General features: G+C 66.8%; 56 protein-coding genes (1 of these 56 only partly in view). 23 read left to right on the forward strand and 33 right to left on the reverse strand.

The window, feature by feature from the left end:
- Both ACIA8C_RS25405 and ACIA8C_RS25410 read right to left on the reverse strand, forming a co-directional pair.
- Nucleotides 1–222: the 5' portion of a roadblock/LC7 domain-containing protein gene (locus ACIA8C_RS25405; protein WP_357388808.1), read on the reverse strand. The gene continues 204 nt to the left of window position 1, outside the view; 222 of the gene's 426 nt are visible here — the first part of the coding sequence; it begins with the start codon at nucleotides 220–222; its stop codon lies off the left edge, out of view.
- A 2-nt stretch (nucleotides 223–224) separates the two neighbouring features.
- Nucleotides 225–2603, reverse strand: coding sequence for a nitrate- and nitrite sensing domain-containing protein (locus tag ACIA8C_RS25410; protein WP_397138776.1), 2379 nt, complete (start codon nucleotides 2601–2603; stop codon nucleotides 225–227).
- A gap of 240 nt (nucleotides 2604–2843) precedes the next feature.
- Between ACIA8C_RS25410 and ACIA8C_RS25415 the strand changes: the two genes are divergently transcribed.
- Nucleotides 2844–4397, forward strand: coding sequence for a succinic semialdehyde dehydrogenase (locus tag ACIA8C_RS25415; protein ID WP_397138778.1), 1554 nt, complete (start codon nucleotides 2844–2846; stop codon nucleotides 4395–4397).
- Between the two features lie 170 nt (nucleotides 4398–4567).
- Here ACIA8C_RS25415 and ACIA8C_RS25420 read toward each other — a convergent pair whose 3' ends face one another.
- The 3 genes from ACIA8C_RS25420 to ACIA8C_RS25430 form a co-directional block, all read right to left on the reverse strand.
- Nucleotides 4568–4966 (reverse strand): DUF779 domain-containing protein, encoded by a 399-nt coding sequence (locus ACIA8C_RS25420; protein ID WP_396993706.1) that lies wholly within the window; start codon nucleotides 4964–4966, stop codon nucleotides 4568–4570.
- Nucleotides 4966–6483, reverse strand: coding sequence for an aldehyde dehydrogenase family protein (locus ACIA8C_RS25425; RefSeq protein ID WP_397138780.1), 1518 nt, complete (start codon nucleotides 6481–6483; stop codon nucleotides 4966–4968). The genes ACIA8C_RS25420 and ACIA8C_RS25425 overlap by 1 nt, the downstream gene beginning before the upstream one ends.
- Nucleotides 6484–6593: 110 nt before the next feature.
- Complete coding sequence (locus ACIA8C_RS25430; protein ID WP_397138782.1) at nucleotides 6594–7826, reverse strand: transcriptional regulator; 1233 nt, start codon at nucleotides 7824–7826, stop codon at nucleotides 6594–6596.
- Between the two features lie 299 nt (nucleotides 7827–8125).
- Between ACIA8C_RS25430 and ACIA8C_RS25435 the strand changes: the two genes are divergently transcribed.
- On the forward strand, nucleotides 8126–8551 hold the full coding sequence (locus ACIA8C_RS25435; RefSeq protein ID WP_397138784.1) for an MmcQ/YjbR family DNA-binding protein: 426 nt from the start codon (nucleotides 8126–8128) through the stop codon (nucleotides 8549–8551).
- A gap of 160 nt (nucleotides 8552–8711) precedes the next feature.
- Here the strand turns inward: ACIA8C_RS25435 and ACIA8C_RS25440 are convergent, their stop codons facing one another.
- The 3 genes from ACIA8C_RS25440 to ACIA8C_RS25450 all read right to left on the reverse strand — a co-directional run bounded on the left by ACIA8C_RS25440 (nucleotide 8712) and on the right by ACIA8C_RS25450 (nucleotide 10905).
- Nucleotides 8712–9035: a hypothetical protein gene (locus tag ACIA8C_RS25440; RefSeq protein WP_379291375.1), complete on the reverse strand. Its 324-nt coding sequence runs from the start codon at nucleotides 9033–9035 to the stop codon at nucleotides 8712–8714.
- 274 nt (nucleotides 9036–9309) lie between these two features.
- The gene (locus ACIA8C_RS25445; protein ID WP_397138786.1) at nucleotides 9310–10452 is read right to left on the reverse strand and encodes an alkaline phosphatase family protein; all 1143 of its coding nucleotides are present in this window, start codon (nucleotides 10450–10452) and stop codon (nucleotides 9310–9312) included.
- 144 nt (nucleotides 10453–10596) lie between these two features.
- Entirely contained in the window at nucleotides 10597–10905 is a 309-nt protein-coding gene (locus ACIA8C_RS25450; RefSeq protein ID WP_397138788.1) for a nuclear transport factor 2 family protein, read from the reverse strand.
- A gap of 140 nt (nucleotides 10906–11045) precedes the next feature.
- Between ACIA8C_RS25450 and ACIA8C_RS25455 the strand changes: the two genes are divergently transcribed.
- Nucleotides 11046–11930 carry an LLM class F420-dependent oxidoreductase gene (locus tag ACIA8C_RS25455; protein ID WP_397138790.1) on the forward strand — a complete coding sequence of 295 codons (885 nt, stop codon included), beginning with the start codon at nucleotides 11046–11048 and terminating at the stop codon, nucleotides 11928–11930.
- Between the two features lie 16 nt (nucleotides 11931–11946).
- Here the strand turns inward: ACIA8C_RS25455 and ACIA8C_RS25460 are convergent, their stop codons facing one another.
- Genes ACIA8C_RS25460 through ACIA8C_RS25470 form a run of 3 tightly spaced genes read right to left on the reverse strand, consistent with a single transcriptional unit; the run spans nucleotide 11947 to nucleotide 13259 of the window.
- A complete protein-coding gene (locus ACIA8C_RS25460) occupies nucleotides 11947–12354 on the reverse strand; it encodes a hypothetical protein (protein ID WP_397138792.1) in 408 nt (135 codons plus the stop codon).
- Nucleotides 12351–12638 (reverse strand): hypothetical protein, encoded by a 288-nt coding sequence (locus ACIA8C_RS25465; protein ID WP_396993716.1) that lies wholly within the window; start codon nucleotides 12636–12638, stop codon nucleotides 12351–12353. Before ACIA8C_RS25465 ends, ACIA8C_RS25460 begins: the two co-directional genes overlap by 4 nt.
- A gap of 42 nt (nucleotides 12639–12680) precedes the next feature.
- Nucleotides 12681–13259 carry a class I SAM-dependent methyltransferase gene (locus ACIA8C_RS25470; RefSeq protein ID WP_397138794.1) on the reverse strand — a complete coding sequence of 193 codons (579 nt, stop codon included), beginning with the start codon at nucleotides 13257–13259 and terminating at the stop codon, nucleotides 12681–12683.
- Between the two features lie 83 nt (nucleotides 13260–13342).
- Here ACIA8C_RS25470 and ACIA8C_RS25475 point away from each other — a divergent pair, with 83 nt between their 5' ends.
- On the forward strand, nucleotides 13343–15655 hold the full coding sequence (locus tag ACIA8C_RS25475) for an ATP-binding cassette domain-containing protein (RefSeq protein ID WP_397138796.1): 2313 nt from the start codon (nucleotides 13343–13345) through the stop codon (nucleotides 15653–15655).
- A gap of 4 nt (nucleotides 15656–15659) precedes the next feature.
- A complete protein-coding gene (locus ACIA8C_RS25480; RefSeq protein WP_397138798.1) occupies nucleotides 15660–16166 on the forward strand; it encodes a hypothetical protein in 507 nt (168 codons plus the stop codon).
- Nucleotides 16167–16303: 137 nt separating this feature from the next.
- Here ACIA8C_RS25480 and ACIA8C_RS25485 read toward each other — a convergent pair whose 3' ends face one another.
- Nucleotides 16304–17596 carry an MFS transporter gene (locus ACIA8C_RS25485; RefSeq protein WP_397138800.1) on the reverse strand — a complete coding sequence of 431 codons (1293 nt, stop codon included), beginning with the start codon at nucleotides 17594–17596 and terminating at the stop codon, nucleotides 16304–16306.
- A gap of 18 nt (nucleotides 17597–17614) precedes the next feature.
- Entirely contained in the window at nucleotides 17615–18241 is a 627-nt protein-coding gene (locus ACIA8C_RS25490; protein WP_397138802.1) for an ArsR/SmtB family transcription factor, read from the reverse strand.
- Between the two features lie 190 nt (nucleotides 18242–18431).
- Between ACIA8C_RS25490 and ACIA8C_RS25495 the strand changes: the two genes are divergently transcribed.
- Genes ACIA8C_RS25495 through ACIA8C_RS25505 form a run of 3 tightly spaced genes read left to right on the forward strand, consistent with a single transcriptional unit; the run spans nucleotide 18432 to nucleotide 21794 of the window.
- Nucleotides 18432–19076 carry a TetR/AcrR family transcriptional regulator gene (locus ACIA8C_RS25495; RefSeq protein ID WP_397138804.1) on the forward strand — a complete coding sequence of 215 codons (645 nt, stop codon included), beginning with the start codon at nucleotides 18432–18434 and terminating at the stop codon, nucleotides 19074–19076.
- A 48-nt stretch (nucleotides 19077–19124) separates the two neighbouring features.
- Nucleotides 19125–19976, forward strand: coding sequence for a 3-hydroxyacyl-CoA dehydrogenase (locus ACIA8C_RS25500; RefSeq protein WP_397138806.1), 852 nt, complete (start codon nucleotides 19125–19127; stop codon nucleotides 19974–19976).
- 48 nt (nucleotides 19977–20024) lie between these two features.
- Complete coding sequence (locus ACIA8C_RS25505; RefSeq protein WP_397138808.1) at nucleotides 20025–21794, forward strand: oleate hydratase; 1770 nt, start codon at nucleotides 20025–20027, stop codon at nucleotides 21792–21794.
- 203 nt (nucleotides 21795–21997) lie between these two features.
- Here ACIA8C_RS25505 and ACIA8C_RS25510 read toward each other — a convergent pair whose 3' ends face one another.
- On the reverse strand, nucleotides 21998–22846 hold the full coding sequence (locus ACIA8C_RS25510) for a helix-turn-helix transcriptional regulator (RefSeq protein ID WP_397138810.1): 849 nt from the start codon (nucleotides 22844–22846) through the stop codon (nucleotides 21998–22000).
- Between the two features lie 100 nt (nucleotides 22847–22946).
- Here ACIA8C_RS25510 and ACIA8C_RS25515 point away from each other — a divergent pair, with 100 nt between their 5' ends.
- A complete protein-coding gene (locus ACIA8C_RS25515; RefSeq protein WP_397138812.1) occupies nucleotides 22947–23666 on the forward strand; it encodes an SDR family NAD(P)-dependent oxidoreductase in 720 nt (239 codons plus the stop codon).
- 275 nt (nucleotides 23667–23941) lie between these two features.
- Here ACIA8C_RS25515 and ACIA8C_RS25520 read toward each other — a convergent pair whose 3' ends face one another.
- Both ACIA8C_RS25520 and ACIA8C_RS25525 read right to left on the reverse strand, forming a co-directional pair.
- The gene (locus ACIA8C_RS25520) at nucleotides 23942–24694 is read right to left on the reverse strand and encodes a beta-ketoacyl-ACP reductase (protein WP_397138814.1); all 753 of its coding nucleotides are present in this window, start codon (nucleotides 24692–24694) and stop codon (nucleotides 23942–23944) included.
- Nucleotides 24695–24927: 233 nt separating this feature from the next.
- Nucleotides 24928–25551, reverse strand: a complete 624-nt coding sequence (locus ACIA8C_RS25525; protein WP_397138816.1) for an HAD family hydrolase — start codon at nucleotides 25549–25551, stop codon at nucleotides 24928–24930.
- 40 nt (nucleotides 25552–25591) lie between these two features.
- Between ACIA8C_RS25525 and ACIA8C_RS25530 the strand changes: the two genes are divergently transcribed.
- From ACIA8C_RS25530 to ACIA8C_RS25540, 3 genes are all read left to right on the forward strand, one after another.
- Nucleotides 25592–25777 carry a hypothetical protein gene (locus tag ACIA8C_RS25530; RefSeq protein WP_397138818.1) on the forward strand — a complete coding sequence of 62 codons (186 nt, stop codon included), beginning with the start codon at nucleotides 25592–25594 and terminating at the stop codon, nucleotides 25775–25777.
- A 115-nt stretch (nucleotides 25778–25892) separates the two neighbouring features.
- Complete coding sequence (locus ACIA8C_RS25535) at nucleotides 25893–26360, forward strand: SRPBCC family protein (protein ID WP_397138820.1); 468 nt, start codon at nucleotides 25893–25895, stop codon at nucleotides 26358–26360.
- A 799-nt stretch (nucleotides 26361–27159) separates the two neighbouring features.
- On the forward strand, nucleotides 27160–27546 hold the full coding sequence (locus tag ACIA8C_RS25540; protein ID WP_397138822.1) for a hypothetical protein: 387 nt from the start codon (nucleotides 27160–27162) through the stop codon (nucleotides 27544–27546).
- Between the two features lie 67 nt (nucleotides 27547–27613).
- On the opposite strand, the gene ACIA8C_RS25545 is transcribed toward ACIA8C_RS25540, so the two are convergent.
- Both ACIA8C_RS25545 and ACIA8C_RS25550 read right to left on the reverse strand, forming a co-directional pair.
- Nucleotides 27614–29827 carry a molybdopterin oxidoreductase family protein gene (locus ACIA8C_RS25545; protein ID WP_397138824.1) on the reverse strand — a complete coding sequence of 738 codons (2214 nt, stop codon included), beginning with the start codon at nucleotides 29825–29827 and terminating at the stop codon, nucleotides 27614–27616.
- A gap of 141 nt (nucleotides 29828–29968) precedes the next feature.
- Complete coding sequence (locus ACIA8C_RS25550; protein WP_397138826.1) at nucleotides 29969–30802, reverse strand: SGNH/GDSL hydrolase family protein; 834 nt, start codon at nucleotides 30800–30802, stop codon at nucleotides 29969–29971.
- Nucleotides 30803–30946: 144 nt separating this feature from the next.
- On the opposite strand from ACIA8C_RS25550, the gene ACIA8C_RS25555 reads away from it, so the two are divergent.
- Nucleotides 30947–31609 carry a hypothetical protein gene (locus ACIA8C_RS25555; RefSeq protein WP_397138828.1) on the forward strand — a complete coding sequence of 221 codons (663 nt, stop codon included), beginning with the start codon at nucleotides 30947–30949 and terminating at the stop codon, nucleotides 31607–31609.
- On the forward strand, nucleotides 31606–32022 hold the full coding sequence (locus tag ACIA8C_RS25560) for a hypothetical protein (RefSeq protein ID WP_397138829.1): 417 nt from the start codon (nucleotides 31606–31608) through the stop codon (nucleotides 32020–32022). Before ACIA8C_RS25555 ends, ACIA8C_RS25560 begins: the two co-directional genes overlap by 4 nt.
- Before the next feature lie 126 nt (nucleotides 32023–32148).
- Here ACIA8C_RS25560 and ACIA8C_RS25565 read toward each other — a convergent pair whose 3' ends face one another.
- Nucleotides 32149–32778, reverse strand: coding sequence for a YitT family protein (locus ACIA8C_RS25565; protein WP_397138831.1), 630 nt, complete (start codon nucleotides 32776–32778; stop codon nucleotides 32149–32151).
- Nucleotides 32779–32998: 220 nt separating this feature from the next.
- Between ACIA8C_RS25565 and ACIA8C_RS25570 the strand changes: the two genes are divergently transcribed.
- Together ACIA8C_RS25570 and ACIA8C_RS25575 are read left to right on the forward strand one after the other, a co-directional pair.
- Entirely contained in the window at nucleotides 32999–33148 is a 150-nt protein-coding gene (locus tag ACIA8C_RS25570; RefSeq protein ID WP_397138833.1) for a hypothetical protein, read from the forward strand.
- Between the two features lie 625 nt (nucleotides 33149–33773).
- Nucleotides 33774–34103 (forward strand): endonuclease domain-containing protein, encoded by a 330-nt coding sequence (locus tag ACIA8C_RS25575; RefSeq protein ID WP_397138835.1) that lies wholly within the window; start codon nucleotides 33774–33776, stop codon nucleotides 34101–34103.
- Here the strand turns inward: ACIA8C_RS25575 and ACIA8C_RS25580 are convergent.
- Genes ACIA8C_RS25580 through ACIA8C_RS25590 form a run of 3 tightly spaced genes read right to left on the reverse strand, consistent with a single transcriptional unit; the run spans nucleotide 34100 to nucleotide 35355 of the window.
- The gene (locus ACIA8C_RS25580) at nucleotides 34100–34543 is read right to left on the reverse strand and encodes an SRPBCC domain-containing protein (protein WP_397138837.1); all 444 of its coding nucleotides are present in this window, start codon (nucleotides 34541–34543) and stop codon (nucleotides 34100–34102) included. The two genes, ACIA8C_RS25575 and ACIA8C_RS25580, sit on opposite strands and share 4 nt — an antisense overlap.
- Nucleotides 34544–34561: 18 nt before the next feature.
- Nucleotides 34562–34900 (reverse strand): ArsR/SmtB family transcription factor, encoded by a 339-nt coding sequence (locus ACIA8C_RS25585; protein ID WP_397138839.1) that lies wholly within the window; start codon nucleotides 34898–34900, stop codon nucleotides 34562–34564.
- Entirely contained in the window at nucleotides 34897–35355 is a 459-nt protein-coding gene (locus ACIA8C_RS25590) for an SRPBCC domain-containing protein (RefSeq protein WP_397138841.1), read from the reverse strand. The genes ACIA8C_RS25585 and ACIA8C_RS25590 overlap by 4 nt, the downstream gene beginning before the upstream one ends.
- Before the next feature lie 213 nt (nucleotides 35356–35568).
- Between ACIA8C_RS25590 and ACIA8C_RS25595 the strand changes: the two genes are divergently transcribed.
- The 4 genes from ACIA8C_RS25595 (at nucleotide 35569) to ACIA8C_RS25610 (ending at nucleotide 42255) form a co-directional block, all read left to right on the forward strand.
- The gene (locus tag ACIA8C_RS25595) at nucleotides 35569–37806 is read left to right on the forward strand and encodes a serine/threonine-protein kinase (protein WP_397138843.1); all 2238 of its coding nucleotides are present in this window, start codon (nucleotides 35569–35571) and stop codon (nucleotides 37804–37806) included.
- An 855-nt stretch (nucleotides 37807–38661) separates the two neighbouring features.
- On the forward strand, nucleotides 38662–39378 hold the full coding sequence (locus tag ACIA8C_RS25600) for a metal-dependent hydrolase (RefSeq protein ID WP_397138845.1): 717 nt from the start codon (nucleotides 38662–38664) through the stop codon (nucleotides 39376–39378).
- Between the two features lie 608 nt (nucleotides 39379–39986).
- Nucleotides 39987–40970: an SMP-30/gluconolactonase/LRE family protein gene (locus ACIA8C_RS25605; RefSeq protein WP_397138934.1), complete on the forward strand. Its 984-nt coding sequence runs from the start codon at nucleotides 39987–39989 to the stop codon at nucleotides 40968–40970.
- 49 nt (nucleotides 40971–41019) lie between these two features.
- Nucleotides 41020–42255 carry a lipase family alpha/beta hydrolase gene (locus ACIA8C_RS25610; protein ID WP_397138847.1) on the forward strand — a complete coding sequence of 412 codons (1236 nt, stop codon included), beginning with the start codon at nucleotides 41020–41022 and terminating at the stop codon, nucleotides 42253–42255.
- A 648-nt stretch (nucleotides 42256–42903) separates the two neighbouring features.
- On the opposite strand, the gene ACIA8C_RS25615 is transcribed toward ACIA8C_RS25610, so the two are convergent.
- The gene (locus tag ACIA8C_RS25615) at nucleotides 42904–43995 is read right to left on the reverse strand and encodes a hypothetical protein (protein WP_397138849.1); all 1092 of its coding nucleotides are present in this window, start codon (nucleotides 43993–43995) and stop codon (nucleotides 42904–42906) included.
- A 144-nt stretch (nucleotides 43996–44139) separates the two neighbouring features.
- Between ACIA8C_RS25615 and ACIA8C_RS25620 the strand changes: the two genes are divergently transcribed.
- Nucleotides 44140–44949: a HugZ family protein gene (locus tag ACIA8C_RS25620; protein WP_397138851.1), complete on the forward strand. Its 810-nt coding sequence runs from the start codon at nucleotides 44140–44142 to the stop codon at nucleotides 44947–44949.
- Here the strand turns inward: ACIA8C_RS25620 and ACIA8C_RS25625 are convergent.
- The 3 genes from ACIA8C_RS25625 to ACIA8C_RS25635 form a co-directional block, all read right to left on the reverse strand.
- Nucleotides 44937–45323: a VOC family protein gene (locus ACIA8C_RS25625; RefSeq protein ID WP_396993745.1), complete on the reverse strand. Its 387-nt coding sequence runs from the start codon at nucleotides 45321–45323 to the stop codon at nucleotides 44937–44939. The two genes, ACIA8C_RS25620 and ACIA8C_RS25625, sit on opposite strands and share 13 nt — an antisense overlap.
- 79 nt (nucleotides 45324–45402) lie before the next feature.
- Complete coding sequence (locus tag ACIA8C_RS25630; protein ID WP_397138853.1) at nucleotides 45403–46038, reverse strand: TetR family transcriptional regulator; 636 nt, start codon at nucleotides 46036–46038, stop codon at nucleotides 45403–45405.
- Nucleotides 46039–46086: 48 nt separating this feature from the next.
- A complete protein-coding gene (locus ACIA8C_RS25635) occupies nucleotides 46087–46449 on the reverse strand; it encodes a hypothetical protein (protein ID WP_397138855.1) in 363 nt (120 codons plus the stop codon).
- 134 nt (nucleotides 46450–46583) lie between these two features.
- Here ACIA8C_RS25635 and ACIA8C_RS25640 point away from each other — a divergent pair, with 134 nt between their 5' ends.
- Nucleotides 46584–47087: a VOC family protein gene (locus tag ACIA8C_RS25640; RefSeq protein WP_397138935.1), complete on the forward strand. Its 504-nt coding sequence runs from the start codon at nucleotides 46584–46586 to the stop codon at nucleotides 47085–47087.
- 684 nt (nucleotides 47088–47771) lie between these two features.
- The gene (locus tag ACIA8C_RS25645) at nucleotides 47772–48647 is read left to right on the forward strand and encodes a TIGR03619 family F420-dependent LLM class oxidoreductase (protein WP_397138857.1); all 876 of its coding nucleotides are present in this window, start codon (nucleotides 47772–47774) and stop codon (nucleotides 48645–48647) included.
- Between the two features lie 466 nt (nucleotides 48648–49113).
- Here the strand turns inward: ACIA8C_RS25645 and ACIA8C_RS25650 are convergent, their stop codons facing one another.
- The 7 genes from ACIA8C_RS25650 to ACIA8C_RS25680 form a co-directional block, all read right to left on the reverse strand.
- Nucleotides 49114–50037 carry a fructosamine kinase family protein gene (locus ACIA8C_RS25650; RefSeq protein WP_397138859.1) on the reverse strand — a complete coding sequence of 308 codons (924 nt, stop codon included), beginning with the start codon at nucleotides 50035–50037 and terminating at the stop codon, nucleotides 49114–49116.
- Entirely contained in the window at nucleotides 50034–50813 is a 780-nt protein-coding gene (locus tag ACIA8C_RS25655; protein WP_397138861.1) for a helix-turn-helix domain-containing protein, read from the reverse strand. The genes ACIA8C_RS25650 and ACIA8C_RS25655 overlap by 4 nt, the downstream gene beginning before the upstream one ends.
- 68 nt (nucleotides 50814–50881) lie before the next feature.
- Entirely contained in the window at nucleotides 50882–53053 is a 2172-nt protein-coding gene (locus tag ACIA8C_RS25660) for a molybdopterin-dependent oxidoreductase (protein WP_397138863.1), read from the reverse strand.
- A 64-nt stretch (nucleotides 53054–53117) separates the two neighbouring features.
- Nucleotides 53118–53843 carry an anti-sigma factor domain-containing protein gene (locus tag ACIA8C_RS25665; RefSeq protein ID WP_397138865.1) on the reverse strand — a complete coding sequence of 242 codons (726 nt, stop codon included), beginning with the start codon at nucleotides 53841–53843 and terminating at the stop codon, nucleotides 53118–53120.
- A 67-nt stretch (nucleotides 53844–53910) separates the two neighbouring features.
- Entirely contained in the window at nucleotides 53911–54576 is a 666-nt protein-coding gene (gene sigK, locus ACIA8C_RS25670; RefSeq protein ID WP_397138867.1) for an ECF RNA polymerase sigma factor SigK, read from the reverse strand.
- Between the two features lie 115 nt (nucleotides 54577–54691).
- The gene (locus tag ACIA8C_RS25675) at nucleotides 54692–55318 is read right to left on the reverse strand and encodes a fasciclin domain-containing protein (protein ID WP_397138936.1); all 627 of its coding nucleotides are present in this window, start codon (nucleotides 55316–55318) and stop codon (nucleotides 54692–54694) included.
- 120 nt (nucleotides 55319–55438) lie between these two features.
- On the reverse strand, nucleotides 55439–55633 hold the full coding sequence (locus ACIA8C_RS25680; protein WP_379291285.1) for a hypothetical protein: 195 nt from the start codon (nucleotides 55631–55633) through the stop codon (nucleotides 55439–55441).
- Nucleotides 55634–55691: the final 58 nt, after the last annotated feature.

The following is a 55691-nucleotide window of genomic DNA, read 5'->3' on the forward strand; positions in this document are numbered from 1 at the left end:
GCGCACGCCGCCGCCGTCGAATCGGTTGCCCGCGCTGCGTGCGAGCCCGTAGAGCGCCGAGGACATCGCGCCGAAGTGTTCGGCGTCTTCACGGGTCATCGCGCTGGAGCGGCCGAGTAAGAGTCCGTCGGTGGACAGCACCACCGCGTGGCGCACCCCGGCCAGCCGGTCGACGAGATCGTCGAGCAGCCAATTGAGATCACCTGTGGGAGAAGAGGACACCCCTAACCTTCCTGTTCGTCCGGGATGACGGCGGAGCGGCGGCCCTGCCTGGTCCCGTTCTCGATGGCGGACATCAGATCGCGTGCCTGTTCGGCCGAGCGGGCGGGCGCCGCGGGGGCGGGCTGCTCGGGTGCCGGTTCGGCCAGTTGTGGTGCCAGATTGGTTTGCCTGCTGCGCCGGGGCAGGGCGGGGCGGCCGTCCGCGTCGGGGTGCGGCGCCGGTGGCAGGTGTGGGCGCGGGCTGTAGGGCGCGGGGGATTCGATGGCCAGCGTGGCGACCGCGCCGGTGACCGGCTGCGCGGTTTCGGCGGGGTCGCTGGTCATCGGTGCCGCGAGGCGCCTGCGCCTGCCGGGGTCGGTGAGCTCCGATGGTGTTGGCGCGGGGATGGATTCGGCGACGATCAGCGCCGAGGGGATGAGCACGATCGCTTTGATGCCGCCGTAGTCGGACTCCGACAGGCGCACCGTGACACCGTGGCGCACCGCGAGCTGGGCGACCACGAACAGCCCGAGCCGCGAATCGGCCGACAGCGCGGCGACACCGAAATCCGGTGGGGTGCGCAGCATCTCGTTCAAGCGCGCGAGTTCGGCGTCGGGCATGCCCATGCCTTGGTCGCTGATCTCGGTGACCACACCCTTGCCGACCACGTTGCCGCTGACCTCCACCCGCGACTGCGGCGGGGAGAACGCGGTGGCGTTGTCGACGAGTTCGGCGAGCAGGTGGATGAGGTCGGCGACGACGGTGCCGACGACGTGCACCTGCGGCAGCCGCGAGACCCGCACCCTGGCGTAGTCGAGGGTTTCCCCGACCGAGCTGCGCACCAGGTCCATCAGCGGGACGGGGTTGCGCCACTGGCGTCCGGGCTGGCCGCCGCCGAGGATGGTCAGGTTCTCGGCGTTGCGGCGTTCGCGGGTGGCCAGGTGGTCGAGGCGGAACAGGGTGTCGAGCAGGACCGGATCTTCTTGGCGCTGTTCGGCTTCGTCGAGGATCTCGAGCTGGCGGTGCACCACGATCTGGCTGCGGTGGGCGATGTTGAGGAAGACCGCCTTGACGCCCTCGCGGGTGCGGGCCTCGGCGACCGCGGCGCCGATGGCGGCGGCGTGTGCGTGCTGGAAAGCCCTGGCCACCTGGCCGATTTCGTCGTGACCGAAGTCCAGCACCGGGGTTTCGGCGGCGGGGTCGATGGTTTCGCCCGCGTTGAGCCTGCGCATGGTCTCGGGTAGTCGCTCGTCGGCCATGGCGAAGGTTTGCTTGCGTAGTCGCTTGAGCCTGCGAATGATCCGGTTGGCGAGCACGAGGGCGATCAGGAACGCCGCGATGGAGACCAGCAGCACGCCGCCGCCCGCGTAGAGGGAGTTGGCGGCGGAGGTGCTGGCTTTGTCCTCGGCCAGCTCCTGGGAGTGACGGTTCTGCGAGATCCACACATCGATCAGCGAGCGGTTCACCTCGGCCGCGGCGTTCTGCCAGTCGGTGGTCGAGAGCGGCAGCGCGGGCAGCGACTGTTTGGCGTTGCTCGCGGAACTGCTGCTCGAGGAACTGCTGTTCGAGGAGGTCGAGCCGCTCGACGAGCTGGTGCCTGCCGCGCTCTGCTGGGCGAAATAGCGTTGGGCGAGCGCGGTTTCCATCTGCGAGAGCTGCTGCCAGGCGTTGCTTCCGGTGAGCTGCTGGAGCCGGTCGTGCAGTGCGCCGGAGGGGAATTCGGCGGAGAGATTACCGATTTCGTTGTGGTAGAAGCCGACCTGGCGCAGGAACTCCTCGATCGGGATCGGGGTCGGCCCGTTGGTGGTGGCGAGCATGACGCCGAGGGCGTTGCTGCGCGCCATGGCTTCGGCGGCGTTGAGGAAGCGCATGCCGTCGGCGATGGCGACGCCGATCTCGGTGTCGGGCGCGGACTGCTCGGCGATCTCGGTGCCGACGGAGATGACGTCGAGGATCCGGTTGTAGAACATGTACGCGTCGGAGGGCTGCAGCTGGGCGGCGTCGGTGGCCATCCGCACCTGAGTCATCTGACTGAGCAGGGTGTTGAAGCCCGCGACGTCGTCGCCGATCTTGGAGTCGTCGACCTTGCGCAGGCCGGTGGAGGCCTCGATCAGTCCGCGCATGGCGCCGTCGAGACGGATGCGCGCGGCGGCCAGCGCCGGGGGCGCGGTGTCGTCACCGGCGAGCTGAGCCAGGGTCAGTTTGCGTTCCTGCTGGACCGCCTCCATCAGCTCTCTGGTGTGCGGGATGGCGTTCTGATTCTGGACCGCCCATTCCTTGGCCGTGGTTCCCTCGGCTACCAGATACCCCGCTGCGCCCACGCCGACTACAAGCAGAGTCAAGCTCGGAATGAGCGCGATTGCCAGAATCCGCGTACGAACCCCGAGCCTCGCTCTGAACATCGGCACAACCTAAACCACAAAACGGACCGCTCGGCCGTTGTGTCCCGGTGAGTGGGACTGGAATTGACTTTGCCGTCGCGACCGCGCTGAGGCCGCTCGGATGGCGACAAATCCGGCGGTTTCGGCGACCGACCCGGCCGATGTGAACGGCAGCGGCTTCTGATCAGGGGTTGCCCGGCGTAGATTGTGTGTATCTCGCGGTTACATGAGATCGCACCGACCCACATCTAGGAGGCAACGATGCCCGCGCCCGAAGCCGCAGTCTTCGACCGTCTGAGCGCGCTGGCCGCGATCGACCGCCCCGAGGATCGCTCGCGCAAGACGATCGCCGAGACGTTCACCGGCACCGCGCTGGGCAGTGTGCCCGTGGGCACCGCCGAGGATGTGGCGGCCGCGTTCGAGAAGGCCCGCGCCGCGCAGGCCCGCTGGGCCGCGCGCCCGGCCGCCGATCGCGCCGCGGTGCTGGAGCGGTACCGGGCGTTGATCGTGGAGAACCGCGAGTTCCTGATGGATGTGGTGCAGGCCGAGACCGGCAAGGCGCGCTGGGCGGCCCAGGAAGAGATCATGGGCCTGATCTTCGCGGCCCGCTATTTCGCCAGAAACGGCGCGAATCTGCTTGCCCCGCACCGCGTTCCGGGCGCGTTCCCGCTGCTGAACCGCACCTCCGTGCGCACCCAGCCCAAGGGTGTCGTCGGTGTGGTCGCGCCGTGGAACTATCCGATGCTGCTCTCGATCGGTGATTCGATTCCGGCGTTGGTCGCCGGTAACGCCGTGGTCGTCAAGCCCGACAGTCAAACACCGTTCTCCTCGCTGGCCAACGCCGAATTGCTGTACCGCGCCGGGCTGCCCCGTGATCTGCTGGCCGTGGTACCCGGCCCGGGCACCGTGGTCGGCACCGCCATCGTCGACCAGTGCGACTACCTGATGTTCACCGGTTCCTCCGCGACCGGGCGCACCCTGGCCGAGCAGTGCGGACGACGGCTGATCGGTTTCTCCGCCGAACTCGGCGGCAAGAATCCGATGATCGTGGCCAAGGGCGCGAACCTGGACAAGGTCGCCAAGGCCGCGGTGCGCGCGTGCTTCTCCAACGCCGGGCAGCTGTGCATCTCGATCGAACGGCTCTATGTCGAACGCTCGATCGCCGAGGAATTCACCACCAAGTTCGTTGCCGCCGTCAAGGCCGCGAAACTCGGTGCGACCTACGACTATTCGGCCGATATCGGGTCGCTGATCTCCGAGGCACAGCTCGAGACGGTGACCAAGCATGTCGCCGACGCCACCTCCAAGGGCGCGAAGGTGCTCGCAGGCGGCAAGGCCCGCCCGGATCTGGGTCCGCTGTTCTTCGAGCCGACGGTGCTCGCGCAGGTGACCGAGGAGATGGAATGCGGACGCAACGAAACCTTCGGCCCGCTGGTCTCGATCTATCCGGTCGACACCGTCGACGAGGCGATCCGGCTGGCCAACGACACCGAGTACGGGCTCAACGCCAGCGTGTGGGCGGCGAGCAAGTCCGAGGGTGAGCGCATCGCCGCGCAGCTGCACGCGGGCACGGTGTGTGTCGATGAGGGTTACGCTCCCGCGTGGGGTAGCACGGCCGCGCCGATGGGCGGGATGGGCATTTCCGGGGTCGGGCGCAGGCACGGCCCGGACGGGTTGCTGAAGTTCACCGAACCGCAGACCGTTGTGGTCACCCGGTTCCTGAATCTGGATGCGCCGCCGCTGATTTCGCAGGACAAGTGGCAGCGGTTCCTGATGACGGTCACCCGCACCCTGCGCTTCCTGCCCGGCCGCTGATACCGGTGTCCGTCAGGTGGTCGTGCGCCACCTGACGGACACCGCCGCCGGTTTCCCCGACGGGAGCCCGATCGCTTCGCCGGCGCACATGGCCGCGGCGCAGACGAAGCGGCGCCCGTGCCGCGCGGTCGTCCGGTTCGACCGTGCGGGCCCGGAGATTCCGAGGGTTCTCAGGTCATCCGATCGGCGCCGGTGCGTGGCGGCGGCAGGGTGGCCACCTCCTCGTCGGTGAGCAGCCGCGATCGGATGAGGAAGCGCACGTCGTCGGACGCCTCCAGGGAAAAGCTGCTGCCGCGCCCGCTCACCACGTCCACGGTGATGTGGGTGTGCTTCCACACCTCGTATTGTTCGGCGCTCATCCAGAATTCGGTGTGCCATGGCAGATAGCCGAGCAGGACGTCGGCGCCGCCGACCCGGAATTCGCGCACCGGGAAACACATCGGTGAGCTGCCGTCGCAGACGCCACCGGACTGGTGGAACAGCACCGCGCCGTGGCATTCGATCAACTGCCGCAATACGGTGCGGGCGCGTTCGGTGATGGCGACACGGTAGGTTCGCGATTGCTGCATCAGAAGAACCCCAGTTTCGTCGGTGCATAACTGACCAGCAGGTTCTTGGTCTGCTGATAGTGATCCAGCATCATTTTGTGGCTCTCCCGGCCGATGCCGGATTTCTTGTAGCCGCCGAACGCGGCGTGCGCGGGATAGGTGTGATAGCAGTTGGTCCAGACCCGGCCCGCTTTGATGCGGCGTCCCATCCGGTATGCGGTGGCGCCGTCTCTGGTCCATACCCCGGCGCCCAGGCCGTAGAGGGTGTCGTTGGCGATGCGCACCGCTTCCTCGACGGTGTCGAACCGGGTCACCGCGACCACCGGCCCGAAGATCTCCTCCTGGAACACCCGCATGGTGTTGCTGCCCTCGAAGATGGTGGGCTGGATGTAGTAGCCGCCGGGTAGTCCGTCGACCTTGCGTGCCTCCCCGCCGGTGCGCACGCGGGCGCCCTCGTGCCTGCCGATGTCGATGTAGGACAGGATCTTTTCGTACTGGTCGATGCTGGACTGAGCGCCGATCATGGTGTCCTCGTCGAGCGGGTCGCCGCCGACGATGGCCTCGGTGCGGGCCACGCAGCGGGCCAGGAATTCGTCGTAGATCGAGGAGTGGATCAACGCGCGCGACGGGCAGGTGTACACCTCACCCTGATTGAGCGCGAACATCACGAAACCCTCGATCGCCTTGTCCAGGAACGCGTCGTCGTCGGCCATGACATCGGGCAGGAAGATGTTGGGGCTCTTGCCACCCAGGTCCAGGCTCACCGGGACGATGTTCTCGCTGGCGTACTGCATGATCAGCCGCCCGGTGGTGGTCTCACCGGTGAACGCCAGCTTCGCCACGCGCGGACTGCACGCCAAGGGTTTTCCGGCTTCGACACCGAACCCGTTGACCACGTTGAGCACTCCCGGCGGCAGCAGGTCCGCGATCAGCTCGATGACGAGCAGGATCGAGACCGGTGTCTGCTCTGCCGGTTTGAGCACGATGCAGTTGCCCGCGGCCAGGGCAGGCGCGATCTTCCACGCCGCCATCAGGATCGGGAAGTTCCACGGAATGATCTGGCCGACCACGCCGAGCGGTTCGTGGAAGTGGTAGGCCACGGTGTCGCCGTCGATCTCGGCGACGCTGCCCTCCTGGGCGCGGATGGCGGCGGCGAAGTAGCGGAAGTGGTCCACGGCCAACGGCAGGTCGCTGGACAGGGTTTCGCGGATCGGTTTGCCGTTGTCCCAGGTCTCGGCGACGGCCAAGGGTGCAATGGCGGCTTCGATGCGGTCGGCGATCTGATTCAGGACAACGGCACGCTGGGCGGGTGCGGTGGCGGCCCAGCGCTCGGCGGCGGCATGGGCGGCTTCCAGGGCTAGATCGATGTCGGCGGCGCTGGAACGGGCTACCGTGCAGAATGTTTCGCCGTCCACGGGGGAGGCGTTGTCGAAATAGCGGCCTTCGATGGGTGCGGCCCAGTCGCCGTCGATGAAATTGTCGTACCGGGTGGCGTAGCTGACTATGCCGGAGTCGGACCCCGGTCTGGCGTAGATCATGGCTTCGCTCCTCACAGATTTACTCTGAGAGGGCAACTATGGCCGGTGAAGGTTGGTGCGAGGTTGGTGGTGTCCGGTTCAACCTTCGGACCTGGGCTCCAGGCGCGGTGTCAGGTACGCAGCGCGGTGTGCAAACGGGCGGCGACCACAGCGCGGCGCACGTCGTCCAGGGGCAGCAGGCGCAGGGCGTGTTCGTGCACCTCGATGTCGCCGGGTGATCGTTCCCCGAACGCGACAGCGTGTTCGGCGCGATCGCTGGCCAGCACCGCATTGCGCACGCCGACATCGAGATACGCGCGCCACTGCACCACGCCGGGAGTGTCCGAGCCGGGCAGCAGCGGGCCGCGGTAGAGCCACACCGCCGAGGTGGTGTCACCCGCCGCGACGGCGGCCAGCAAGTCCACCGCATCGCAGGAGACCGGGCCGGTGAGCAGATAGCGGCGGTTGGTGATCTCGCCGCCGGTGGCGCGGCGCAGGTGCGAGACATCGGCTTTGAGGGTGCTGGTGGACACCGCGCGATCGCCGTAGACCGCGGCGTGCAGTTGCTCCGGGGTGAAGCCGTCGGGTTCCAGGGCCAGCAGGGCGAGGATCTCGAGTTGGCGTGGCGGCAGCGGGACCGGACGCCCGTCGCGCAACAGCCGTGCGGTGCCGAGACATTCGAGTCGCACGCCCGGGGTTGGCGCGGGCGCGGCGGCGCGCAGCATGGTTTCCACCGCGGTCACCAGCGCACGCACCGAGGTCATCACCGCGGGGTGGGAGCGGTCCCAGGAACTGGACAGGTCGAGCACGCCGACCTGTCTGCCGTCGGGGGCGTGGATCGGCGCGGAGTAGCACACCCAGCCGTGCAGCGCGGCGACCAGGTGTTCGGCGGAGAACACCGAGCAGGGGCGGTCGTCGTGCAGGGCGAGGGACAATCCGTTGGTGCCCATATGGGTTTCGTCCCAGCAGCCGCCCGGGGCGAAGTTCACGTCCTCGGCTTGCCTGCGCAGGGTGCGGTCGCCGCACGACCACATGATGGTGCCCGCGTCATCGGTGACCACGGCCAGATAGCCCGCGTCCTCGGTGATGCCGCGCAGGTCGGCCGACAGCTCGGTGATCGGGGTGCGCAGCGACGAGCGCGACCACGTGTCGCCGATATCGTCCAGGCCGGGCGCGACGGTGACGGCCGGGTCGACGGTGTGCAGCGAGCGTTGCCAGGATTGTGCGACGTCGGTGCGCAGCAACGTCGTCCGGGCCTGCGGTGTCGCGATATTCGGAGCCGTAGCCCAGCGCTCCCATTCCTTCTCCAGCTCGGCCCGCTGCTGGGTCAGGGTGCGGAACTGTGCCACTTCGGGGAACCCCATCGTCGTGTGAGCTCACATTCGCTCTCTCATTCTGGCGTACGCACGACCCGGGCGGGAGGGATTGGTGGCAAACCGAACGGTCCCCATGTCAGGAGTTCGGGTTGTATCGGCGTGGCGGACAGCGTGTTCGCTGCGGAGTCACGCGGTGTGTTCCGGCGAAGCAGCCCAACACACGCACCACTGTTGATTTCGCGCACCGGGAATCGCATGCGATTTCTGGTGCGGCAAATCAGAACTGGTGCGTCTTCATCCGCGGCGGTGGGCGCGGTCTGTGATCTGGACGCCGTTATGCTGCTGGGATGGCTACCGTTTCGCGGCGCGCCACGGTCGCCGACGTGCACAAGCTGGCTACCGGGATGCCGCATGTGACGCGGGTCGATGGTCCTGCGGGTAACCCGGTGTATCAGGTCGGTGGTAAGTCGTTCGTCTTCTTCCGCACGCCACGCCCGGACGCCTTCGATCCGGACACCGGTGAGCGCTACGCCGATGTGATCGTGATCTGGGTGCCCTCGGACTCCGACAAGCAAGCCCTGGTTCAAGACCCGGATCTGCCGTTCTTCACCACCGCCCATTTCGACGGCCACTCCTCGGTACTGGTGCGCGGCAGCCGAATCGGCGAACTCACCCTCGCCGAGCTGTCCGAGGTCGTCCAGGACGCTTGGCTGTCGCGCGCCTCGCGCAAACGAGCCGCCGACTGGTTGGCCGAACATCCGCCGAGCGACTAGCACCGGACACGATACGGCGACGCGTGGCTGGACCGCGAGCGCTATTCGGACCAGCCACACTCCTTCTCGGAGTTCGGCAAGCGGCGGGTCGGGCCGACCCGTGTTGAGCCGGGCGACCGAAATGCAGTCGATGCGATGCCGCATCGACTGCACGTAGGACTCACTTGTTGATGAAAATGCCTGCTACGTCGGCGTTTTTGATGGGGGTCTCGGCGTTGCGCTGACCGCCGCAGAGTACGTCGACCGAGACCATGGTGGCGTCGACGACGGTGCCAGCGGGTTCGTGGTCGTCGTTGGTCTGCTGCTTGACGAACTTGGTGATCGTCATGCGCTTGTCGTCCTGGTTCTGCTTGACGTACTCGCTGCACGGGGTGTCACCGCCGCGGTTGAGGGCGCGCTGGACGTCGGTGCACCCGGCGAGCATCAGGGCGACCGCCGCGATCCCGAGGCCGGTCCGTCCGGTCCGTGACAGCGTGGCGTTCATGTGCTCCTCCTGAATGCTTCGTCGCGCGGCGATCCGCGTCGATCGACGTCCAGCCTAAAGCCCCGCCCCCGCCCCCGCGTTCGCCCCATGTCCGGCGGGTCGCCAGTAACCCCAGTTCGGCACGCACTCTTTCTCGAAACTTCTCCCCCCGGGCGATCCCGACAGCGGGTGCGAATCCTCTCACCCCGGCGCGGCGACCATGATCATGGGGAACTGGTGTCGGCATCGCGCGAGAGCCCACTACACCGATTCCTCATGATCATGCGTCCAGTGCTCAGGAACGGAAGGTGCACAGGGGGATGCCGAGTTCGGCGGGGGTGAGGGAGCCGTGGTGGCCGATCATCATCGACTGGATGGGTTCGGCGCCGCTGCGGATGATGCCGTGTGCGGTGCGGGCGGCGACCACGACGTCGCCGATGCGGTCGGCGACGTGCGGGGCCACGGTGGGGCCGAACCAGCCGCGGGCGATCACCTCGGCGCGGGGCAGGACCGCGAAGTCGGTGCCGAGGATTTCGTGCCAGGCCGAGGCGACGTCGAGGGCGGCGCCGGGCTCGGTGTAGACATGGCGCGCACGGGGTTCCCCGCCGAGTTGCTGCACTCCCGCACGCAGTTCCGGATGGTGGTCGAAGTCGATGCGTTCGTCGAGTTCGACCATGCCGTGGTCGGCGGTGACGAGCAGCGCGGCGCCCGGCGGCAACCGTTCGGCGATCTCGGCGGCGAGGCGGTCGACGTGGGCTAGTTCCAAAAGCCAGGCGTCCGAGGACGGTCCGCGGGCGTGTCCGGTGGTGTCGAGGTCGGCGTGGTAGGCGTAGACCAGTGAACGGGTGCCGGTGCGCAGGGCGATGCCGATGCCGTCGATGAGGTCGCCGACGGAGAAACTGTCGCGGAATGCGCAGCCGCGCAGCGACGCGCGGGTGAGTCCGGAACCGTTCTGATAGCTCGGGGCGACCTGGGTGACGGTGATGCCGTGCGCCGCGGCGCGCTCGAATACCGTTGCGGTGGGCTGGAATTGCTCTGGCACCAGCTCGCGGCGCAGATCGACGCGCGGGCCTTCCCCGTGCGGGCTCCAGCGCAGCGTGTTGATCAGCCGGTCCTGGCCGGGTACCCGCACCAGGTAGCCGATGATGCCGTGCTCACCGGGCGGGACACCGACCCCGAACGAGCTGAGGCTGGTGGCGGTGGTGCTGGGGAACCCCGCGGTCAGCGTGGCCGAGGCCACGCCCGACAGGAACGGCGCCGCACCGGGATTCGCGGCCAGCGCGCTCGCGCCGAGACCATCGATGAGCAGCACACAGACCCGGTCGGCGGCGATGCCGAGTCCGAGCCGATCGGTTTCGCCGGGCACACCGAATCCGGCGAGCACGGAAGGAAGCAAGTCGGCCAGGGAACCCGTACCGTAACGAGGCGCGTCGAACACGAGGCTCAGACTCTCAAGTCCGATGCGGCGCAGGCAAGCTCATAACTCGGCCGGGCGGCAGCGGCCGCGGTAGGTCCAGCAAGCGTATGCCTTCCTGCCTGCCGGACTCGCTGCGACCGCGATCGCGCGCCGTGTTCGCCCGGCTCAGGCCTGGCCGGTCTCGAAGCGGGCGACCTTGCCGTCGCGCACGGTGAACCGCCAGCTCGTGCGCATCGAGCCCCAGCGGGAATTGGTGTAGTCGGCAACGAGTTCGGTGCCGCCGTCATCGATGGATTCGACGTTCATGTGCCCGTTGCTGCCGAAGACCTCCGAGTCGGTCCACTGGGCGACATTGCGTTCCACGCCGTCGTCGGACATGGTCGCGTCGTCGGTGAGTGCGGCGAAGAGCCGGTCCTGGTCGTTGGCGTTGAGGGCATCGACGAATTCCCGCACTACGGGATCTAGCTCAGTCATCTGGTTACCTCTCTCGGATCAGGTGGCGGAGCATCAGCGATAGTTCAGCAAATATATGGCGTCCACTGTAGGGCAGAACGGGAACCGGTGCCGGGATGGCTGTGCTGTTGCCGCGCGCCGCCTGCTGGTAGACAGGAACGGTGACCGCGCAGCGTGCGTACCGGTTCGGTGTCAACATGGTGGCCCCGGATTCCAGGAGTAACTGGATCGAAAAATGCCGCAGAGCCGAGCAACTGGGTTTCGATGTGATCGGTGTGGCCGATCATCTCGGGTGCCCCGCACCGTTTCCGTCGATGATCGCGGCCGCGGCGGCGACCGAGCGGGTGCGGTTGACGACCTTCGTGCTCAATGCGCCGTTCTACAATCCGGTGCTGCTGGCCCGCGATATCGCGGGTGCCGATCAGCTCACCGACGGGCGGGTGGAGATCGGCCTCGGCGCGGGCTATGTGCGGGCCGAATTCGAGGCCGCCGGTATCCCTTTCGAGAGCGGCGCGAAGCGTGTCGCGCAGCTGGAGCACACCGTTTCCACGTTGCGCACCCAGTTCTGCGATCCGGAGTATCAGCCGCGTCCGGCGCAACCGTCGGGGCCGCCGCTGTTGATCGCGGGCTGGGGTAACCGGTCGCTGCGGGTGGCCGCCGAACACGCCGACATCATCGCGTTTCCCGGCGCGTCGGCAACCGAGAACGGTGGTCCGCTGCATCTGGCCGGGCTCGGCGAAACGAGTGAGAAGATCGAATTCGTCCGTGGCCTGCTCGGCAGCCGCGCCGACAGCGTCGAGTTCAACATCCTGATCCAGCGGGTGGTCCCACCGGAGGAACGCACCGCGGTCCTCGAACTGTTCGGCCCCGCACTACCCGACGATGTGGCCGACCATCCCGAGGACCTGCCGACGCTGCTGATCGGCACTCCCGAGGAAATCGCCGACCGGGTGCGCGCCCACCGCGATCGCTACGGCTTCAGCTACATCACCGTGCTCGAGCACAGCATGGACCAGTTCGCCCCGGTGATCGAACTGCTGCGCTGACTTGGCAGCCGATGTCTCAGGGCATTGGGTCGATGATCACCCGGGAGTCGAGCTGGCGCAGCTTCTTCGGGCGTGCGGTCAGGCACGGCCAATCGCGGGCGATGGCTTCATGGGTGGCGTGCCCGGCGGGCAGCAGCGCCTCGGCGTTGGCGGTGCCCGCGAGCACGATGCCGAGGCGTTCGGCGGCGTCGCGGTCGAAGACCGGGACGACGGTGTGCGGCAACTCTAATAACGCGGCGAGGATGTCGAGCCGATCGGCGGCGATGTGGGCGCGTGCGACACCGAGGACGGTGGCGGGGACGACGATGGTGTTGCCCGCGTTGACGGTGGCCCACACCACGGCCTGGGCGTAGTTGGCTTGGTTGGCGAACCCGATGACGGCGGTGGTGTCGAATACGACACCGCCGAGGGCCGCGGAGATCACGCGGCGCCGGCGTGCGGCCCGCCTGCCTCTTTCTCGGATAACGGCGGTAGGCCTTGCGCGGCGCGCGCCCGGTTGATCAGATCCAGTGGCGGGCGGCCGCCGAGGACTTGTTCGAGCTTGGCCAGTGACTGCGTGCGATTGATCCGCGCCTGCACGGCCTCGGACACGAACGCCGACACCGATTCGATGCGCCCGCCCGCACGCCAGGTTTCGAGCATGGCCAGCAGTTCTTCGGGCAGCGTGACGGTGACTTTCCGTGTTTTCTGCTCCCGCGACGACGCCATACCAAGACTGTATCGCGGCGCAGTTTCGCTTGCGAGCGGTCGTTAAGCGGGCTTGTGCCAGACCAGGGTGTAGCGCAGCAGCGGGCGGCGGCGCAGGTGGGCGCCGGGCAGCAGGTCGGCGGCGGCGGTGCGGATCTCGGGGTAGGTGGTTTCGGGGTCGCGCAGTGCCACGTCGGGACCGCCGAGTGGGGGCCGGTGGAAGGCGTCGATCGCGACGATCGCCGGAAGCAGCGCCAGGTACGGATAGTCGGTGCGCGGGTTGAACTTCCACAGGCCGACGACGGCGAGCGTGCCACCGGGGGCGACGAGTCGGCGCAGGGCGGTGAGGCCGTCGCGCAGCGGGACGTGGTGCAGGGTCGCGACGGCGGTGACGACGTCGAAAGTGCCGGGGAGATCGAGGAAGTCGCCCTGTTCGAAGGTGACATTGGCGCTGGGGGTTGCCGTGTCGAGGATGGCGGGGTCGAGGTCGACGCCGCGTACGGTCAGGCCGCGGCGACCGAGCTTGGTGGCGAGAAGGCCGTCGCCGCAACCGATGTCGAGCGCGGTGCGGGCCGTCTCGGGGACTCGAGCGAGCAGCCAAGGGTGGTAGTGGGTGTTGTGGTTCCAGTAGGGATCACGCACCACACGACAGTACGGGCGGGTGCGGATTCCGGCCCCGCAGACTGCCCAATGTATGTGATCTGCATCACAATTCACCGCACAAAATGTCGGTACCGGATGGCATGGTGTTCGGTATGCCTTTCGCCGAATCTCTCGTTTCCGCCGATGTCATCCGAGTACTCGGTGCCAGCGAGCACAACCTGCGCGACGTGTCGCTGGAGATCCCCAAGAACAAGATCACGGTGTTCACCGGGGTGTCCGGTTCGGGTAAGTCCTCGATCGTGTTCGACACGATCGCCGTGGAGTCGCAGCGTCAGCTCTACGCGACGTTTCCGGCGTTCATCCTCAACTTCCTGCCGCGTTATGAGCGCCCGCATGCCGAGGCGATGGAGAATCTGACCGCGCCGGTGATCATCGATCAGCAGCCGGTGGGTGGCGGCCCACGCTCGACGGTCGGGACGATGACCGACATCTTCTCGATGGTGCGGGCGATGTTCGCCCGATTCGGTTCGCCCTCGGCCGGTTTCGTCTACAACTACTCGTTCAACGTGCCCCAGGGCATGTGCCCGGACTGCGACGGCCTCGGCATCACGGTGCGGGCCGATCCGGATCGGTTGCTCGATCGGACCAAGTCGCTCAACGAGGGCGCGATCCTGTTGCCCGGCTACGGCGTCGGCGGTGGTGAGTGGCAGATGTATGGCAGTTCGGGACGCTTCGATCCGGACAAGAAGCTGGCCGACTACACGGCCGAGGAGTTCGCCGAACTGCTCCACGGCAGCGGCGGCAAGGTGGAGCTGACCTTCGCCAAGGGCACCTGGAAGGCCAACTACGAGGGCATCGCCACCAAGTTCACCCGCACCCGGTTGCAGCGCGACACTTCCACGTTGAGCGAGAAGACGCGCGAGCAGATGCGTCAGTTCCTGACCGAGGGGATCTGCCCGACCTGCCGTGGCGCCCGGCTCAACGCGGCGGCCCTGGCGACCAAGATCAACGACCGCAATATCGCCGACTGGGCGGGGCTGCAGATCACCGATCTGATGGTGGTGCTCGAGGAGATCACCGATCCGGCCGCGGCGGGGCTGGCGGCCGCGATCCGGATGTCGCTGCAGCGGGTGGCCGATATCGGGCTCGGCTATCTGAGCTTGGATCGGCCGACCTCGACGTTGTCCGGCGGTGAGGGGCAGCGGTTGAAAATGATCAAGCATCTGTCGAGCACGTTGATCGGGATGACCTATATTTTCGACGAACCGAGCGTCGGGTTGCATCCGCGCGATGTGGGCCGGTTGAACGATCTGCTGAAAGCGTTGCGGGACAAGGGCAATACGGTGCTGGTGGTCGAGCACGATCCCGACGTCATCCAGATCGCCGACCACATCGTCGACGTCGGTCCGCGCGCGGGATCACACGGCGGGCAGGTGGTGTTCGAGGGCAGCTTCGCCGAGTTGCGGGCCGCCGACACCCCGACCGGGGCCGGGCTGCGTCGCCCGTTCACGGTGAAGGACACCTTCCGTGCGGCCACCGGCGAGCTGCTGATCGAGCATGCCGACGTGCACAACCTCGAGGATGTCACCGTCGCGATCCCCACCGGCATCCTGACCTCGATCACCGGGGTGGCCGGTTCGGGTAAGAGCAGCCTGATCCGGGATGTGTTCGTGGTCGAGCATCCCGAGGCGATCTTCGTCGACCAGTCCGCCATCGCCGCCTCCTCGCGTTCCACGCCGGCGACCTATCTGGGGTTGATGGATCCGATCCGCAAACTGTTCGCCAAGGCCACCGGCGAGTCGCCGGGGCTGTTCAGCTTCAACTCCGCCGGCGCGTGTAAGCAGTGCGAGGGCCGCGGGGTGATCATCACCGAGATCGCCTACATGGACCCGGTCACCACCCACTGCGACGCCTGCGACGGTCGCCGCTTCTCCGATGACGTCCTCGCACTCACCTTGCGCGGCAAGTCGATCGCCGACGTGCTGGAGCTGACGGCCGAGGACGCGCTGATGTTCTTCCCGGAGAAGGCACTGAATGCCAAGTTGCGCACCGTGAACGAGGTCGGCTTGGACTATCTGAGCTTGGGCCAGGCCATGAGCACGTTGTCCGGCGGTGAACGTCAACGCATCAAACTCGCCACCCAGCTGGGTAACACCGGTTCGGTGTATGTGCTCGACGAACCGACGACCGGGCTGCACATGTCCGACGTGGACACCCTGCTGGCTTTGCTCGACGGTCTGGTCGAGCGTGGCAACACGGTGATCGTCATCGAACACAACCTCGACGTGGTCGCCCACAGCGACTGGGTGATCGACCTGGGACCCGATGGCGGGAAGGCGGGCGGCGAAGTCGTCTTCACCGGCACCCCCGCCGCGCTGCTGGACGATCCGGTGTCGTTGACCGGGCAGTACTTGCGCAAGTACAAGGCGGTGTAGCGCGATGTTCCGAGTGGCCGCCACATCGGTGGAGGAGTACTTCGCGTTCGATCCCGCCCGCGAAACCGAGCTGCGGCGAACCGACGAGTTGATCCGGGCGGCGGCGCCAGCCCTGTCACGGTGGTTCGTCGCGGGCACCGCGGCCGGAAAGCCGGGGATGGCGATGACCATGATCGGCTACGGTCGTTTCGAGTACGCGGTGCGCGGTTCGGCCGACACCGTGTCGTGGCCGATAGTCGGGCTGGCGTTGCAGAAGAACCACCTCAGCCTCTACCTCTCGGCCGAGCTCGATGAGCAGCCCTTCGCGCGTCACTATCCGGATCGGCTCGGCAAGGTCGACGTCAGCGCGACGGGTGCGGTGCGTTTCGCGCGCGCGGCCGACCTGGACTCGGCCGGGTTTTCCGCGATGCTCGCCGACCTGGTGCGCGGGCTGAGGTCGGCGACCGTGCTGGTGCGCTACGGCCGTAGCACCACCACGGTCGCGGTGCACGACCCGCCGTTGTCGCGCTGATCGGTGCGGCAACGAGCTGCCTGGCCTCGATTGCCTTGCGCCGCACGATGTTCCATCGTAGGTCGCACGCCGAACGATATCGTTGCGCCTGCCACCCGGTGTTGATCGGCACCGAATTCGCCCCGCACACCCACACGTCACGCACCGAGTTGCGCGCCGGTTGACGGAGCGTCTCGAGCGTGCCCCGGTTTCGGGGAGCCGCGTCCCTTCACCCGGTCCATCTCGCGCCATTCCGGACGCAGCCCGGACAGGTTCGTGGTCAGGAAGTAGACGGCGCCGCCGACCAGCAACACCGGAACGAATCCGACCGAGGCCACCGCGACCCCGGCGATCAGCCCGCCGAGCGGGATACCGGCCCAAGACAGCGCGTCGCCGAGTGCGCTGACACGGCCCAATATCGGGCGCGGCACCCGCTCGAAGAGGACGGCTCCCAGCACCGGGTTGAGGAAACCGGCACCGAATCCACTGATCGCGAACACGGCCAGCACCGCCGCCATGGGCGCGTCGACGGCGAGGATCAAGAATCTCGGTGCACCGGCCAACAGGAATCCGGTGAAGAACACGACGCGACGCCGCAGCCGGTGCGCGAGCACCGCCGCAATCAGGCTGCCACCTACGGCCGCGGCGCCGAGCGCGGCGCTCATCAGGCCGATCGCGCCCGGCCCGTTGCCCGACTCGCTGGCCCACACGGGCACGAGCACCGCGACGAACCCCGCGTTCAGCAGGTTGGTGATCCCGGCCGTGACAATGATCGTGAGCAGCAACAGCTCGCCACGCAGGAAGGTGAAGCCCTCGCCCAAGCGCCGCCAGTAACCGGTGCTCGCCCCGGCCGATGCCCCATGCCCCATGCCGCGCGGCAGCGCCAGTGCGACGATCACCGATCCGAGGGCGAAACACGCTGCGTTGGCAAAGAGTCCGGTCAGCGGTCCGAGCAGCGCCACCAGGGCACCGCCGACTGCCGGGCCGAGGGTGGAGGCGAGCCCCTCGGTCATGCCGGACAGGCCGGTGGCTCGCTGCAGCGGTATCCGGCCGCGCTCGGCCGCCTCCGGGACCATGACCTCCTTGGCCAGGTCGCCGGGGCCGCGGACCGCGCCGATCGACGCGACCAGTGCGAGCAGCAGCGGAAAGGAAAGCCAACTCAGGGTGTGCAACAGCGGTACCGCGGCGGCGGCGGTCGCGCTCACCAGGTCGGTGGTCCAGGACACGACTCGCGGGCCGATCCGGTCGACCACCGGCCCGGTGAACGCCTTGACCACCACGTAGGGAGTCATCTCGCAGAACACGACGAGTCCGGTCTGGGTGGCGCTGCCTGTGGTGACGAGCACGAACCAGGGCAGGGCGATCGTCGAGATCCGAGTCCCGGTGAGCGACACGGCTATTGCCGCCAGTACTCCGCCTAGCGCCCGCCGGTTGGGTGCGTCCTCGGTCACGACGGTCCCTGCGCTTTCTCAGTGCCCCGGCGTGGCGGGTGCGTCGAGTTCGGGCAGGAGGTGGGTGATGACGGCGACCCGTTCGGCTCCGTCGGGGGCACTGGCCGCGGCCTCCGGGGTATCTGTGCGGTAGCGCGCGATCACTGTCCGTAGCTCCGCACTCAGTGCGGCGGTCTCCTCGGGCGTGAGCCGCAGCGCCCAGTCGCTCATATCGAAGGAGTCGCGCCAGGGCGGCGGCATCGTTTGCAGTTCGTTGAGAGTGCGCTGGGTGCGCAGCGTGTGGATGGCGGCAATGGACTGGAAGTAGGCGAAGACGGCCTCGGGTTCGCGCTCGGCCAAGTCCGGGTCGCTGAATTCGGTGACCTGATGCACCGAACGCCACCAGCGCTCGCGCGCGTTACCGCGTTCGGTGTCCTCCTCGACGAATCCGGCCGCGCCGAGCTGGCGCAGGTGGTAGCTGGCCGTGCCGGAATGTACGCCCAACCGTTCCGCGAGGCGGGTAACCGTGGACGGGCCGTACTTGCGCAGCAACCCGACCAGCTGCACGCGCACCGGATGGGCCAGGGCGCGCAGCCCCTTGGCATCCAGAACAACCACGCCCGCTTCGGTTTTCGGGACATCGGGCTTCTCGGTGGGGTCACTCATAGCGGCCACTCTAAACCCCAACAGTTCTTGGCGAAGAGTTCTTGGCAAAGAAGTCTTGGGGGTTTCGTCGTGCCTACCGGGGTGATCGGTCGGGTAGCGGGTACTGCGGCAGGAGTCCAGGGGTTGCCTCCTGAATAACTAGGAGTACGCTCAGAAATGAGTCCACTCATTATTTGGAGGTGCCGCGATGATGACCACACCCGATGCGGTGCAGGGCGGCCGCAGGCTGCGCAATATGCGCGACAAACAGTCGCGCATTTTCGAGGCCGCGGCGGCATTGTTCGCCGAGCGTGGTTTCGCCAGCGTCACCACCCAGCAGATCTCCGAGCGCGCGGATGTGGCGGCCGGGACGTTGTTCCGGTACGCGGCGTCCAAGGGCGAGCTGCTGCTCATGGTCTACAACGAGGAGTTCCGGACCGCCCTGGACCAGGGCGAGCGGGACGCGCGGGCCGAAAGCGACCCGTCGCGAGCGGTACTGGCCATGACGCGCCCGATTCTCGAAGCCGCCGACCAGCACGTCGAGAACACCGTGGCGTATCAGCGTGAGCTGCTGTTCGGCGCACCCACCGAGCAGTACCGCGCCGAAGGCCTCGCCTCGGTCGCGCGATTGGAGTCGATGATCGCCGAGCGGCTCACCGTGGCGGTCACGCTCCGCGATGCAGATCCGCAGGCCGTATTCGCCCGCGCGTTGCTGGCGGGACGCAGCGTATTCGCTGTGTTGCACCTCATTCTCGCGCGGCCATCGACCGGCGCGCATTCGGGTCGCGACGCGATCGACGACCTGCGCGACCAGATAGCCCAGATCGTGGCGGGGTTTTTCGCCTCGGTCGACTGAGTGGACCGTCGAGGGGCGAACCGCGCCTCCGGCAGGAAGGAGAACATCATGAGTATCCGTAAGGTGACCGTCCTCGGCACCGGAGTCCTCGGTTCGCAGATCGCGTTCCAGACCGCGTTCAGCGGCTTCGAGGTCACGGCCTATGACATCAACGACGACGCGATCAAGGCCGCACATGATCGTTTCACCAAACTGGTGTCGATCTATCAGGACGAGGTCGACGGCGCCGGTGACGGCAAAGCCGAAAAGGCCGCGGACACCATCACACTGACCACCGATCTCGCCGCGGCCGTCGAGGATGCCGACCTGGTCATCGAGGCGGTGCCCGAGGTGTTGAAGATCAAGCAGCAGACCTACCAGAAGCTCAACGAGCTGGCCCCGCAGCGCACCATCTTCGCCACCAATTCCTCCACCCTGCTGCCCAGTGACCTCAAGGACTCCACCGGGCGCCCCGACCGGTTCCTGGCACTGTATTTCGCCAACGATGTGTGGCGCTACAACACCGCCGAGGTGATGGGCACCAAGGACACCGACCCCGAGGTCTTCCACGCGGTCGCCGAGTTCGCCGCCGCGATCGGCATGGTCCCGATCGAATTGCACAGGGAGAAGGCCGGTTACGTGGTCAACTCGCTGCTGGTGCCGCTGCTGAACGCGGCGATGGGCCTCAGCGCCGGCGGATACGCCGAACCGGAGACGGTCGACAAGACCTGGCGCACCGCGACCGGTGCCCCGTTCGGCCCGTTCCAGATGATCGACGTCATCGGCTTGAACACCCCCTACAACATCCTGGTCAACGGCGACGAGGACGGCAAGAAGCTCGCGGCGTGGCTCAAGGACAACTACATCGACAAGGGCAAGCTCGGCGTTTCCAGCGGTGAAGGTTTCTACAAATACTCGTAATCGCCAGCGCAGCAACTCATTCCGAACCAGCACCAGGAGAGGAGTCCCATGTATTACAGCAGCGGCAACTACGAGGCCTTCGCCCGTCCGCGCAAACCGCAGGGTGTCGAGGACAAGACGGCGTGGTTCGTCGGGGCGGGTCTGGCCTCGCTCTCGGGTGCGGCGTTCTTGATCCGCGACGGGCAGCTCTCCGGTGACAAGATCACCGTGTTCGAGCGGTTGAAGCTGCCCGGCGGCGCGCTCGACGGCATCAAGGAGCCGAAGAAAGGCTTCGTGATCCGCGGCGGACGCGAAATGGAGAACCATTTCGAATGCCTGTGGGATCTGTTCCGGTCGGTGCCCTCGATGGAGATCGACGGGGCAAGTGTGCTCGACGAGTTCTACTGGCTCAACAAGGACGACCCCAATTCCTCACTGCAGCGCGCCACCGAGAAACGCGGCCAGGACGCGCACACCGACGGCTTGTTCACCCTGAGCAACAAAGCCCAGAAGGACATGATCAAGGTCTTCTTGGCCACGCCCGAAGAGATGGAGAACAAGCGCATCGACGAGGTCTTCGGCGAAGACTTCTTGAACAGCAACTTCTGGATGTACTGGCGCACGATGTTCGCCTTCGAGGAATGGCACAGCGCGCTGGAGATGAAGCTGTACCTGCACCGCTTCATTCACCACATCGGCGGGCTGCCCGACTTCTCGGCGTTGAAGTTCACCAAATACAACCAGTACGAGTCGCTGGTGCTGCCGCTGTATCGGTGGCTGCTCGATCAGGGCGTGAGCTTCCGGTTCGATACCGAGATCACCGATATCGACTTCCACCTCACCAAGGACCGCAAGCAGGCCACGAAACTGCACTGGCGGGCCGCCGACGGCGAAGGCAGCGTCGAGCTGGGTGAACATGATCTGGTGTTCACCACGATCGGTTCGCTCACCGAGAATTCCGACGACGGCGATCACCACACGCCGGCGAAGTTGCTCGACGGCCCGGCACCGGCATGGGATCTGTGGCGGCGGATCGCGGCCAAGGATCCCGCGTTCGGGCACCCGGATGTGTTCGGCGGGCACATCGAGCAGACGAAATGGGAGTCCGCGACCGTCACCACGCTCGACGAACGGATTCCCGGCTATATCCAGAAGATCTGCAAACGTGACCCGTTCAGCGGGAAGGTGGTCACCGGCGGCATCGTCACGGTGCGCGACTCGAGCTGGCTGATGAGCTGGACGGTGAACCGGCAGCCGCATTTCAAGCAGCAGCCCAAGGACCAGATCGTGGTATGGATCTATTCGCTGTTCGTGGATGTGCCCGGCGACTATGTCAAGAAGCCGATGAGCGAATGCACCGGCGAGGAGATCACCCAGGAATGGCTGTACCACATGGGTGTGCCGGAGGCGGAAATCGCTGAACTGGCAGCGAATTCGGCGAAGTGTGTGCCGGTGATGATGCCGTATGTGACAGCGTTCTTCATGCCACGCAAGAGTGGCGATCGCCCGGACGTGGTGCCACAGGGGTCGGTGAACTTCGCGTTCATCGGTCAGTTCGCCGAAAGCACCCGCGATTGCATCTTCACCACCGAATACTCGGTACGCACGGCGATGGAGGCGACCTATCAGCTGCTCGGCATCGAACGTGGCGTTCCCGAGGTCTTCAATTCGACCTATGACGTGCGCAAACTGCTGGCCGCGACGAGCAGGCTACGCGACGGGGACGAACTACACATCCCCGGCCCCGACCTGGTGCGCAAGAAGTTGATGAGCAAGCTGGAATCCACCGAGATCGGCGTCATGCTCGAGGAATACGGGTTGGTCGCCGACAAGAAGTAGCGGCACTATGGGCAGGCTCGGTCCGGGGGGGACCGAGCCTGCTTCCTTCAGGGACGGGTTGCGTACCTTAGGGACCTGATGGTGTGCGAGCGGTACGGGAGGTCTGTGGGATCCGGTTTTGCGGGCCGGGTCCACCTCGATCCGTGCCGACAGTGACGCCATCGGCCGCGCATCCTAGGGCCGGGCGGCCGGTGACGTGTCGATCAGGTGTGGTCGGTGAATTGCTGGGTGCCGGTGATGCGCAGCAGGTCCAGGGCGGAGGCGGCGGGGGTGTCGGGGGCGGCGGAGTAGACCACGACGGTTTGGTCGGCGTCGGGGACGAGCAGGGTGTCACAGTCCAGCACCAGCGTGCCGAGTTCGGGGTGGGCGATGGCCTTGGTGGCGCTGCGCCATTGCGCGGAGGGCCGTTCACGCCAGAGTTGTTCGAAATCGGCACTGCCGCTACGGAGTTCGGCGATGAGCCGATCGAGGTCGGGGTCGGTGGGATAGCGGGCTTTGGCGCTGCGCAGGGTGCCGACACCGTAGGCGGCGACCATCCGGAACTCCTCGGCGCTGAAGCGCACCCGGCCCGGCTCCGTGCCGAGGAAACACTCGCGGATGATGTTGCGCCGAGCGGGCGGCAGGGCGGAGAAGTCGCCGAGCAGCGCGGCGGCCATCAGGTTCCAAGCCAGCACGTCACCTTTGGCCGACATCACCAGTGCGGGCAGGTCCACCATCCGGTCCAGCAGCCGTAACACGCTGGGGCGCACCACCTGTGCGATTCGCCCGGCCTGCGGCGGTGCCGATCCGGCGAGTTGGAACAGCAGGTCGCGGTCGTCGTCGTTGAGCCGCAGCGCCCGCGACAGCGCGGCGAGCACGGAGGTCGAGGGCCGCGGTCCACGGCCCTGTTCGAGGCGCACCACGTAATCGACGCTGAGACCGGCCAGCTGAGCGACCTCTTCGCGGCGCAGCCCGGGCACCTGCCTGCGCGAGCCCGCGGGCAGCCCGACATCGCGTGGCTGTATCCGAGTGCGCGCCTGACGCAGCAGCGCCGCGAGTTCCGAACGGTCCATCCCTCGATCATCCCGCAGCCGCGGCGCCGCGGGGTGGTACCGCCGATCCCAGGACAAGGCAGTCCTGTTCACCGGCGGCGCGCACGGTGAAGCTGAGTGCATGAACGCAACGACAACGGCTCTGGTGACCGGAGCCAACAAGGGACTCGGCCGCGAGACGGTCCGCAGGCTCGGTGAACTGGGCTGGCAGATTTTCCTCGGTGCCCGCGACGCCGACCGCGGCAAGCAAGCGGCGACCGAGCTGGCCGAGCAAGGGTTCAACGTCGAATTCGTCCACCTCGACGTCACCTCGGCCGAGTCGATCGCCGCGGCCGTGGCTGCGGTGGGCGCGCGGATCACGGCATTGGATGTGCTGATCAACAATGCCGGTGTCGGCGGCGGGTTCCCTGCGCCGCAAGATACCCAGGCCGCGGATTTCCGTACGGTGTTCGAGACCAACGTGTTCGCGCCGGTCCAGGTGACCCACGCGTTCCTGCCGCTGCTGCGCGCCGCGACCCAGCCGCGCGTGGTGATGGTGTCGAGCGGAATGGGTTCACTGGCCATCACCTCGGATCCGAACCGCGTCGAGTCGACCATGACGAACCTGCCCTACACCTCGTCCAAGTCGGCGCTGAACATGATCACCTCGCAGTACGCGCGAGCACTGCCGGAGATCCAGATCAACGCCGCCGACCCCGGTTACACCGCCACCGATTTCAACGGCCACGCCGGATATCAAAACCTCACCGAAGGCACCGACGCCATCGTCGAGCTCGCCACCCTCGGCCCCGACGGCCCGACCGGTGGTTACTTCGACCGCCAGGGCACGATTCCGTGGTGAGATGCTCGCCGGGCCCGTGGACGAAGCCGATTTCCGCGAGCTCACGGGTGGTCGCGTAGGCCGAGACGATGCCGGTGACCGGGCCCATGCCGAGCATGTTCAGCATGGTGAACGATTCGACGGCGACCGACGCGCCCATCACCACTGGCCGTCGGGGAACGGTCATGGTGGCCGCGCAATACCCGCAACGCGCCGCGGGCCGCGTCGGTCAGCGCGGCCGGGTCGTCAGAGTTACGGCATTGTGCGACAAGGGCGCCTTCATGACCGGGCCGGTGTCAGCGGGCGCCGCCGTTGACGTACAGGGTTTGCCCGCTGACGTAGGAGGATTCGTCGCTGGCGAGGAAGGCGATCACGGCGGCGACCTCCTCGGGTTGTCCGACGCGCCCGAGTGGGGTGCGTTCGGCGACGGACTGTTGCAGTTGTTCGGGGGCCATGCCGACGCGTTCGGCGGTGGCGTCGGTCATCGCGGTGGCGATGTAACCGGGGGCCACGGCGTTGACGGTGATGTTGTATCGGCCGAGTTCGATGGCGAGGGTGGCGGTGAAGCCCTGGATGCCCGCCTTGGCGGCGGCGTAGTTGGCTTGGCCGCGGTTACCGAGGGCCGAGCGGCTCGACAACGAGACGATCTTTCCGTAGCGCTGGGCGACCATGTATTTCTGGGCGGCCTGCGAGCAGTGGAAGACACCGGTCAGGTTGACCGACAGCACGGCGTTCCAGTCGTCCTCGGAGAGCCGGAAGAACAGGTCGTCGCGGGTGATGCCCGCGTTGTTCACCAGGATCTGCGGGTCGCCGAGCTCGGTGGCGATCTGCTCGAAGACCGCCTGCACGGAGTCACGGTCGGTGACGTCGCAGACATAGCCGCGCGCGGTACCGCCCGCCCGGCTGATCAGTTCGAGGGTGGCGTCGGGGGTGTTGCGGTCGAGCACGGCGACGCTGGCCCCCTCGATCGCAAGCCGCAGCGCAGTGGCCGCGCCGATGCCCTGCGCCGCACCCGTCACCACGGCAACCTTGTCGGTGAAACGGTCCATGGATTCGTTCTCCTCTCCGAACGCGCTGCGGGCGCGGCCGACTCGACTGCAGGCTAGCGACCGGGAAACCAGCGGGGCAAGTTTCCGGCGCCTGCACTGAAAGTAGTTCGACAAGGGGCGAATTCGTGGGCAGACCCGCGATGGGGTGGATTGCCGATACCGCTGCTATGTACACGCGCCGTCCAGGCTCGCTCCACCTGTCTCGGCTCGGCAGACCGGACATGCCGCGTCCGCTAGCCCGCGTCCGCGATGGGGCCCAGCTCGTCGGCGAGCCACTGCGGGAATTCGGTGAGGTCGTTGAGGATGACGTCCGCGCCCGCGGCGCGCAGTTCCTCGGCGTCGCACGGTCCGGTGGTGACTCCGACGGCGAGGACACCCGCGGTCCGCGCGCCGTGCATGTCGCCGACGTGATCGCCGACATAGATGCCGGCCCGCTCCTGCCGCAATACGGCGGCTTTGCCCGCCGACCACAGGTCACCGGCGAGATGGTCTATGCGCCAACCGAGTTCATCGATGTGCAACCGCGCGAGCGGTTCGTGCTTGCCGGTGACGACGAGCACCCGGCCACCCCGGGCCGCGATCGCACCCAGTGCCGCGTCCGCGCCCGGCATCGCGGGAATGCTGGACACGACGCTCGGATACAGCTCGCGATACCTGGTGACCAGCGCCGGAACCAGCTCCTCGGGAGCACCGACTTCGACAAGCAACGTGGCCAGCGGCGGCCCGAGCCGATCGGCGAAATCGGCGCCACGCAGCGGAACATCGAACTCCGCGGCCAGGATGTCGATGGCCCGACTGACGCCCGGTCGCGAGTCGATCAGAGTCATATCCAGGTCGAAGCCCACCGTCCACGTCACCTCTCGACCCTATCGGCCGAGTCGACGCAGGCCTCGGTGAGTGGGGTCACCCGAGGTGCTGTTCGCCCGCACGGGCGAACAGGACGTCACCTGGTTCAACGTCATTGCCGCGCGGTCATCGAAATACCGCGGGCACCGATGCGCGCGCCGTGCTGTCGGCGGTGAGGTGCTCGGCGCGGCAGGCGCGCGAGCCCGGCTGATCTGTCATCGACGCCCGTCCGGTTGATCATGCGATGGCATCGACGGGTGTAAGTGGTTGGCAGGCACGGGACTTCATCAGGGGCGAAGATCGCGAGGGTGACCTAGGGTCGAGGGACGATCGTGGCGGCGGGAGAGCACTCATGGGACATGTGGAGCACAGTGCGACGTGCGCGGCGCCGGTGGGCTTCGCGTTCACCTACGTCGCGGATTACCGGAACGTGCCGAGGTGGATGTTCGGGATTCGACATTTCACGCCGGTGGGGGAGCAGACTTCCGGAGTCGGTGCGGTATTCGACACGGCGCTGCATCTCGGCCCGACCACGCTGCACCTGCGTGCGGACACCACCGAATGGGTGGACGGCTCCCGGGTGACGATGCGGGCGATCAAAGGCATCGAAGGCACGATCCGGTGGGACTTCGAATCGCTGGGCGAGCAAGTCACCAAGGTCAGCGCTACCGCCGACTATCGAGTACCCGGCGGCCTGGCCGGGCGGGCCCTCGATCGCGTGATCCAGGCGTTCATCGGCCCGGCGATCCGGCACACCGAAAAGCATCTGCGCGAGAAGATCGAGACCAGCTATCGGGACTCGCTGCGCGAGAACAGCTGAGGCCTGCGCCGCTGTTGACGGCTGTCGCGGCACTCGTACGCGAACGCCGCAATGGTGCGCGCGGCCGTGCTGATTCACGTGGAACCGCTGGTGCAGTTGATGAATTATGAAGCGCACCAACAGGGTTCACGTGCAGCGACTGCATGTCTGCATCGACCGCAAGCAACAGCCTGCGACGTCGGGTTTGCCTGGCAGACGCGGGCCGAGCGGGACGCGTGATCGTGCTGGTCGCGATGCGCGAGACGGAAACGGCGTCGCGTGCCATATCGCAGCAGATGTCATGAGCGACTACATGATCGCCAACCATCTAGGCGAAATTCAGCACCGCCGAACACCGGATGCGTCCAGAGTTGGCCGAGCATGCCTAGTCCGGTGAGGGCCGCCAGGCCATTGAGGACCGCCAAACCCTGCTGGATGGACTGCTTGTCGACCATCGCCCACGCGCAGACCCGTCGAGGAGATTGCTAGCCCCTCCGCCAGACCCGCCTTCCCCTCGCCTGCGCAACGCCCCAACCACCCCATCGGCTGACTTGACGTACGTTGCATGCTCTTGACGCATGCTGCGACCTGCGTCAAGAGCATGCAACGTACGTCAAGTGTGTTTGGGGTGAGGGTCAGGAGGGGGACGCGCGCCGGTTTGAGGGCGAGCGGTGTCGTGTTCGATGGCCGAGATGTTCGGCCGATGTCGGGAGGGGGATGCCACAGGGTTGTCCGGCCGCATCACCTTTGCGTAATCCTGTATCGGGCTGCGGGGATTGTCGCGAGGACAGCGGTGATCGGTGACCGTAAAGTTCGGCGCATGGCGTTCCAACTCGAGCTGCGGCCGACTCCACCGTTGCCGTTGACGCCGGAATGCTTGGTGCACACCGGAACCGCGCGATTGTTCGTGACCGGCATGCTGGTCCAGGGCTCCGGTGCTCCCCCCGAACAGTTCGGGTTCTTCATCCCCACCGCGACACCGCTACCCGCCGCCACTGTCGAGCCACAACTATTGGCCGAGGCCTCGCTGATGACGGGCATCGCGACGTCGATCTCCGGCAACTTCCCCTTCGGTGTCGAGCACGTCCAAGCCGCGTATCTGCCCGACCCGCGCGGCGGCACCGACCGCTGGCTCTACCTCAGCGGAGCCGCGCATATCGGCCGCGAGATCCGCATCGGCTACCGCGTGACCGTGGTGACCGGATAACAATGCTTCGCCGAGGACAACCCGCTCGCTGCGTGTCGCGATCCCCGCGACGTCCCCAGCAGGAAGTTCATGCGCGCTGCATGCTGTCCTCACCGGACGCCCTAGTGTCCTCGGTCGTGTCGACCGGCGCACGTGTGACGGTCACCCAGGTGTTGTTGACCGCGGAGTTGCCCGAGAACGTATCCGTGAGTGACGGATCGTGCAGCAGATTCACATTGGCTCCTGGCAACGCGGCGGCAACCGACCAGCCGACGCCGGGCTCGCGATGCCCCCAACCGTGCGGGATGGCGATGGTGCCCGCGCGGATGTCGTCGCTGACCTCGAGGGGAACGACGATCGAACCGGTCGGTGAGGTGACCGCGACCGGCTCACCGTGGGCGAGCCCGCGCGCGGCGGCGTCGGCGGGATGCATGAGCGCGGTGCAGCGGTCACGGCCCTTCACCATCGCGGGGACGTTGTGCAGCCAGGAGTTGTTACTGCGCAAGTGGCGACGACCGATCAGCTTGAGGTCGTAACCGTCCGCCGGTGTGGTGATCGCGTTACCGGCCAGAGCGTCGTCGAGCAAGCGGCGCGCGGCGGTGCGGAAATCCTCGGGCGCCAGATGCACCTTGTGGTCCTTCGTCCCGATCAGCGCACGCAACCGCGGCCGCAACGGACCCAGATCGATACCGCCGGCCGACGCACGCGCCTTCCCGACCGTGAGCCCCTTAAGACCACGCCGCAGCACCCCGTACGGACCGGCCGCCACCCCGGCGGTCGCCAACCGCACCGGACTGAACTGCTCGAACAGACCATTGAGCGCCCGCGCCGTGAACCGCCGCGCCGGCAACGGCACCAGCTCGGTGACCAGCCGCGCCATGATCTGCCAATCCTCGAGCCCCTCGGCAGGCGGCTCGAACACTCGCGCGTCGTAACGCAGGTTGTTGCGCACACTGAACACCGGGAACAAAATGTTGACGTCCTCGCGTTCCAGCGGCGAGATCGGCGGCAGGATGATGTCGGCATGCCGAGTGGTCTCGGTGATGTACATGTCCACGGCCACATAGAAATCCAGCGAATCCAGCGCCGCGCCGAGTCGACCGCGCTGCGGAGTGGACAGCACCGGGTTGCCCGCGTAGGTGATCATCGCCCGGATCTGGCCCGCACCCTCGGTGAGGATCTCATCGGCCAGCACCGCGACCGGCAGTTCGGTGCGGAAGGACTTGTAGGTGCCGGAACGATCCGTCCACGCCCCGTAACCCATCGGCAGATACTTCGCGAACCGGGCCACGTCGATCGGCGGCGTCGCGAACATCTGCCCACCCGCCCGATCCAAGTTGCCGGTGACCGCGTTGATCGTGTTCACCAGCCAATGCGTCAGCGTGCCCGTCACCTGCTGGCACACCCCGATCCGCGCGTACAGCACCGCCGACGACGCGGCGGCATGGTCGCGGGCAAGCTGTCGAATGGTGTCGGCGTCGACCCCGGCGTGCGGCGCCATCCGCTCCGGAGTCGCCTCGGCGACCAACCCGCGCAGTTGCTCCCAGCCGGTGCACTGCGCGCCGATCGCCGCTTCGTCACACAGATTCTCGGCCACCAGCACCTGCAGCATCGCCAGCAGCAGATACACATCACCGCCCGGGCTCACCGCCACATGCTGATCGGCCAGCCGCGCCGTCTCGGTCCGCCGCGGATCGATGACCACCACCTGCCCGCCGCGGCCCCGCACATCCTTGATGCGCTGCTTGGCATTGGGCATCGTGGTGATCGACCCGTTCGAGACCGCCGGATTCGCACCGAGGATCACCAGCCGATCGGTGCGATCGATATCGATCACCGGCATCAGCACATTCGACCCGAACATCCGCCACGCCACGAACTCCTGCGGGAACTGATCGATCGACGACGCCGAAAAGAAATTCCGCGTCAGCAACACCGCTCGCAGCAGCGCCCCGTAGATCACCGAGGAACTGTGCGCCGCCGGATTCCCCAGATACATTCCGATCGCGCTCGGCCCGTGCGCGCCGCGCACCGCGCGCAACCGCTGCCCGATCTCCCGGAACGCCTCATCCCACCCGATCGGCTCGAAACCCGCACCCACCCGCCGCACCGGCGTCCGCAGCCGATCCGGATCATGATGCAACCCACCCATCGCCGTCGCCTTCGGGCAGATGTAGCCCTGCGACAACACGTCGTCCGGATTCCCCTCGATCCGCGTCACCTGCGCGTCCTCGACGGTGACCAGGATTCCGCAATGCGCCTCACACAGCGTGCACTGCCGGGCAATGGTGGTAGCACTCATCGGTTTTCACCTTCTGCCGGTTTGCTTGCCACAGGCTACCAAGCAAACCGTAGGTACCACTATGGTCCGCGGGGCAGCACCGGAAGAAGCCAGCCCGCCACCGGCGTGCACGCCGCGTGATTCTGTGAGGCCCGCAGGGGGCTACCCGCTCAACGCCGCCAATACGCTGCGTGCCTGATGGTCGGCACCGAGTTGGTTGGGGTGGAACGGAACTGCCACGCCAGGCGGGTTGCTCGACCACGGGATCAGGCCCTCTACCCAGCGGGTGCCGGGTGGGCGGCAACCGTCGTGGCCGCTGCTGGTGGTGTAGGTGTCGACGAGCTCGACGCCCGTTGCCTGGGCCACGCGGGCGAGCATCGCGTTCAACTCGACCAGTTTACGGCCGAGCCACTCCGCGTCGGCGTCCGAGATCGGTACCGTCGGAAAGCAGCCGGGTCCGGTGCTGACGCCTTCGAAATAGTCCAGCAGCAGAATGCGCGCGTGTGGCGCGCGCTCGCGAATTCCAGTGACCGACGCGGTCACCTTGTTTTCGGCGGCGAGAATGTTCGACGACATCCGGTCCGCGCCGCCGACCACCCAGGCGTTCAGGCACGGGGACGCCGTGGGATCCGCGGTCAGGCACTGCTGCACGGTCGCCGCCAATCCCGCGTCATTGCCGCCGATTTCGAGCGTCACCAGATCGGTCGACGGAGTGAGGCGATCGAACTGCGGGGGATTGACCCCTAACGGGGTGGATTGCGGGCCGGCCAGGTTCTTCGTCATGGCACCACCGCAGGTCGCGTCCCGGAACACCGGGACCGCCAGCGCGGCCGCCACCTGCTTGGCGTAACTGCCGCTGCTCTGCGCACACCCCAACGGCACGAAGTCATCGGTCGCCTGAATCAACGACGCGTCCGCCGCCCACGAATCACCCAGCGCCACATACTCACCGAACTCCGGAGCCGCCGACGCCACCGGAGCGACAGCCAGCGGCAACGCCACACCCCAACACGCGATCACAGCCCGCGACGCCTTGCGCACCATCGCCTCCCACGCCAAACCAGCCGGACGTCCAACGCTGGTGAACCTAACACGCGAGCAGCAATCCTTAAGTCACCCAAGCGCTATACGATGCCGCCCATGCCACACCGCCGCTCCTGCCTCATGGCCCTGTGCGGAGCATTCCTCATCGCCGTCACCACCACCGGTTGTCTCGGTGCGGTAGACCGCGCCGACTTCGAAAAGGTCATCCAGGCCCGCGGCGGCGGACTCGTCTCAGCACTGCCCAGCGCCGCCCTCGACAGCCTCCGGCAACGTCTCGGCGCCACCGAAATCCACGCCAGCGTCATCGCACTCACCGCACCCGCGTCGAACGGTTTCCGCCTGAGCATGCTCGACCAGCAGCCACCGGTCACTCGCTTCCTCGACGAGAACCACAACCTCGCAGGCCAGGACCCCTCGGCACACTTACGTATCCAAGTGCCCACCCATCCGGATCAACAAGACGACTACACCTTCGCCAACGGAACCCTGCACGGCCCCACACCGGTCCACGTGTCGGCCGCCGACAACCCCGACGACGAAATGTTCGATGTCGCAGACGTTTCCGGCCTGCTCCGGCTCGAGGATGTCCTCGATACCGCGATCGCCCGGGCCGCCGTGGCAGGCGGCTACGTCACCTCGGTCGTGGTCAACCGCATCGGATCCGATGTCGTGATGACCGTCAACGTCACCTCGCCACGCACCACGGTGGTTGCCCAATTCGACCGTGCCGGAACATTTCTGCGGATGAGCCAGGCATGAGCGACCAGTACGAGAACCTGTCGGACAGCACCCCGCGCCGATCTCGCCGGATCCTGGCGACCCTGGCGGCGATCCTCGCCGGGACCGCGATCCTCGGCTGCGTCCTACCCGTCGCGATCTGGCCCGGCGAGGCGAAATTGACCGCACCGTTGTTCTGCGACGCGCCCTACACCGAGCCGATCGTCGTCTCGGACACCATGCACGATTCCGAAGGGCAGAGCACGAACTACTCGATGTACTGCGTCGGCGACCGCGGCCAGTACACCGAGGTGGGCTTCCTGCGGCCGTGGCTCGCGTTGTGGGCGCTGCATGCCGCGCTGGTGATCGTTGTGGTGATGGTGGCGCGGGCATGGCGGTGGCGACCCACGCGACCCGCCGAACCGGTGCGACTCGCAAAATCTACGGAACTCTAGACAACCACCTACCCTCCCTTGAAACGTCACAGTGACGTTTCAAGGGAGGGGCTCGGGAACTGTGGGGGAGTTCACCCCCACCGTAGAGGAAAATACGGGCGCAAGATCGACGCGCCATGGAGCTGATCACGCGGGGACAACCGCCACGGGTTCCTCCGCCGACCGCACCGGAACACCGGGCAGGTACCGACTCACTACCGGAATCAGCAACTGAATCAGCGGACCGATGCCGAAGGCATAAACAAGCGTCCCGACCCCGACACTGCCACCCAGCACCCAACCGACCGACAACACCGTCACCTCGATCGCGGTCCGCACCACCCACACCGACACACCAGTCCGGCGAACCAGTCCAGTCATCAACCCATCACGCGGACCCGGGCCCATCCCGGCACCGATGTACAGCACCGTAGCGATCGCATTGAGCACCACCGCCGCACCCATCGCACCCACCCGCACCGGAATCATCTCCCACGCGGGCAACAACCACAGCCCGACATCCACCGACACCGCGATGACCACGACATTGCTCACCGTCCCCAGGCCAGGGCGCTGCCGCAACGGAATCCAGGCCAGCAGCACAGCGATCCCGGTCAGTGCCGTCACCGCACCGAAGCTGATCGGCACATGGCCCGCCACACCCTGATGGAACACATCCCACGGGTCCAACCCGAGCCCGGCACGCACCATCACAGCCATCGAGAACCCGTACAACCACAACCCGACATACAACGCCACCAGGCGACGAATCAACACCCGCCCAGCATCGCCGACAACTGGCCTCGGAAAACAGAGCCAGTCAGCAACAGCTGGCCCCGCAGCTGGCCACACAGGTGGACCGCAACTCGCGGATAACCGCCACAAAACCTACCCACGGCGTACACCGGACGATACTTGCGACCGATGCGGCGCCCAGCGCGCGGCGAACACACTGATAGGCAACATCAGCCGCCGGACAACGAGGGTCAGGATCATCATGGGCATCTTCCGCAAAACCACCGACAAGACCGACGAGCAACCCGCCAACGCGACCGACCAGAACACCAAGGACGCCGACGACGCGAAGAAGGACCGCAAGCGCCGCCGCCTGCTCGGTGGCTACTACGGCAGCAACGGCGGAAGTTAGCCCGGAACGGCTGGCGCGCAACAGAATTGAGGTCCACCCACCTACCCCTCAAAACGTCACTGTGACGTTTTGAGGGGTAGGTGGGTGGACCCAGGGGAGAAGCCCCAAAAACCCAATCCGGAACCGGCTCAAGTCTTTCCGGCCAAATCAGGCGCAAACCGGAATATTTACACCAGCGATAAATCCGGCCAAGGGGAGATCAACAGCGATCCGACCCACACAACGCCGACCTTCCATGAGTCAAACTGGAGAGCCTCCCGAAGCCGGGAGTGACGGCACGCGAAACGACGCACACGCCAACGTCATCGGACGGCACAGCCCTGATTATCTACATCCGTTTCTACGCCGATAATCAACACTATGTAAAGTAAATGATCTGTCGGTGGGCCCTGACATACTCCTCCCCATGGCCGAGCCACCGTCCCCTGTCGATCTGGTGCGTTGTTCGCCGACAAACGGCTGCGGCGAACTAAAGCCGAGAAGCCTGATGGCCCAACCAGGTCCGCGTGCTCCGCTCTGCGGGGCGTGTTATCAACGAGCCCGTCGTGCACGCCAAGGCCCCGCTGTAGTCCGGCGAGCAAACCTCTGGGCCAAGTATCGGATCCGGCCAGAACAATACGACGCCATGCGTGCGGAACAGAACTATCGCTGCGGCATCTGCTGCGTCCACGAGGATGACGTCGACCTCTCGGGCGTCGGTGGCCGACCGCGGAAAGATGGGCAGCAACTCGGCAAGGTTCCCCTCGCCGTCGACCACGATCACTCCTCCGGCGCCGTCCGAGGATTACTGTGTCCGCGATGCAACGCGGGGCTCGGCGCATTCGGCGATGACCCCACTCGGATGCTCGCGGCGATCACCTATCTCGAGCGGTTCATAAGCAATAACGACCGCAACGCCGACAGTGCTCTCGCCGCCTCCGACTCATCCGTCGAGGTGCTCGACCACCTCCCCTAATGCCAGTTGCTGATCTGGACGTCGTGGGGATCCGGTGCGCCCGTTCCGGTTTCGACCAACTGCTTCAGGCTCAGCAGGTAGCTCGCCCACTTGGTGCTGCAGTGGTGCATGAATTCGCCGGGTTCCTTCCAACCCTCGTGTTTGAACAGGATGATCGTGTAGTCGTCCTCGCGCTTCAGGTCCCAGATGACCTCGGTGCCGATCCATTCCTCGGGTCCGTCGACCACCTCCCACAGCACCCGCTTTCCGGGCTGCAGGTCGATAACCTTCATGTCGAATCCGCCCGCGGTGAAACGGAACTCGATGACTCCCCCGGTGTCCGCGTCGCCCTTGGTGTCGCTGGCCCACCAGCCTGCCAGTTTGTCGACCGAGGTCAGGGCCGCGTACACGTCGTCGACGGACGGGGATATGACCCCGACCCGGTGCAGAATGTCTACCATTTCGATTCCTCTCGATTGCTACTGCTGTTTGCTGCGTTGGATCGCTTCGGCGATCCGCTTGATGCGCTGGAGCCTGGCGTCCCACGTCGAGCCGACCGCGTTGAGTTGCGCCACGGCGCGGGCGAGTTGGGCGTCGTCGACGCGGTAGCGCCGCTCCCGGCCCTCCGGTGACCCGTGTACCAGGCCGACTCGATCGAGGACGCCGAGGTGGCGTGCGACGGCTTGCCGGGTGACGGGTAGTTGCTCGCTGAGGCTGGTCGCGGTGCCCGCACCGTCGGCAAGGAGCAGGTCGAGCATGCGTCGCCGGGTGGGGTCGCCGATCGCGGACCACAGGTCGTCGTCGACGGTGCTGTTCATCGGCTGGCGATCAGTCCGGTGGCGTAGCTGCCCAGGCGCGGCAGATAGCCGTCCCAGCCGGAGCTGTGCTCGTTGTACTGTTGCTCCAGAACGGCGATCTCCCAGCCCATTTCGCGGAAACCGGTTTCGGTCATGCGGACCGTGGTGCCGTCTCCGGAGGGTGCGAGTTCGAAGGTGACGAACAGTGAGTTGCCGACGGCCGCGGTTTCGTCGGCGGGATGGGTCCAGCGAAAGGAGAACAGCCGGTGTGGCTCGGCATCGACCACGGTGATCGCGACGACGTCGCGCTTCTCGTCGGTTCCGAAGGTGAGCGTGCCGCTCGCGCCCCGGACGGGTTCGAGGTCGGCGTCGTCGGGCCACCATTCCTTCAGGTGGGTGGGGCTGCTGATCACCTCGTAGACCACCTCGGGGGTGGCTTCGATGTGCATCGTGCGTTCGATCTGTCCGTGTTCCATGCCTACTCCTCTGACTCGCAACAACTTGTTGCGCATGACGTTAGCCGAGGTTGTCGCAACGCGCAACACTTGGTTGCACATCGTTTCGGTGGCGCCTTGCGCAGCTGACCGACCGCAGGACTAGCGGTAGCAGGTAATTCGACGGCCACGGCCGTAATGATCGTTTATTCTCGGGTGGGGGCTCGGGAAGCCATTTTTGATCGGGTGGGCCACATGGAGATGGACCGAGTGGCGGCGACGCAGACTGCGTTGACGCGACTGGTTATTGGATTCGACAGTGCTTGGGAGGACGCGGACGCTCCACCGGACCTGGCGGCGCATCTGCCTGCCGACCGCGGGCTGCGACGCTCGGCACTGATCGAATTGATCAAGGTAGACCTGCAGCACCGCTGGCAGCACACCCACCACGGCAAACGCCTCGCCGACTATCGGGCACAATTCCCCGAACTCGACGCCGCCCCACTGCCGCCGGACCTGATCTACGAGGAGATCACCGCACGCAGCCGCGGCGGCGACCCCGCACTCGACCTCAGCGAATACGAGCAGGACTTCGCCGCGCAAATGGCGCAGCTCGCCACCCAGCTCGACACCGACATCATGGCCGCCGAGAACTTCCGCACCACCCTGCTCTCGGACCCCACCGCGATCAACGCCCTCGACACCATCGCACCCGGCGCCACCATCGACGACTTCGACCTACTGATCGCACTCGGCCAGGGCGCGTTCGCGCGGGTGTTCCTGGCCCGGCAGCGCTCCATGCAACGGCTTGTCGCGGTGAAGATTTCGCGCGACCGAGGCAGCGAACCACAAACCCTCGCCCAACTCGATCACGAACACATCGTGCGCGTCTTCGACCAACGCCAAATCGAAGAACAACACCTCAAGCTGATGTACATGCAGTACGTGCCAGGCGGCACCCTGCTCGGCGTACTCCGCCTGGTCCGCAGCACACCCGTCGCGAAACGCACCGGCCAGCTGCTGCTCGACGCGGTCGACGCCGCCGTCACCTCCGGCGGCGTACTGACCCCCCAACCCTCCGCCACCCGAGCCGAACTCGCCCGCCTCAGCTGGTCCGAAGCCGTCGCCTGGCTGGGCAGCCGACTCGCCACCGCCCTGGACTACGCCAACCGCGCCGGCGTGCTGCACCGCGACATCAAACCCGCCAACGTGCTGCTCACCGCCGACGGCCACCCCAAGCTCGCCGACTTCAATATCAGCTTCAGCACCCACATTCCGGGCGCGAGCCCCGTCGCCTACTTCGGCGGGTCACTGGCCTACATGTCCCCCGAACAGCTCGAAGCCTGCCATCCCAACATGGCCACCACGGCCGCCGACCTGGACACCCGCAGCGACCTCTACGCCCTCGCGGTCGTCCTCTGGGAACTACTCACCGGCCGACTCCCCTTCGCCGACGAACTCGGCATCGGCGAATCCGACACCTCGCTCACCAGAATGATCGAACTGCGCCGCAAACCGATCGACGAACGCCTGCAAGCCAGCACACCGGCGGACTGCCCGCAGATCCTGCGCCACGCCTTACTCACCTGCCTATCCCCCGACCGCGACGACCGCTACACCACCGGCGCCGACCTCGCCCAGCACCTCGAGCTCACCCTCGACCGCACCGCCCGCGACCTCGTCGACCCGCCACGCCGCAGCCTCCGGGGCAGGCTGCGGATGCGGCCGATGCCGGTGGTGACGCTGTCCAGCGCGCTCGGACAGCTCCTCGGCGGGCTGTACCTGGCCGGGCACAACACGAAACTGCTCGACCTCGAACTCGGGGCCGACGGGCAGGCGCAAATCACCAAACTCGGGTTGATCGCGGCCGCTATCGGCTATCCGGTGGGGATCGCGATCCTGCTGTACTGGTGTCGGCTGGTGTTCCTGGTGCCGCACGGATTGCGCCAAGGCAAGCAGTACGACGAGCAGACACTCGCCAAGGCACGGGCGGACACCCTTGCCTGCAGTGACCGCATCGCGGCCGTGGCGTTCGCGGGGTGGCTGCTCGCGTTGGTGGCGTTCCTCATCAAGTTGCACGCCATCGCCGACCTCTCCGCGGGGTTGCTGTTCAACCTGATCTCCTCGCACTTGGTCGCGGCCGCGCTGGCCGTTGTGTACACCTACTTTCCGGTGACGTTCTTCGTACTGCGTTGGTACTACCCGGGATTGGTGGCCGCTGGGCTCAGCTCCCCCGCCGAGTCGGCTCAGCTGCGACGGCTGGCTCGGCGGAGCCGGATCTACCTCGGGATCGCCGCATCGGTACCCCTGTTCGGGGTTGCCGCTGGCGTGGCGTTCCTCGATCCCACCCAGCAGCAGACAGTGATCGCATCGATCGTGGGGTTATGTGTCTGCGGGTTGTTCGCGTTCGTGGGCACGTTGCGGGTCTTCTACACCCTGGAATCAGACCTGCATGCCCTCGACCGGATCGTCAACCCGCACGCTCGGCCGTGACCGGACAGTTGTTGCCGCCGTTCCGGATTCGAGGCCCCGGGTACTGATGGCAATGGCAGCCCCGACGAACTGGCGGCTTGTGCGGGCGCTGCTGGAATGTGGCAGTCCGGTGCCACCACCCGGCAGATGTAAGAGTCACGTAACGCCGTCGTCGGCTGATGGATTGATCTGAAGGGACTACTCGGCCGCGCCGCCTGACGGTCTGATAACCCTCAGGCGGCGCGGCCGACGGCCCCGAGAGCCGCAGGCGGCGTTTCCTGCCGTAAGTCCGTGCCGCGAGACGTCGTCGTCGCTGAAATCCGCGCCCGGTCTCGGGATTCGCACCGGCTCTGGTGCGGACTGTGTAACCGGTATGGCGCGCTCGCGGCGGTTGACCAGCGCTCGGTGCCGGAGTGAGCCTGGCATGTGGTGCGCACTTCGCGGCGGTCGAGCAGCCTGTGTTGCCGAGCGTGTTCGGGCGATCCTCCCGCTCGTTATGCGCATCCGTTCCCTGGCTTCTGTGCGGTTTGTTAGAGCGGAATATTGTTGTCTTGGCGACTCATTAATAGCGCTTATATGCATATATACGCACGTCTAGGTACCGCAATGTTTTTCCCTACGTCTACGAACTCGACAAGTAACCCCTGGCGATCTACAGGCTGACAGTGTCCCATTCCCACTCAGCCCGGGCCGGGTCGGCTATTCCCCTCGCGAGATACCAACTTGCCCTCCGTAATCCATCCGACCCGCTCCCCTACCCTCTGCGGCACAGTCGATCCCGATCGCCACAAGTTACCCATCCCCCAATTCGACCGCCGCACAAGATCACTGAACCGGCATTCGCTGAACGGTGCTGAGGTGACTAACCTTCAAGCGGTGCTTGGACATTCACATGCGACCAGTGGCGCTTTGGCCTGGTCGGGGGCAGCAGCGGCGCTGCCCGTCGCGATCTTGACCTACCCGACGATCCAAGGTGTATCAGGACATCTCGGCCCCGTCGATCTGCTCCTCGGAACATTTCTGACGGCGGGTGCGGCGCTGTTGCCAGACGCCGACCACCCGGAGGGAACGATCGCGCATGTGCTCGGTCCGCTCTCCTACTACCTCTGCAAGTTGATCTCGGGGATCTCCGGCGGACACCGGCACGCCACCCATTCCTTCGCCTTCGTTGCCGCCATCTCCTATGGCACGTGGGCCGGTGAGCATTGGATCGGGCGGTGGTTCACCCTCGGACTCGTCTTCTTCCTGCTCGCCCTCGCTGTGCGCGCGCTGCACCTGTGCCCGCCTGGCGACGGGATCGAGGCGTGGGGAACCATCGTGGTGCTCGCGGTCGCGGGAACCTTCGCAATGGACCATTGGATCTCCGACAAACCCGTCTGGTTGCCGTTCTCCGTAGGCCTCGGCGCACTGGTGCACCTCGTCGGCGACTGCCTCACCGACCGCGGCTGCCGGCTGTTCTGGCCGTTCAAGCTGCGCACCAGGGTCCCGATCATCGATCGCACCGGGAACAAGCTCGAAACCTGGATCCTCTCACCGCTGTTCGTACTCGGGACGCTGGCGGTGCTGTGGTATTCGATCACCCATCAGCCGTAGCGCTCCGGAGATGTAGCCGCCCGGCCCTGCTGCCATGGCAGCGGCGCGGGGTGGTGAGCCCTCCCTACTCACGGGGCTCCGCCGCCGCGGCATAAGCCATGGCCACGGAGCCCCGACCTTATCCTCGTCAGCCGCCCAACACGCTCCGGCCCGCAGAGCCGCGGCCGAGTAAATATGAGGACCTAACCTCCCCTAGCTGTTGGCCACGTTTAGTTGTCGCCACCCCCTGGGCTCTGTGCGTTTTTGATCAGGGGTACGGAGATGTCGTGAGCTCAGGTCAGGTCGTCAGCACATAGTTAGATGCGCATATCTACGTAACACTATGTTCTTTAAGAACCGTCCTCGGGGTCGCAACCCGAGTGCGGATCCTTCTGAGCCAAATCCGCACCCACACTCGGGATCCGCACCGCTCTAGGCCCTATGCGGAAGGGCCGCTGCTCACGGCGCTCGGGGGTTGTCGCTTCCGTCCACACAGCACTGTCGACGCACGCCAGACCGGAGCCGCTACCGCCCCGCTCCATGCCCGATTGTTCGATCCTGTGGGTCTCCCCTACCCCCACTGTTCAACCAGGAACTCGGCGCTACCCTGAGTCGTGCCCATCACCACGATGAACCCACAACGCTGGACACCGCCGACCGCTCCCCCGCGAGCGCGCCGAAGTCGCAGTACGCCAACGCTTCCCGAAGTCACCCGACTCGAGCTGCCGGGTGCGGGGCCGGAAGATGTTGTGTTCGGCCCCGATGGACGACTGATCGCGGGGATCGCCGATGGATCGGTCTTGAGTATCGATCCGTCCACCGGTGACGTGCGTCGACTCGTAAATACAGGTGGGCGGCCGCTGGGCTTGCATGCCGATCCCGACGGCACCCTCTTGATCTGCGATTCCGAACGTGGGTTGTTGCGGCTGAGTCCGGACGGTGCGCTGGAGGTTCTCGTCGACGAGGTCGATGGCGAGCGGCTTTCCTTCGCCAGCAACGTCGTTCGTGGCGAGGACGGGTCCATCTACTTCTCGTCCTCGTCGAGTCGTTACTCGTTGGCCGAGTACATGGGCGACATTCTCGAGCATTCGGGAACCGGCAGGCTGTTCCGCCGCGACCCGTCCGGCAGGGTCGACACGCTGCTCAGTAACCTGGATTTCGCCAACGGGGTGGTGCTTGCCCCCGACCGTTCGTGCGTGCTCGTCGCGGAGACCGGCGGCTATCGGGTCTCGCGCTACTGGCTGACGGGGCCGAAGGCAGGTACTCGCGATTGCCTGATCGAAAACCTTCCGGGGTTCCCGGACAATATGGGTCTTGGCAGCGATGGGAATGTCTGGATCGCTTTGCCTACGGCGCGAAACCCGTTGCTGGACCGGTTGCTTCCGCTGCCGGGAATTCTGCGGCAGATCGTGTGGATGCTGCCTGACTGGGTGCAGCCGAAGCCGGCGAAAACGATCTGGGTGATGGCGGTCGATTTCGATGGCAAGGTGGTACACGATTTGCAGATCGAAGGCACGAACTTCTCGATGGTGACCGGGGTCGTGGAGCGGGACGGTGCGTTATATCTGGGCAGTCTCACCGAGTCGGCGGTCGGCGCGACGCGAGTCTCCTGAGGTCCCGCTTCGACGGGACGATTTCAGTGCACGCTTGTACACTGAAACGATGACTGAGCAGACGCACCAGCGACAGGCCGAGGTCCGGGCCCTCGCCCGGTTGGCGGGCGACGAGCTCGGCGGGGCGGTGGACGGGATCGCGTCCGTGCACCGGGCGATCGCTGGGCGGGTGTTCGCGGCGGTGCGGTTCGGGGTCGGTCCGGCCGCGGCGCCGGTGGAGGTGGTGCACGACGCGATCGCCGACGGCGTGTATCGGATCGTGAGTGGGACGGCTGTCGCGGCGGGCCGGTTGGCCGAGAAGACGGTGGATCTGCCCGGTGCCGAAGCACCTTCGCGGACGGTGTTAGGGGCGGGCTTCCTCGGGGCGCTGCAGGGGCTGATCGGCGACGACCTGGAGGACGCGCGGCCCATCCTGGCCGGGCCGATGACGTTGCGGGTGGACGGGGATCCGGTGGCACCCGAGCAGATCGGGAACTATGTCGCGGCGCCGAGTGCGCGGGTGGTGGTGTTTCTGCACGGGTTGGTGGAGACCGAGCATGCGTGGCGGCTGGGTGGGCGGACGAGTTACGCCGAGGGGATCGAGCAGGATCTGGGTTACAGCACGCTGCAGATCCGGTACAACAGCGGTCTGCACATCTCGGAGAATGCTCGTCAGTTGAGCGAGTTGCTGGAGCGGCTTGTCGAGCATTGGCCGGTCGAGATCGAGCAGCTGTCGTTGGTTGGGCATTCGATGGGTGGGTTGATCGCCCGTGGCGCGTGTTTCGACGCGAGCGAGTCCGGGCTGGCTTGGGTGCGCAAGGTTCGCCACCTTGTCTGTCTCGGTTCGCCGCATCTGGGTGCGCCGCTGGAGCAACTCGTGCACTACGCGTCCGCCGCGTTGGTTCGCGTGCCGGAGACTCGCCCGTTCGGGCGGCTGCTGCGTCGTCGCAGCGCGGGAATCCGCGATCTCCGGCAGGGCTCACTGGTGGACGAGGATTGGCGCGGCGCCGACACAGACGCGTTGACCCGCAGAGCCATTCGCGAGGTCCCCCTCCTCGATGGTGTCGCCCACTACTTCGTCACCGCCTGCATCACCCGCAGCCCGCGCCACCCCCTCGGCCGAATCATCGGCGACGGCTTAGTCCTCACCCCGAGCGCCGCAGGCCGAAACCGCGCCCGCCGCATAGGTTTCGATGACTCCAACGGCCTGCACATCCCCGCCGCCAACCACTTCACCCTCCTCAACCACCACGCCGTCTACGAGGGCCTCCGCACCTGGCTGACCACCGACCCAACACCCAACTAACACCCGCCCCAACCACGTCCATAAACCCGTTTCGCCGCCACCCAATCCCTGGCGGCATCGGCCGAGACCTCCCGCCATGGTGTGCCACTGAATACCAATTCGATGACGCCGGATGCTCGTCACCCCGAATTGACGGCAGCCCGGCGTCTAACCGATGCCTGGCGTAACTGCCAGCACACCGCCATCGAGCGGCACTTGACGTACGAAGCTTGTTCTTGACGCACGTTGCAAGGTGCGTCAAGAGGGTGATTGGTACGTCAGGTCGGCGTAACGAGCCCTCGAGGTGACGACGGCCGGGGCGTCAACCATTGGATCGGCGATCGCGGCGTCAATCAATGCGATCGGCGGGCCGCGACGCCAGCCAATGCGATCGGCGGGCCGCGGCGTCAATCAATGCGATCGGCGGCCGCGACGCCAGCCAATGCGATCGACCGACCCGGCCTCGACCAATGCGATCGGCGGCCCGCGGCGTCAACCAATGCGATCGGCGGCCCAGCCTCGACCAATGCGATCGGTGGCCCGGCCTCGACCAATGCGATCGGTGGCCCACTGGTGGCGCACTTCGGAGGACAGCTACATGTCGGGGGCGGTCTGCGCAGCAGGCTGGGTCTCGAGAGGCCCAGCCTGTTGTGTTCTGCGTGGGCGAGTTCAGAGGAGGTGTTCGGGGTCGGCGTCGGCTTCTAGGCGGACGTCGGCGGTGAAGAGGGTTTCTACGTCGGGGTCGTCGGTGTGGGCTGCGTAGAGGAGGAGGCAGCCGCGGATGCCGTCGAGGAGGTCTTCTAGGAGGTCGAGGGCGGGGCGGGAGGGGTCGAGGCGGCTGATGCGGAAGCCGGCGAGCATGGCTTCGCGGGTGTCGGCGTCGACCTCGAATTTGCGTGCCTGCTCTTCGATTTCGGCGACGCGGCCGACGACGGCCCATGGGGCGGGGACGCGGCCTTCGTGCACGGCCATGGCTTCGGCGATGAGGTCGACGACGACTTCGGTGGGGCTCTCCCCCGCGTCGAGGCGTTCGAGCACGAGGGTGGGGGTCTCGACCTGGAGTGCTTCGATGTCGTCGGCTTCCACGACGACGTCGGTGCATGGCACGCCGGCCATTTCGCCGGCGACCTCGGCGGCGGCGAGCAGCCAGTGGGCGGCGGCGACGGAGGCGGAGGCTGGGTCGAGTTCGGTGAACAGTTCGATGGAGCCGAGCGGGTCGGCGCGTAAGAGGTCGTCGGCGGCTTGTACCTGGGCCGGGGAGACGTCGGGGCGGGATAGTTCGACGGCTTGGCGGGCGCGGCCGGACAGGTCGCCGCGTTCGGCGGATTCGATGGCGGCTTGTTCGTTGCTGACCTCGGCGGCGATGGTGTCGCGCAGGGCGAGGTCGTCGATGTCGTAGAGGGTGCGGCCGACGCGGTGCGCGGATTCGACGACGCCGCTGTAGGAGACGACGAGTCCTTCTTCGGAGGGCAGGTTGGGGGTGCGGATGCCTGCCTCGACCTCCTTGAAGTTCCGGCGTTCTTCGGCGCGGCGCCAGGCTTCGCTGTTGGGGATGTCGGGGTCGCCTGCCGCGCTGGCCGGGTGGGTGTAGGTGCGCCAGTGGAACCGCGACAGCGTGGTCAGGTTCGACGCCAGATTTGTTGCCTGATCTTGGGTTACCGTGTGGGGCAAGGTGGCAACCGTTTGGGCGAGGTCACCTCGGCCGGTCGCCCAGATGGCGACGAGCACGTTGTGGTCGGCGTCGAATGCGTATCGGGTCACCCGGCAAGTCTGGTCTATTCCGGCGCGATCCGCGCGGTCAATCCGATCCATTGGCCGCACTACGCATGCCGATTCGACCGGGCGGGCCGGAAAAGGCCCGTACCCGTTGCTCTCTTGTCGGTCGGGCAGGAGAGGATGGATGGCATGACTCTCGACCATGGTGACCCCGGCGACGCTCCTTCGATCCCGCAGCCGACCGGGCCGGTGGCGAATGCGGCTCGGCCGTCGGCCGCCGAGGAGGCGAGAACGGTTGCCGCATCGACGAATACCGCGACGCTGGGCAGCTTGAGCGACGACGGCACACCGTGGGCGTCGCTGGTGACGTATGGGCTGCTGGACGGGCAGCCGGTGCTGTGCGTGTCCCGGATGGCCGAGCACGGTCGTAACTTGGCGGGCGATCAGCGGGCCAGTCTCTCGATCGTGGCGCCGGACGCGCCCGCGGATCCGCTGGCGGGGACCAGGATCACACTGGCAGGCGTGGTGGAGCGGCCGGTGGGTGCCGAGGCCGATGCCGCGCGGGAGGCGCACCTGGCGGCGGTGCCCGCGGCGAAGTTCTATATCGACTACAGCGATTTCTCGGTGTGGATACTGCGGGTTCGTCGGGTGCGCTGGGTCGGCGGGTATGGGCGGATGGATTCGGCCACCGCGGAGCAGTACGCGGAGACGACGCCGGATCCGATCGTGCCGGTCGCGGCGAGCGCGATTGTGCATCTCAATGACGATCATGCTCCCGCGTTGCTGGCGATGGCGCAGGCGCTGGGTGGGTATCCGGACGCGACCGAGGCGAGCTGTGAGCGCGCCGATCGGTATGGGCTGGACTTGCGGGTGGTGACGCCGCGCGGGGTGGCGCGGACCAGGGTGGGTTATGCCGAGCCGATCGGTGCGATCGATGAGTTGCGTGCGGCGACAGTCGAATTGGCGCGGCGGGCGCGGGGAATGAATCAGACTTCGTAGAGTTCCAGCGGCAGGCCGTCGGGGTCGAAGAAGAACGCCATTCGTTTGCCGGTGACCTCGTCGACGCGCAGTTCTTCGGTGCGGACCCCCTTGGCGGCGAGCTCGTCGAGTGCCGCGGCGACGTCGCGGACCGCGAACGCCAGGTGCCGCAGTCCCGCGGCCTCCGGCCAGCTCGCCCGGTCGGGCGGTTCGGGGAAGGAGAACAGTTCGATGCGGCTGCCGCCGGGGATGGCCAGGTCGAGCTTGTAGGACCGGCGTTCGGCCCGGTACTGCTCGGCGATGACGGCGAGGCCGAGTGTTTCGGCGTAGAACCGCTTGGAGCGGACATAGTCGGACGCGATGATCGCCACGTGATGAATGCCTAGGAGTTCCACTACGCGACCGTATCCCAGCGTGAGTACTACTCCTGACAACCCACCGTCAGCATTCGGCCCCGCCGACCCCTCACGCGGTTCAGCGGCGGTTGGCGGGTTTCGAGTCGCGGGTGGGGACGGTGAGCATGGCGACGATCATGTCGGTGATTTCGGCGGTGTCGTCGGGATGGGGTTTGCGCAGGCCGGCTTCGAGGGTGCGTTCGTAGTCCGCGATCAAGGCGAACATGACGGTGGTCATGGTTTCGAGGCGTTGGCGGCGTCGACGTGGGGTGAGTTGGGGTAGGGCGGCGGCTAGGCGGGTGGCGAGGATGCGCACGGCGGCGCGGTCGGTGCCCGCGAGGCGGCGTGGGTCGGCGACGACCGGGTGGGCGCGCACCACCTCGAGGAAGCGGCCGTAGTGGGTGACGTCTTCCTGGGTGATGAGTTCGAGGATCGGCGCGGCGAGCATGGTCACCAGGGTGTTGATCTCGTGGGCGGCGCCGTCGGCTTCGTGGGTGGCGAGCAGCTGCATGCGGCGTTCTTCGAGCCAGTTCATCCGGCGGTCGACGATGGCTTCGATCAGGCCGTGGCGGGAGTCGAAGTAGTAGTGCACCGCGGAGTTGTTGCGGTGGCCCGCGGCCGCGGCGATCTCGCGCAGCGGGACTTCGACGCCGCGTTCGGCGATGAGTCGCTCCCCCGCGTCGAGCAGGGACGCGCGCGAATCGGCGATTAGCATAGGTGGACTGTACTAAACCCAAGGCTTGACTGGGTTAAGCATGCGTGTTTAGTTGAAGAAGTGGGAAGCGAGCGGGTGACGGTGGGGATCGGCGCACAACGCTGCCGAAGCCTTGCGGCGCAAGGCAATCCCGCGGCCACCCGCTTGGGTGGACCACGATGCGTACAACTCGACCTCGGCGGGTGCGGGGATCGCGGCACGCAGCGTTTCGGCAATCACGGCCGCGGCGCGCGATCCCAAGTTGCTCGACGGTCCGGCACCGGCCTGGGATCTGTGGCGGCGGATCGCGGCCAAGGATTCGATTCCGCGGATCAATCGCCGAGCATCCGCTCCGATGACTCGTGGGCCTACCCGCTGACAGCCAGCTGCGGGCCGCCGACCATCGACGGGCGCATACAGCTCGTCGATCATCCGAGCGAAGCCGACGGCACGATCGTTGTCGGTGGCGAGAACCAGCGCCGAGCGGCGTCTCATGCCCGAGCGCATGATCGGCCGACGTCTCACTGTGCTCGGCACAGCCAATTCACCACGAACGCGTCTTGCCGATGATCGCGGCCGGGCCGATCTTTCAGCTGTGCTGGGTGGTGCGGGACATGGCGGCGGCGCAACGGCAGTTCAGCGAGCGGTATGGGGTGGCGAAATGGTTCACCATTCCCGATGTGCACTTCGGGCCGGACCTGTGCGAATTGCGTGGTGCACCAGCTGATTACACGATCACCGTGGGGCTCGGATACGCGGGCGGGCAGCAGTTGGAGTTGATCGAGCCGCGCGGTGGGGTGAGCTTGTACAGCGAGCATCTCGATCGGGTGGGGCCCGGGCTGCACCATGCGGCGTGGGTGCCCGCGGACTATGACGGTGCGCTCGATGAGGCACGGTCGGCGGGGATCGAGGTGGTCGCGCAAGGCAAGTTCGCGGGCGTCGGGATGGAGTTCGCGTATCTCGATGGTGGGCCGATCGGGTCGTGCTTCGAGCTCATGCGGCTGTCGGACGAGATGAAGGCGATGTTCGATGCGCTGATTCCGGAAGGGTTCGCGAATCCGTGGCGGTAGGAACCGAAATTCCGCAGTTGGTGTCGAGGACGCCGCGGTGGGGACAAAACTGCGGACGTGCTGGTGGTCGGATTCGGTGTCGCCGGAGTGGGTGCGGGTGCGGGTGCGGGTGCGGCGGGCACGGCGGGAGCGGGTACGACCGGAGCGGGAGCGGGCACGGCCGAAGCGGGTACGACCAGAGCGGGTACGACCGAAGCGGGAGCGGGTACGGCCGAGGTGGGTGCGGACGTGCCGATCCTGGCCTGCCCGTCGGCACTCTGCAGGAGATCCTGGCCAAGTACGACGTGACCGACGAGCACGTCCCCGCGCTCGGCAAACATCCGGACTGGATCACACCGTTGGCCCAAGACCGCTGGGGCGCCTGCGATTTGACCCCATACGTTGTCGCACTGGCCCGCGGGAATTGGTGGGCTGCTGAATTCGGTAGTGCCGCCAGAATTCTGGTCGTGCACCGGGCGGCGGTCCGATCAGCCGCTGGAGCAAGGTCACCTACGGCGCCCTCAGCGTCACCGTCGACGGAGCAATGCTGCGGACCATCGAGGGGCTGTACGCCGCCGGAGCCTGCGCGTCGAACATCGCGCCGGACCCCGGCGGCCATTCGAGTAGAACCGCCTCGGGGAGGGCTCGTTCTTCGAGCGCCACACCGGGCACACACGGCGCTGCGGCGCCAGGAAGGCGTCTGATATGCGCTTCACCTATGCCGAGACGATGACGGACCCGGCGTACTACGTGCCGTTGGCCCAGGCTGCCGAGGCGGCCGGGTACACGTCGATGGCGGTCGCGGACAGCATCGCCTATCCGCGGGATTCCGACGCGAAGTATCCGTACACACCCGACGGGAGCCGGGAGTTCTTGGAGGACAAGCCGTTCATCGAGGCGTTCGTGTTGAGCGCGGCGATGGCGGCGGCCACTACCACGTTGCGGTTCACGCCGTTCGTGCTGAAGTTGCCGATCCGGCCGCCGGTGCTGGTCGCCAAGCAGAGCGCGTCGGTGGCCGCGTTGAGCGGTAATCGGTTCGGGCTCGGCGTCGGGATCAGTCCGTGGCCCGATGATTTCGAGATCATGGATGTGTCGTTCGAGAAGCGTGGCGCCCGGATGGACGAGTGCATCGACATCGTGCGCGGGCTCACCGCGGGCGGATACTTCGAGTTCCACGGCGAGTTCTACGACATTCCGCCGATCAAGATCAGTCCGGTGCCGACCGAACCGGTGCCGATCCTCATCGGCGGGCACAGCAAGCCCGCACTACGGCGCGCGGCACAACGTGGCGACGGATGGATGCACGCGGGCGGCGACGGCGCCGAACTCGACCGGCTGCTCGTCGAATTGGCAGCGCTGCGTACCGAATACGGGACACGCAAGGACTTCGAGGTACATGTGATCTCGCTCGACGGATTCACCGTCGACGGCATCAAACGGCTCGAGGACAAAGGCGTCACCGACGTCATCGTCGGCTTCCGCCTCCCCTACACCCTCGAACAGGACACCGAACCCCTCGACACCAAGATCACGAACCTCTCCCGCTTCGCCGAGAAGGTCATCGCCCGCACCGGCAACTGAGCACCGCACGATCAACGAGAGTTGCTCCGGCCCTGTGCCGTGAACGGCCATCCGAGGTGTCTTGCCCACCGAGCGACCTGAGCCGCCGCGATGGGCCGCCCTGACCACACGCTCAGCATCCAACGAACGGAGCCACCGAGCATCGCGCCGTACGACTTGCAGGGCCCAGATCCGCACTCTCTCGGAAGCCGCACCGGAAATAGAGCCCTAGAGGCAGTGCGGATCCCGAGAAAGAGTGCGGCTGTTGCTGGTTCAGGAAAGACGGGCCGTTATCCGAAGTAACCGTGCGGGCAGGGCGCTCGGCCGAGCAACGTCGGGAGCCGCTGCGAGCGCCGGGTTGGCTGTACCGCGCCTCGTTCAGACCGCTAAGGCAATACCGCCCGCAGCAGGCGAGCAGGCGCCCGGCCCCCTAGCGACGCATCCTCGAACGGGACATGGTGGCGCTGACACACCGGATTGCGCGCCCTCATGTCCCGTTCGGCGAGCGTAAGGCGGCGGTGGCGGCGGTGCGGGTTTGGGAGCGGTAGCTGGGGCCGAACAGGACGACGTGGACGAGTAGGTGGTGGAGTTGGTGTAGGGGGATGCGTAGGCGCCAGCCGTCGGCGAGGGGGTGGGTTTCGTTGTAGGCGGCGCGGATTCGGTCGAGGTGGGGGGCGCCGAAGAGGGCGAGCATGGCCAGGTCGGTTTCGCGGTGGCCCGCGTGGGCGGCGGGATCGATGAGGGTGGCGCGTTCGGGGGTCCAGAGGATGTTGCCGGACCAGGGGTCGCCGTGGATTCGGGCGGGTGGTTCCGGTGGGCCTGCCAGAGTGTCGATGCGGTCGAGGACCTTCTCCAGCAAGCGGGTTCCGTCCTGGCCGAGGTGTGCGGCGGCCTGGGGCAGATAGGGCGCGAGTCGGCGTTCGGCGTACCACTGGGCCCATGGACCGGCGGAGGGGGTGTTGTCCAGGGGTAGTTCGGCGATCCAGCCTTGCCACGGTGCGCCGAACGTTTCGGGTGAATGCGCGTGCAGCGCGGCGAGTTCCCGACCGAACAGCTCAGCCGCGGCGGGCGTCGGTTCGACGTCGTCGAGCCAGGGCAGCACGATCGTGCGATCATCGGCGGCGAGTACTTCGGCGAGCAGCGGCGAGGCCACCGAACCCGCACCGAGTTGGCCGGGATCGCGGTCGGGTCGTTCAGCGACTGTGCCAGGCGCGAGCCCGGTGGCGAGCCAGCGCAGACCTGCGGCTTCGGCGGCGAAGACCGTGGTCGGCGCGGCAGCGGATTTGACGAAGACATCGCGTCCGGTCGCCAGCGTCGCGCGGTGCAGGCTCCAGGCGTGACTGAAACCGAGGTCGGTGACGGCGCGGACGGAGGTGTCGAGGAGTGCGCCGAGGCGGTCGGCGAGGGTCATGGGGTCTGCGCGGTGAGGCGCTTCATGGTGTCCTCGTCGGCGGGGAAGAACGATTCGATGGCGAGTTCGGCGACCGTGACGTTCATGGGGGTGCCGAAGACGGTGGTGACGCTGATGAAGGACAGTTCGTGGCCATTGCTCAGTAGCCGGAGTGGGACGACGGTCTGGTCGGGCTCGGGCAGGGCCGGGTCGATTTCACCACCGGGATAGGCGAGCAGCTCGTCACGCAACTCCGCCAGCTCGGGCGAGCCGGTGACCTCTACCTGGCGGGACAGGCGCGCGAACACATGGCCGCGCCACTCCGCGAGGTTGACGATCTGACCCGCCATGCCGTCGGGGTGCAGGCTCAACCGCAAGGCATTCACCGGCGGGGCCAGCAGGGCGGGATCGATGCCGGCGAGAAACAGCGCCACGCCGGCGTTCGCGTCGATCATCGTCCAGCTCTGATCGATGGCCAATGCCGGGTACGGCTGGTGGCCGAGCAGGATCTGCCGCATCGCGGCGCGGATCGCGTCCATCGCGGGCGTATCGAGTGCGGGTTCGGCGTAGGCGGGCGCGTAGCCCGCGGCGAGCAGTAGCCGATTGCGTTCGCGCAGTGGGATTTCCAGGTGCTCGCTCAAATGCGCCAGCATCGTCCGGCTCGGCGTCGCGCGACCGGTCTCGATGAAACTCAGATGCCGAGCCGACGTCTCCGCGCGCCCCGCCAACTCCAGCTGACTGAGCCTGCGCTCGAGCCGCCAATGCCGAAGCAGATCACCAGCTGTTTGCGTACTCACTCCCCGATCCTACGAACAACCCGGCCCCACGACGATTACCTCGCAGGTAATGCCGCCTGACTCCCCGCTCAGCGCACAGTGATCACCCTGCTGTGCCAACCGGTGGAGCCGTCGGGGAACGGTGGGGTGCGGTGGTCGGTTTGGGTGGTGCCGGTGCGGTCGGTGGCGCGGACGCGCAGGGTGTGCGGCCCGGGGGTGGCGGGCCAACGGTAGGTCCACTGGCGCCAGGTGTCGGTGGAGTATTCGTCGGCGAGGGTGGCTGGTTGCCATGGCTGGTCGTCGATCTGGATTTCGACGGCGTCGATGCCGCGATGTTGGGCCCATGCGACGCCTGCGATGGTGAGCTCGCCCGCTGGGACGGTGGCGAATGCGGCGGGCACGTCGATGCGGGATGCGGTTTTGACGGGTGCCTTTGCGCCCCAACCACGTTCGGTCCAGTAGGCCTTGGCGCGGTCGAAGCGGGTGAGTTCTAGGTCGATGACCCATTTGGTGGCGGAGACGTAGCCGTAGAGGCCTGGGACGATCAGGCGCGCGGGATAGCCGTGGGCGATCGGCAGCGGTTCGCCGTTCATGCCTATCGCCAGTAGCGCGTCACGGCCGTCGGTCACCGCGGAAACCGGTGTGCCCGCGGTGAATCCGTCGATGCTGCGGGACAGCAGCAGGTCGGCCTCTGGTCGCACACCCACCTCGGCGAGTAGGTCGGCCAGCGGGTATCCCGTCCAGACCGCGGTGCCCGCCAACTCGCCGCCGACCTCGTTGGATACGCAGGTCATGGTGATCATCCGTGCGACGGGCACCCGGCGACGCAACTCGTCGAAATCCAATTCCCTTGGGCGATCGACCATTCCGTGGATCCGCAGCCGCCAGTCGGCGCTGGTCAGCGCGGGAAGTTGTAGCGCCGTGTCGACTCGATAGAAACGATCATTGGGAGTCACGAACTCGGCCAGCCCCGGAACCGACGGCCGCACACCGGGTCCGGCAGCCGGTACCGCCACCCGCGGAACCAGGAACCCCGCCCGATCGGCCACCACGTCGTGCAGCCGCGCACCGAGCCACTTCCCCGCGACCGCCGCACCCACCGCCGCCGCACCGAAACCCGCTGCCATCGCCAGAAAACGGCGTCGTGACGCACTTGCACCACCCGAATCGCGAGCCACGGCAGGTCCGGCACCAGGTCGTTGGCCCGACGCCGATCCCGCCTCGTCCTCCAATCCCGCCTCGCCCTCCCGTCCCGCGTCACCCGCCGAGCTCGAATCACCGTGCGCATCCGACGCCCGCTCAGCACCGATTCGCCCGGCCTGCCGTCCGCTACTCGGTCCGGGCGTGCCGCCTACCTCCGGCTCGATCCGAATCTCGGGACCGGCAGTCGGCTCGCAAGAATGCCGTCGAGCGCCCCATCGGCTGCCATCCGACCTGCGCCACATCGCACTCCCCCTGCCGACCGCCGAAGAGTTCCGTCCAGTATCTGATTCTCGGCTGTCTTCCCCCTGGTCGCGCCACCTGTCCGGACCACCACTCGACGTCGATGGAGGCCGCGCACCGCCCGGTTGCCGCTTCCCTTTCCCCTCCTGCGCATCGGGATCACCACTCGACTCGGACGAGGACCATCCGGCCCCCGGCACGCCGTCCGCCCCTGGATCGCGCCATTCATCGCGTTCGTCCCTCCACGCTGAACCGATCGATGACGGACCGCCATCCCGCGCTGACCCCGTCGATGCCAGAGCACCACCTGCGGTCGACTCCCACCGCGCCGCAGACTTGCCGCCGAGCGCACGGTCACCCGCACCGATCAGGCCGATGAGCACCCGCAGCACCACCACACCTGCCACGACCCCGACCAGTGTCGGTATCGCGAACCATGGTGTAGCCGTTGGGCGTTGGAGTGCGGCTCCGATAACCACGCCGCCTAACAGGACGAGCAGCGCGCTACCCAGCGGGCGTCGCCGTTCCAGCACGCCGAGGATAGCGGCGAAGACGACCATCACCGCCGCCATCGACGCGAACAGCGCGAGCTTGTCGTTGCTGCCGAAGTGGCGAATCGCGGCGTCTTTCAACGCATGTGGCGTATGGTCGACCACCGAGGCGCCCATCGCGTAGAACGGCGAGGCGGCCGGGTCGATCACCGCGGCGACCAGATGACCGACGCCAAGCACCGTCAGCGCGGCCAAGACACCGCTGAGGCCCGCGGCGGCTATCTTGAAGACCTGTTTCGGGCGTGCTTGTGCCACAGCTTGTTTCATCGCAGTCTCCCTGCTTGTCGGGATGGGAAAGCTGCGATACCGCGGGCGCGGAAGGCAGCTGGGGTCAGGTGAGATTCACGCTGGCGATCGTCGGCGTCGTCGGCGTCGGTGAACCGGCGGCCGGTTCGACGGTGACGGCCAATGTGTCGATCGCATCGAAGCGAGTCACCATGGCAGGCCCGGAAGCCGGCAGCTCGGTCATCACCCGAGCGGAGCGAGCCGTCCCACCGAGCGGAATCAGCCAGACCTGATAGGCGTGACCGGACGGCGGCGCCGACACCGACTCGAAAGAAACTGTGGCAGCGGCGATTCGATTCGAGGTACGGATGGTGAGCGTGCCGCCACCGGTGACCGGCACCGACTTCACCAGCACATCGGGTTGTTCCAGCACCATTTGCGCGGTGAGCTCAGGCGAGCCGGGATCGGCGCTGCGGTGCATGAGCACACCCACCCCCGCTCCGATGGCCACCACCACCGCGACCGCCGCGGCGAGCCAGCGCAACCGCTCGAATCGATTGCGGGACTTGCCCGATACTCCGGTCGCCGCATCGAGGGCCCGCAGCAACGTCGCCTCCAAGTCAGGCGGTGGCGCGGTCGCGTCGAGAACGGTGAGCGCGGCCAAAGTTTCGCGCACCCCGGAAACGATGGCGGCGAATGCATCTGCCGTGGCCTCGTCGGCTTCCCCCAACCGGTGCTCGATGGTGCGACGCTCGAGCTCGGCAACCGCGTCCATCGCGTACGGGTAGGCCAGGTCGAGCAGATCCGTTGCGGCCCGCCCGTTCTCGCTCATGCCCGCGCCTCGCTGACGCTCAGCTCCGGCACGACCGAGAGCTTGGCTGCGCCATCAGTGCGCTCGCTCATGCGGTATCACTTCCTGTCAAACAGTTCTCGAGCCGCTTCAATCCGTCGCGGATGCGGGTCTTGATGGTGGGCAGCGGGACCTCGAGGTGGTCGGCGACCTCGCTGTAGGTCCGGCCGCTGTAGTAGGCCAGCGCGACGGCCTCGCGCTGGATGGCGGTCAAGGTGTCCAGGCAGTCCAGTACCGACTGCTCGTCGAGGAGCTGGCCGACCTCCTCGGCGACGACGTCGTGGTCGCGGCCCAGATTCGCTTGGCCGTAGGCGATGTCGCGGGAGGCGGCGGACTGCTCGCGGCGGACCCGGTCCACCGCCCGCCGGTGGGTCAGCATCATCAGCCAACCCATCGGGCTGGACAGTTTCCGGTCGTATCCCGCCGCGAGCGACCACGCCTGCAGATACACCTCCTGGGTGATCTCCTCGGCCGCCGCGTGCCCACGCAGGATGCGCAGCGCCAAGCCGAACACCCGGTGGCTGGTCGCCCGATAGAACTCGGTGAAGGCATCGCGATCGCCGTCCGCGACAGCGTCGAGCAGTTCGACCAGCCGCCGCGACCGGGCGGCCTCCTCCGGATCCGCGCCGGTCGAGCACGACGGCGGCACCGGCGGTCCGCCCCCGCCGGTGTTGCGGCGCAGGCGGATCGCGGCGAGCTTCGGCTCATTCGGCATGCCCACCTCCGCGTCGATCGCTGGCGGGGACGGATCTGGAATGGATCTGCGGCAGCAACACGGCGAGCACGACTCCTGAGGGGAAGGACCATTCCGAACTATGGGTGTGGCGAGGTTACGCGGCCGGCGGCATCAGCACGGTATCGATCAGGTACACCGTCGCATTTGCCGTCTTCACTCCGCCGCAGATCACCGAGGCGTTGCCCACTTTGATGTCATCGCCGCTGCGGGTGACCGTCACGTCGGCGCCCTCGACGGTCTTGTGCGTGCCGGCGATCTTGTCCGGCGCGACCTGGCCCGGCACCACGTGATAGGTGAGGATCTTGGTCAGCGTGGCCGAGTCGGTCTTCAGCGCGTCCACGGTGGCCGGATCGATCTTCGCGAACGCCGCGTCGACCGGCGCGAACACCGTGAACGGTGCGCCGTTGAGCGTGTCGACCAGGTTCACCTGCGGATTGAGCTGACCGGATACCGCGGCGACCAGCGTGGTCAGCAGCGGATTGTGCGAGGCCGCGGTCGCGACCGGATCCTGTGCCATGCCACTGACCGAACCGGCACCGGTCGGCACCTGCTGGGCGTAGGCCTTACAACCGGCACCGACCAGATCGCCCGACGCGGCGGTCGAGGTGGTCAGCGCCGCGGTCGAGGACGGCGCGGCGGTGTCCTCGGACTTGTCGCTCGAACAGGCCGAGGCACCCACCACCGCGGTCAGCATCATCGCCGCCACGACCGAACGTCGCATTACAGTCATCGGTGTTTCGCTTCCGTCGATACGGCTCGAAGCCGTGCTTGGCATTGGACGGAACGGAATTCGCCTGGCTCGCCGACCCGGATGGGTCTGGATCGCGCCAATTTTTTCGAGCTAACGATCCGCGCGCGGGTCGAGGATCATCGCGCCGGACTGCACGAGGATGCCGCGGGCCCGGCGGCGCACCCGGCAGGTGTCCACCGAACAGTCCAAATGGATCTGCATCGCCCGGTGTGCCCGTGCTGCCGACATCGGGCCGGGGTCGACCCGGCAATCAGCGATATCGGCATTCATCGCAAACGTCTGCATCTGTCTGTCCCTTTCGCCGGGGCGCTCGACGAGCGCACGTCCAATAGCCGCACTAGTA

The organism is Nocardia sp. NPDC051321, from assembly GCF_044455225.1.
Taxonomy (GTDB): Bacteria; Actinomycetota; Actinomycetes; order Mycobacteriales; family Mycobacteriaceae; genus Nocardia.

Coding starts and splice junctions, on each gene's coding strand:
- ACIA8C_RS25430 (WP_397138782.1), bottom strand. CDS start 7,826: ATGGGGTTCCCCGAAGTGGCACAGTTCCGCACCCTGACCCAGCAGCGG.
- ACIA8C_RS25450 (WP_397138788.1), bottom strand. CDS start 10,905: ATGACTGAGCTAGATCCCGTAGTGCGGGAATTCGTCGATGCCCTCAAC.
- ACIA8C_RS25570 (WP_397138833.1), top strand. CDS start 32,999: ATGGGCATCTTCCGCAAAACCACCGACAAGACCGACGAGCAACCCGCC.
- ACIA8C_RS25620 (WP_397138851.1), top strand. CDS start 44,140: ATGACTCTCGACCATGGTGACCCCGGCGACGCTCCTTCGATCCCGCAG.
- ACIA8C_RS25590 (WP_397138841.1), bottom strand. CDS start 35,355: ATGGAACACGGACAGATCGAACGCACGATGCACATCGAAGCCACCCCC.
- ACIA8C_RS25505 (WP_397138808.1), top strand. CDS start 20,025: ATGTATTACAGCAGCGGCAACTACGAGGCCTTCGCCCGTCCGCGCAAA.
- ACIA8C_RS25585 (WP_397138839.1), bottom strand. CDS start 34,900: ATGAACAGCACCGTCGACGACGACCTGTGGTCCGCGATCGGCGACCCC.
- ACIA8C_RS25675 (WP_397138936.1), bottom strand. CDS start 55,318: ATGCGACGTTCGGTCGTGGCGGCGATGATGCTGACCGCGGTGGTGGGT.
- ACIA8C_RS25420 (WP_396993706.1), bottom strand. CDS start 4,966: ATGCAGCAATCGCGAACCTACCGTGTCGCCATCACCGAACGCGCCCGC.
- ACIA8C_RS25605 (WP_397138934.1), top strand. CDS start 39,987: ATGAACCCACAACGCTGGACACCGCCGACCGCTCCCCCGCGAGCGCGC.
- ACIA8C_RS25425 (WP_397138780.1), bottom strand. CDS start 6,483: ATGATCTACGCCAGACCGGGGTCCGACTCCGGCATAGTCAGCTACGCC.
- ACIA8C_RS25575 (WP_397138835.1), top strand. CDS start 33,774: ATGCGTGCGGAACAGAACTATCGCTGCGGCATCTGCTGCGTCCACGAG.
- ACIA8C_RS25610 (WP_397138847.1), top strand. CDS start 41,020: ATGACTGAGCAGACGCACCAGCGACAGGCCGAGGTCCGGGCCCTCGCC.
- ACIA8C_RS25465 (WP_396993716.1), bottom strand. CDS start 12,638: ATGGCGTCGTCGCGGGAGCAGAAAACACGGAAAGTCACCGTCACGCTG.
- ACIA8C_RS25510 (WP_397138810.1), bottom strand. CDS start 22,846: ATGGACCGTTCGGAACTCGCGGCGCTGCTGCGTCAGGCGCGCACTCGG.
- ACIA8C_RS25540 (WP_397138822.1), top strand. CDS start 27,160: ATGGCGTTCCAACTCGAGCTGCGGCCGACTCCACCGTTGCCGTTGACG.
- ACIA8C_RS25490 (WP_397138802.1), bottom strand. CDS start 18,241: ATGAGTGACCCCACCGAGAAGCCCGATGTCCCGAAAACCGAAGCGGGC.
- ACIA8C_RS25595 (WP_397138843.1), top strand. CDS start 35,569: ATGGAGATGGACCGAGTGGCGGCGACGCAGACTGCGTTGACGCGACTG.
- ACIA8C_RS25535 (WP_397138820.1), top strand. CDS start 25,893: ATGGGACATGTGGAGCACAGTGCGACGTGCGCGGCGCCGGTGGGCTTC.
- ACIA8C_RS25645 (WP_397138857.1), top strand. CDS start 47,772: ATGCGCTTCACCTATGCCGAGACGATGACGGACCCGGCGTACTACGTG.
- ACIA8C_RS25435 (WP_397138784.1), top strand. CDS start 8,126: ATGGCTACCGTTTCGCGGCGCGCCACGGTCGCCGACGTGCACAAGCTG.
- ACIA8C_RS25635 (WP_397138855.1), bottom strand. CDS start 46,449: ATGATCGACGAGCTGTATGCGCCCGTCGATGGTCGGCGGCCCGCAGCT.
- sigK (WP_397138867.1), bottom strand. CDS start 54,576: ATGCCGAATGAGCCGAAGCTCGCCGCGATCCGCCTGCGCCGCAACACC.
- ACIA8C_RS25630 (WP_397138853.1), bottom strand. CDS start 46,038: ATGCTAATCGCCGATTCGCGCGCGTCCCTGCTCGACGCGGGGGAGCGA.
- ACIA8C_RS25660 (WP_397138863.1), bottom strand. CDS start 53,053: ATGAAACAAGCTGTGGCACAAGCACGCCCGAAACAGGTCTTCAAGATA.
- ACIA8C_RS25520 (WP_397138814.1), bottom strand. CDS start 24,694: ATGGACCGTTTCACCGACAAGGTTGCCGTGGTGACGGGTGCGGCGCAG.
- ACIA8C_RS25515 (WP_397138812.1), top strand. CDS start 22,947: ATGAACGCAACGACAACGGCTCTGGTGACCGGAGCCAACAAGGGACTC.
- ACIA8C_RS25415 (WP_397138778.1), top strand. CDS start 2,844: ATGCCCGCGCCCGAAGCCGCAGTCTTCGACCGTCTGAGCGCGCTGGCC.
- ACIA8C_RS25650 (WP_397138859.1), bottom strand. CDS start 50,037: ATGACCCTCGCCGACCGCCTCGGCGCACTCCTCGACACCTCCGTCCGC.
- ACIA8C_RS25545 (WP_397138824.1), bottom strand. CDS start 29,827: ATGAGTGCTACCACCATTGCCCGGCAGTGCACGCTGTGTGAGGCGCAT.
- ACIA8C_RS25440 (WP_379291375.1), bottom strand. CDS start 9,035: ATGAACGCCACGCTGTCACGGACCGGACGGACCGGCCTCGGGATCGCG.
- ACIA8C_RS25665 (WP_397138865.1), bottom strand. CDS start 53,843: ATGAGCGAGAACGGGCGGGCCGCAACGGATCTGCTCGACCTGGCCTAC.
- ACIA8C_RS25495 (WP_397138804.1), top strand. CDS start 18,432: ATGACCACACCCGATGCGGTGCAGGGCGGCCGCAGGCTGCGCAATATG.
- ACIA8C_RS25555 (WP_397138828.1), top strand. CDS start 30,947: ATGCCACACCGCCGCTCCTGCCTCATGGCCCTGTGCGGAGCATTCCTC.
- ACIA8C_RS25560 (WP_397138829.1), top strand. CDS start 31,606: ATGAGCGACCAGTACGAGAACCTGTCGGACAGCACCCCGCGCCGATCT.
- ACIA8C_RS25680 (WP_379291285.1), bottom strand. CDS start 55,633: ATGCAGACGTTTGCGATGAATGCCGATATCGCTGATTGCCGGGTCGAC.
- ACIA8C_RS25640 (WP_397138935.1), top strand. CDS start 46,584: ATGATCGCGGCCGGGCCGATCTTTCAGCTGTGCTGGGTGGTGCGGGAC.
- ACIA8C_RS25410 (WP_397138776.1), bottom strand. CDS start 2,603: ATGTTCAGAGCGAGGCTCGGGGTTCGTACGCGGATTCTGGCAATCGCG.
- ACIA8C_RS25580 (WP_397138837.1), bottom strand. CDS start 34,543: ATGGTAGACATTCTGCACCGGGTCGGGGTCATATCCCCGTCCGTCGAC.
- ACIA8C_RS25480 (WP_397138798.1), top strand. CDS start 15,660: ATGTTCCGAGTGGCCGCCACATCGGTGGAGGAGTACTTCGCGTTCGAT.
- ACIA8C_RS25500 (WP_397138806.1), top strand. CDS start 19,125: ATGAGTATCCGTAAGGTGACCGTCCTCGGCACCGGAGTCCTCGGTTCG.
- ACIA8C_RS25475 (WP_397138796.1), top strand. CDS start 13,343: ATGTCGGTACCGGATGGCATGGTGTTCGGTATGCCTTTCGCCGAATCT.